At 61.3% G+C, this 56,671-nt stretch carries 58 protein-coding genes (2 of these 58 cut by a window edge); 29 read left to right on the plus strand and 29 right to left on the minus strand.

The features are described 5' to 3' along the window. On the plus strand, positions 1–1,213 hold the 3' portion of the coding sequence (locus tag RG2_RS07480) for a sensor domain-containing diguanylate cyclase (RefSeq protein ID WP_033230960.1). It extends 188 nt beyond the left edge of the window; the window shows 1,213 of its 1,401 coding nt (coding positions 189–1,401); the start codon falls outside the window, past its left edge; its stop codon occupies positions 1,211–1,213. Positions 1,214–1,231: 18 nt separating this feature from the next. Here RG2_RS07480 and RG2_RS07485 read toward each other — a convergent pair whose 3' ends face one another. The 4 genes from RG2_RS07485 to RG2_RS07500 all read right to left on the minus strand — a co-directional run bounded on the left by RG2_RS07485 (position 1,232) and on the right by RG2_RS07500 (position 6,088). Continuing rightward, complete coding sequence (locus RG2_RS07485; protein ID WP_033230959.1) at positions 1,232–2,524, minus strand: acyl-CoA dehydrogenase family protein; 1,293 nt, start codon at positions 2,522–2,524, stop codon at positions 1,232–1,234. Then, complete coding sequence (locus RG2_RS07490) at positions 2,521–3,660, minus strand: acyl-CoA dehydrogenase family protein (protein ID WP_033230958.1); 1,140 nt, start codon at positions 3,658–3,660, stop codon at positions 2,521–2,523. The genes RG2_RS07485 and RG2_RS07490 overlap by 4 nt, the downstream gene beginning before the upstream one ends. A gap of 125 nt (positions 3,661–3,785) precedes the next feature. Beyond that, positions 3,786–4,562, minus strand: coding sequence for an SDR family NAD(P)-dependent oxidoreductase (locus tag RG2_RS07495; protein ID WP_033230957.1), 777 nt, complete (start codon positions 4,560–4,562; stop codon positions 3,786–3,788). After that, the gene (locus tag RG2_RS07500; RefSeq protein ID WP_230589950.1) at positions 4,559–6,088 is read right to left on the minus strand and encodes a class I adenylate-forming enzyme family protein; all 1,530 of its coding nucleotides are present in this window, start codon (positions 6,086–6,088) and stop codon (positions 4,559–4,561) included. Before RG2_RS07500 ends, RG2_RS07495 begins: the two co-directional genes overlap by 4 nt. 77 nt (positions 6,089–6,165) lie before the next feature. On the opposite strand from RG2_RS07500, the gene RG2_RS07505 reads away from it, so the two are divergent. The 4 genes from RG2_RS07505 (at position 6,166) to RG2_RS07520 (ending at position 10,797) form a co-directional block, all read left to right on the plus strand. After that, positions 6,166–7,314, plus strand: a complete 1,149-nt coding sequence (locus RG2_RS07505; protein ID WP_033230956.1) for a CaiB/BaiF CoA transferase family protein — start codon at positions 6,166–6,168, stop codon at positions 7,312–7,314. Next, positions 7,305–8,549, plus strand: coding sequence for an acetyl-CoA hydrolase/transferase family protein (locus tag RG2_RS07510; protein WP_033230955.1), 1,245 nt, complete (start codon positions 7,305–7,307; stop codon positions 8,547–8,549). The genes RG2_RS07505 and RG2_RS07510 overlap by 10 nt, the downstream gene beginning before the upstream one ends. Then, a complete protein-coding gene (locus tag RG2_RS07515; RefSeq protein WP_033230954.1) occupies positions 8,549–9,334 on the plus strand; it encodes an enoyl-CoA hydratase/isomerase family protein in 786 nt (261 codons plus the stop codon). The genes RG2_RS07510 and RG2_RS07515 overlap by 1 nt, the downstream gene beginning before the upstream one ends. 122 nt (positions 9,335–9,456) lie before the next feature. Beyond that, the gene (locus RG2_RS07520) at positions 9,457–10,797 is read left to right on the plus strand and encodes an HNH endonuclease signature motif containing protein (RefSeq protein WP_033230953.1); all 1,341 of its coding nucleotides are present in this window, start codon (positions 9,457–9,459) and stop codon (positions 10,795–10,797) included. A gap of 85 nt (positions 10,798–10,882) precedes the next feature. Here the strand turns inward: RG2_RS07520 and RG2_RS07525 are convergent, their stop codons facing one another. From RG2_RS07525 to RG2_RS07580, 12 genes are all read right to left on the minus strand, one after another. After that, positions 10,883–11,461, minus strand: coding sequence for a carboxymuconolactone decarboxylase family protein (locus RG2_RS07525; RefSeq protein ID WP_033230952.1), 579 nt, complete (start codon positions 11,459–11,461; stop codon positions 10,883–10,885). A gap of 38 nt (positions 11,462–11,499) precedes the next feature. After that, positions 11,500–12,243, minus strand: a complete 744-nt coding sequence (locus RG2_RS07530) for an SDR family NAD(P)-dependent oxidoreductase (RefSeq protein WP_033230951.1) — start codon at positions 12,241–12,243, stop codon at positions 11,500–11,502. Next, on the minus strand, positions 12,240–13,076 hold the full coding sequence (locus RG2_RS07535) for a TauD/TfdA dioxygenase family protein (protein ID WP_033230950.1): 837 nt from the start codon (positions 13,074–13,076) through the stop codon (positions 12,240–12,242). The genes RG2_RS07530 and RG2_RS07535 overlap by 4 nt, the downstream gene beginning before the upstream one ends. Before the next feature lie 13 nt (positions 13,077–13,089). Then, positions 13,090–13,650 (minus strand): nuclear transport factor 2 family protein, encoded by a 561-nt coding sequence (locus RG2_RS07540; protein ID WP_033230949.1) that lies wholly within the window; start codon positions 13,648–13,650, stop codon positions 13,090–13,092. 12 nt (positions 13,651–13,662) lie between these two features. Further along, complete coding sequence (locus RG2_RS07545; RefSeq protein WP_033230948.1) at positions 13,663–14,556, minus strand: SDR family NAD(P)-dependent oxidoreductase; 894 nt, start codon at positions 14,554–14,556, stop codon at positions 13,663–13,665. Between the two features lie 13 nt (positions 14,557–14,569). After that, on the minus strand, positions 14,570–16,000 hold the full coding sequence (locus RG2_RS07550) for an aldehyde dehydrogenase family protein (protein ID WP_033230947.1): 1,431 nt from the start codon (positions 15,998–16,000) through the stop codon (positions 14,570–14,572). Between the two features lie 69 nt (positions 16,001–16,069). Next, a complete protein-coding gene (locus tag RG2_RS07555) occupies positions 16,070–17,776 on the minus strand; it encodes a thiamine pyrophosphate-binding protein (protein WP_033230946.1) in 1,707 nt (568 codons plus the stop codon). Continuing rightward, positions 17,766–18,692 carry an SDR family NAD(P)-dependent oxidoreductase gene (locus RG2_RS07560; protein ID WP_033230945.1) on the minus strand — a complete coding sequence of 309 codons (927 nt, stop codon included), beginning with the start codon at positions 18,690–18,692 and terminating at the stop codon, positions 17,766–17,768. Before RG2_RS07560 ends, RG2_RS07555 begins: the two co-directional genes overlap by 11 nt. Then, positions 18,685–20,538: a flavin-containing monooxygenase gene (locus tag RG2_RS07565; protein WP_230589949.1), complete on the minus strand. Its 1,854-nt coding sequence runs from the start codon at positions 20,536–20,538 to the stop codon at positions 18,685–18,687. The genes RG2_RS07560 and RG2_RS07565 overlap by 8 nt, the downstream gene beginning before the upstream one ends. Before the next feature lie 44 nt (positions 20,539–20,582). Then, complete coding sequence (locus tag RG2_RS07570; RefSeq protein ID WP_033230944.1) at positions 20,583–21,959, minus strand: aromatic ring-hydroxylating oxygenase subunit alpha; 1,377 nt, start codon at positions 21,957–21,959, stop codon at positions 20,583–20,585. Positions 21,960–21,987: 28 nt separating this feature from the next. After that, entirely contained in the window at positions 21,988–22,848 is an 861-nt protein-coding gene (locus tag RG2_RS07575) for an SDR family NAD(P)-dependent oxidoreductase (protein WP_033230943.1), read from the minus strand. 8 nt (positions 22,849–22,856) lie between these two features. Next, positions 22,857–24,455 carry an SMP-30/gluconolactonase/LRE family protein gene (locus RG2_RS07580; protein WP_230589948.1) on the minus strand — a complete coding sequence of 533 codons (1,599 nt, stop codon included), beginning with the start codon at positions 24,453–24,455 and terminating at the stop codon, positions 22,857–22,859. A 704-nt stretch (positions 24,456–25,159) separates the two neighbouring features. Here RG2_RS07580 and RG2_RS31750 point away from each other — a divergent pair. After that, positions 25,160–25,318, plus strand: coding sequence for a hypothetical protein (locus tag RG2_RS31750; protein ID WP_165826276.1), 159 nt, complete (start codon positions 25,160–25,162; stop codon positions 25,316–25,318). A gap of 20 nt (positions 25,319–25,338) precedes the next feature. Here RG2_RS31750 and RG2_RS07585 read toward each other — a convergent pair whose 3' ends face one another. From RG2_RS07585 to RG2_RS07595, 3 genes are all read right to left on the minus strand, one after another. After that, positions 25,339–25,719: a VOC family protein gene (locus RG2_RS07585; protein ID WP_033230942.1), complete on the minus strand. Its 381-nt coding sequence runs from the start codon at positions 25,717–25,719 to the stop codon at positions 25,339–25,341. Continuing rightward, positions 25,716–26,126, minus strand: a complete 411-nt coding sequence (locus tag RG2_RS07590) for a VOC family protein (RefSeq protein ID WP_033230941.1) — start codon at positions 26,124–26,126, stop codon at positions 25,716–25,718. The genes RG2_RS07585 and RG2_RS07590 overlap by 4 nt, the downstream gene beginning before the upstream one ends. A 91-nt stretch (positions 26,127–26,217) precedes the next feature. Next, positions 26,218–26,778 carry a helix-turn-helix domain-containing protein gene (locus RG2_RS07595; protein ID WP_080711558.1) on the minus strand — a complete coding sequence of 187 codons (561 nt, stop codon included), beginning with the start codon at positions 26,776–26,778 and terminating at the stop codon, positions 26,218–26,220. 64 nt (positions 26,779–26,842) lie between these two features. Here RG2_RS07595 and RG2_RS07600 point away from each other — a divergent pair, with 64 nt between their 5' ends. Both RG2_RS07600 and RG2_RS07605 read left to right on the plus strand, forming a co-directional pair. Beyond that, positions 26,843–27,520, plus strand: a complete 678-nt coding sequence (locus RG2_RS07600) for an AzlC family ABC transporter permease (protein ID WP_033231426.1) — start codon at positions 26,843–26,845, stop codon at positions 27,518–27,520. Beyond that, a complete protein-coding gene (locus RG2_RS07605) occupies positions 27,517–27,837 on the plus strand; it encodes an AzlD domain-containing protein (protein WP_033230940.1) in 321 nt (106 codons plus the stop codon). The genes RG2_RS07600 and RG2_RS07605 overlap by 4 nt, the downstream gene beginning before the upstream one ends. Here the strand turns inward: RG2_RS07605 and RG2_RS07610 are convergent. Next, a complete protein-coding gene (locus RG2_RS07610) occupies positions 27,823–28,461 on the minus strand; it encodes a TetR/AcrR family transcriptional regulator C-terminal domain-containing protein (RefSeq protein WP_033230939.1) in 639 nt (212 codons plus the stop codon). The two genes, RG2_RS07605 and RG2_RS07610, sit on opposite strands and share 15 nt — an antisense overlap. 139 nt (positions 28,462–28,600) lie before the next feature. On the opposite strand from RG2_RS07610, the gene bioB reads away from it, so the two are divergent. Further along, the gene (gene bioB / locus RG2_RS07615; RefSeq protein WP_033230938.1) at positions 28,601–29,629 is read left to right on the plus strand and encodes a biotin synthase BioB; all 1,029 of its coding nucleotides are present in this window, start codon (positions 28,601–28,603) and stop codon (positions 29,627–29,629) included. Then, entirely contained in the window at positions 29,626–29,850 is a 225-nt protein-coding gene (gene bsaP / locus RG2_RS07620; protein ID WP_033230937.1) for a biotin synthase auxiliary protein BsaP, read from the plus strand. The genes bioB and bsaP overlap by 4 nt, the downstream gene beginning before the upstream one ends. A gap of 18 nt (positions 29,851–29,868) precedes the next feature. Here bsaP and RG2_RS07625 read toward each other — a convergent pair whose 3' ends face one another. Then, complete coding sequence (locus RG2_RS07625; RefSeq protein ID WP_045070202.1) at positions 29,869–31,035, minus strand: TDT family transporter; 1,167 nt, start codon at positions 31,033–31,035, stop codon at positions 29,869–29,871. Positions 31,036–31,156: 121 nt separating this feature from the next. Here RG2_RS07625 and RG2_RS07630 point away from each other — a divergent pair, with 121 nt between their 5' ends. The 3 genes from RG2_RS07630 to RG2_RS07645 all read left to right on the plus strand — a co-directional run bounded on the left by RG2_RS07630 (position 31,157) and on the right by RG2_RS07645 (position 33,709). After that, a complete protein-coding gene (locus RG2_RS07630; RefSeq protein ID WP_033230936.1) occupies positions 31,157–31,726 on the plus strand; it encodes a DUF2567 domain-containing protein in 570 nt (189 codons plus the stop codon). 50 nt (positions 31,727–31,776) lie between these two features. Continuing rightward, entirely contained in the window at positions 31,777–33,150 is a 1,374-nt protein-coding gene (locus tag RG2_RS07635; RefSeq protein WP_033231424.1) for a DUF2252 domain-containing protein, read from the plus strand. A 226-nt stretch (positions 33,151–33,376) separates the two neighbouring features. Next, positions 33,377–33,709, plus strand: coding sequence for an SDR family NAD(P)-dependent oxidoreductase (locus RG2_RS07645; RefSeq protein WP_033230934.1), 333 nt, complete (start codon positions 33,377–33,379; stop codon positions 33,707–33,709). 15 nt (positions 33,710–33,724) lie between these two features. Here the strand turns inward: RG2_RS07645 and RG2_RS07650 are convergent, their stop codons facing one another. Further along, the gene (locus tag RG2_RS07650) at positions 33,725–34,453 is read right to left on the minus strand and encodes an NUDIX hydrolase (protein ID WP_033230933.1); all 729 of its coding nucleotides are present in this window, start codon (positions 34,451–34,453) and stop codon (positions 33,725–33,727) included. 102 nt (positions 34,454–34,555) lie between these two features. Between RG2_RS07650 and nadA the strand changes: the two genes are divergently transcribed. The 3 genes from nadA to nadC are packed head-to-tail and all read left to right on the plus strand — an operon-like array spanning position 34,556 to position 38,033. Beyond that, positions 34,556–35,593, plus strand: a complete 1,038-nt coding sequence (gene nadA, locus RG2_RS07655; protein ID WP_033230932.1) for a quinolinate synthase NadA — start codon at positions 34,556–34,558, stop codon at positions 35,591–35,593. Next, a complete protein-coding gene (locus RG2_RS07660) occupies positions 35,590–37,164 on the plus strand; it encodes an L-aspartate oxidase (protein ID WP_033230931.1) in 1,575 nt (524 codons plus the stop codon). Before nadA ends, RG2_RS07660 begins: the two co-directional genes overlap by 4 nt. Next, entirely contained in the window at positions 37,161–38,033 is an 873-nt protein-coding gene (gene nadC / locus RG2_RS07665) for a carboxylating nicotinate-nucleotide diphosphorylase (RefSeq protein ID WP_033230930.1), read from the plus strand. The genes RG2_RS07660 and nadC overlap by 4 nt, the downstream gene beginning before the upstream one ends. A gap of 57 nt (positions 38,034–38,090) precedes the next feature. Here nadC and RG2_RS07670 read toward each other — a convergent pair whose 3' ends face one another. Next, positions 38,091–38,543: a GNAT family N-acetyltransferase gene (locus tag RG2_RS07670; protein WP_033230929.1), complete on the minus strand. Its 453-nt coding sequence runs from the start codon at positions 38,541–38,543 to the stop codon at positions 38,091–38,093. A gap of 112 nt (positions 38,544–38,655) precedes the next feature. On the opposite strand from RG2_RS07670, the gene RG2_RS07675 reads away from it, so the two are divergent. The 3 genes from RG2_RS07675 (at position 38,656) to RG2_RS07685 (ending at position 42,496) form a co-directional block, all read left to right on the plus strand. After that, entirely contained in the window at positions 38,656–40,647 is a 1,992-nt protein-coding gene (locus RG2_RS07675; protein ID WP_080711584.1) for a glycosyltransferase family 39 protein, read from the plus strand. Positions 40,648–40,694: 47 nt separating this feature from the next. Continuing rightward, a complete protein-coding gene (locus RG2_RS07680; protein ID WP_033230928.1) occupies positions 40,695–41,879 on the plus strand; it encodes a hypothetical protein in 1,185 nt (394 codons plus the stop codon). A gap of 68 nt (positions 41,880–41,947) precedes the next feature. Next, positions 41,948–42,496: a GbsR/MarR family transcriptional regulator gene (locus RG2_RS07685; protein ID WP_080711555.1), complete on the plus strand. Its 549-nt coding sequence runs from the start codon at positions 41,948–41,950 to the stop codon at positions 42,494–42,496. 28 nt (positions 42,497–42,524) lie between these two features. Here the strand turns inward: RG2_RS07685 and RG2_RS07690 are convergent, their stop codons facing one another. Together RG2_RS07690 and RG2_RS07695 are read right to left on the minus strand one after the other, a co-directional pair. Next, positions 42,525–43,559, minus strand: a complete 1,035-nt coding sequence (locus RG2_RS07690; protein ID WP_033230927.1) for an iron-siderophore ABC transporter substrate-binding protein — start codon at positions 43,557–43,559, stop codon at positions 42,525–42,527. A gap of 146 nt (positions 43,560–43,705) precedes the next feature. Further along, positions 43,706–44,161, minus strand: a complete 456-nt coding sequence (locus tag RG2_RS07695; RefSeq protein WP_080711554.1) for a MarR family winged helix-turn-helix transcriptional regulator — start codon at positions 44,159–44,161, stop codon at positions 43,706–43,708. Between the two features lie 85 nt (positions 44,162–44,246). Between RG2_RS07695 and RG2_RS07700 the strand changes: the two genes are divergently transcribed. From RG2_RS07700 to RG2_RS07730, 7 genes are all read left to right on the plus strand, one after another. Beyond that, positions 44,247–45,509, plus strand: a complete 1,263-nt coding sequence (locus tag RG2_RS07700) for a multidrug effflux MFS transporter (protein WP_230589947.1) — start codon at positions 44,247–44,249, stop codon at positions 45,507–45,509. A 310-nt stretch (positions 45,510–45,819) separates the two neighbouring features. Further along, entirely contained in the window at positions 45,820–46,101 is a 282-nt protein-coding gene (locus RG2_RS07705) for a hypothetical protein (RefSeq protein WP_033230926.1), read from the plus strand. Positions 46,102–46,140: 39 nt separating this feature from the next. Next, a complete protein-coding gene (locus RG2_RS07710) occupies positions 46,141–46,554 on the plus strand; it encodes a DUF7144 family membrane protein (protein WP_033230925.1) in 414 nt (137 codons plus the stop codon). Positions 46,555–46,667: 113 nt separating this feature from the next. Beyond that, positions 46,668–48,041 carry an MFS transporter gene (locus RG2_RS07715; protein WP_080711553.1) on the plus strand — a complete coding sequence of 458 codons (1,374 nt, stop codon included), beginning with the start codon at positions 46,668–46,670 and terminating at the stop codon, positions 48,039–48,041. Then, complete coding sequence (locus RG2_RS07720; RefSeq protein WP_051730190.1) at positions 48,031–49,545, plus strand: pyridoxal phosphate-dependent decarboxylase family protein; 1,515 nt, start codon at positions 48,031–48,033, stop codon at positions 49,543–49,545. The genes RG2_RS07715 and RG2_RS07720 overlap by 11 nt, the downstream gene beginning before the upstream one ends. 109 nt (positions 49,546–49,654) lie before the next feature. Next, the gene (locus tag RG2_RS07725; protein ID WP_033230924.1) at positions 49,655–50,944 is read left to right on the plus strand and encodes a class I SAM-dependent methyltransferase; all 1,290 of its coding nucleotides are present in this window, start codon (positions 49,655–49,657) and stop codon (positions 50,942–50,944) included. A gap of 21 nt (positions 50,945–50,965) precedes the next feature. Then, positions 50,966–51,658 carry a DUF1345 domain-containing protein gene (locus tag RG2_RS07730; RefSeq protein ID WP_267951774.1) on the plus strand — a complete coding sequence of 231 codons (693 nt, stop codon included), beginning with the start codon at positions 50,966–50,968 and terminating at the stop codon, positions 51,656–51,658. Positions 51,659–51,673: 15 nt separating this feature from the next. Here the strand turns inward: RG2_RS07730 and RG2_RS07735 are convergent, their stop codons facing one another. Continuing rightward, complete coding sequence (locus RG2_RS07735) at positions 51,674–52,303, minus strand: LysE family transporter (RefSeq protein ID WP_033230922.1); 630 nt, start codon at positions 52,301–52,303, stop codon at positions 51,674–51,676. Between the two features lie 161 nt (positions 52,304–52,464). On the opposite strand from RG2_RS07735, the gene RG2_RS07740 reads away from it, so the two are divergent. The 3 genes from RG2_RS07740 (at position 52,465) to RG2_RS07750 (ending at position 54,830) form a co-directional block, all read left to right on the plus strand. Next, the gene (locus tag RG2_RS07740; RefSeq protein ID WP_051730189.1) at positions 52,465–53,559 is read left to right on the plus strand and encodes a GGDEF domain-containing protein; all 1,095 of its coding nucleotides are present in this window, start codon (positions 52,465–52,467) and stop codon (positions 53,557–53,559) included. Between the two features lie 72 nt (positions 53,560–53,631). Continuing rightward, a complete protein-coding gene (locus tag RG2_RS07745; protein ID WP_033230921.1) occupies positions 53,632–54,288 on the plus strand; it encodes a nitroreductase family protein in 657 nt (218 codons plus the stop codon). Further along, the gene (locus tag RG2_RS07750; RefSeq protein ID WP_033230920.1) at positions 54,282–54,830 is read left to right on the plus strand and encodes a dihydrofolate reductase family protein; all 549 of its coding nucleotides are present in this window, start codon (positions 54,282–54,284) and stop codon (positions 54,828–54,830) included. Before RG2_RS07745 ends, RG2_RS07750 begins: the two co-directional genes overlap by 7 nt. 8 nt (positions 54,831–54,838) lie before the next feature. On the opposite strand, the gene RG2_RS07755 is transcribed toward RG2_RS07750, so the two are convergent. The 3 genes in view from RG2_RS07755 to RG2_RS07765 are tightly spaced (at most 49 nt apart) and all read right to left on the minus strand, a layout consistent with a single transcriptional unit that may run on beyond the window. Then, positions 54,839–55,279 carry a DUF8021 domain-containing protein gene (locus tag RG2_RS07755; protein WP_033230919.1) on the minus strand — a complete coding sequence of 147 codons (441 nt, stop codon included), beginning with the start codon at positions 55,277–55,279 and terminating at the stop codon, positions 54,839–54,841. A gap of 8 nt (positions 55,280–55,287) precedes the next feature. Beyond that, positions 55,288–56,574 carry a glycoside hydrolase family 1 protein gene (locus tag RG2_RS07760; RefSeq protein WP_033230918.1) on the minus strand — a complete coding sequence of 429 codons (1,287 nt, stop codon included), beginning with the start codon at positions 56,572–56,574 and terminating at the stop codon, positions 55,288–55,290. 49 nt (positions 56,575–56,623) lie between these two features. Continuing rightward, positions 56,624–56,671, minus strand: partial view of an arabinosyltransferase domain-containing protein gene (locus RG2_RS07765; protein ID WP_033231417.1) — the end only. Its footprint extends 3,192 nt past the window's final position; the window shows 48 of its 3,240 coding nt (coding positions 3,193–3,240); its start codon lies beyond the right edge, outside the window; the stop codon is at positions 56,624–56,626.

Raw genomic sequence — 56,671 nt, forward strand, 5'->3', positions numbered from 1 at the left:
GACGTGGTTCTGTGCGGCGACGGCCTATATTTCCGCGGATCTGGTCACTGGCGGTTCCGTCGAATCAGCTTTGTGGCTCGGTGCAAGCAACATCATCGGCGTTGTCGGTGGGTTCTACGCATTTCGATGGGTCTGCGCGGAAGATCGAAGGCTTTCGAGTATCCGCTCGGTGGGTTACTTCGTATCCGCGACCATGGTCGCGGCGGCGCTGACAGGATGTGTCGGAGGAGCTGCGAATGTGGCACTTTTCGGCGGCACATGGCCGGACGGCTGGATTCTCTGGTTCTCGGGCAACCTCGTCAACTACATGACGATTGCTCCGCTGGTACTGACTTTTCCGTCGCTTCGACCTGAGGACCGAGACCCTGAGGCCGTGCCCAGGATCCTTCGGCTGTCCGTGATTCCGGCCGCATTGTTGGCGTTGTGCATTCTGCTCCAATGGGTCATCGGCGGCGCCGGTGCAATTGCGTTTGCCATGCCTGCTCTTGTCACCGCCGCACTGCTGACCAATGTCTTTGTCACGTCACTGATGACCGCCATATCGACCGTATGTACGTTGGTCTTGACAGCCGACGGGCACTTGGGAACAGCTGTCGAAGGTTTATCCGCGGTCAGCGTTTCCGTAAGGATCGGATTGGCTCTGTTGGCAACTGCGCCCCTCGCGGTTGCCTGCGTGATCTATGAACGTCGACGCGCTCTCGCTGCTCTGACTGAAGCTGTGATGCTCGACGACCTGACTGGAGCGCTGCGCCGGGACGAATTCATGCGAAAAAGCATCGGCGCCGTCGGATCTCTTCAGTCCGGCCTGCCAGTCAGCGTCCTGATGATGGACCTGGACCACTTCAAGAAGGTCAACGACACCTTGGGCCATCGGACCGGGGACACGGTCCTTGTTGCGTTTGCGGATCAAGTGCGGCGCCATCTCGACGACACAGCGCTGTTTGCGCGCCTGGGCGGTGAGGAGTTTGTCGTTCTGTTGATCGACACGGATCTGGACGAGGCAACGCAAATAGCCGAAATAATTCGGGTGGCACAGCAGGAGCAATCGAGGACAACGCTCGGAGAACTCGGCCCGACTGTCAGTATCGGTGTGGCGTGTTCGCCGTCCGGTGACGCGGACGTGAACAGCATGATCGATTGCGCCGACGAAGCGCTGTATCTGGCAAAGAAGTTCGACCGTAACTGCACCGTGTCCCTGACCGCGAGAAGCTGATGTCCTGACCGCCGGAAACTAGTGACTGCCGGAAGTTGATCGGCTTTTCGGAATGTCCCGGAAGGCGATGTTCTGCTCGTGTGTGCGTTCACGCGGCATACCGAGGACTCGCTCGCTGATGGCGTTGCGGGCCATTTCGGTGGTCCCGCCGGCGATGCACCACACCTGTTGGCCGAGATAGTCCGTGGCGCAGTCGCCGACCGTACCGTCGTCGTCGTCCCACGCTGCCCCGGCAGGCCCGGTGAATTCGTAGATGATCGTCACCAGACGGGTAGACATCAGACCTGCCATCAATCGGGCGATACTCGCGGCCTGATCGGACATTGCGCCGGTGGTGATGCCCTGGACAACCCGATGCTGTAGTGCGTTGTTGGCCAGTTCCAGCATGCGGGCCTCACCGATGAGGTCACGGCTGACGGGGTCGTTCAAGCGACCCGCATCGCGCGCGACTGCAAGCAGTTCCGGCATCTTCGTTCCTCGTTGCGTGCTTCCGGCTGCCATGGTCGCGTACGGCGAGTTCGACAGCATTCGTTCGTGGAACATCCAGCGTGTGCCGACGGTCCAACCGTCGTTGATTTCGCCGATGCGGTCGCTGTCCGGAACCCTGACGTCGGTCATGAACTCTTGACAGAATTCCCGCGACCCACTGAGCAACTCGATGCGGTTGACTTCCATGCCGGTGCGATCGAGCGGCACCATGAACACGCTCAGCCCCCGATGCTTGGGCACGTCCCAGTTGGTTCTGGCAAGACAGAGCGCCCAATCGGACCACCAGGCGCCGGTAGTCCAGATCTTCGATCCGTTCAGTACCCAGTCTTCGCCGTCTCGAACAGCGGTGGTGACCGCGCCGGCGACGTCGGAGCCGCCGCTGGGCTCGGAGAGCATTTGCATCCAGATCTCTTCGCCCTTCAAGATGGCGGGGATGTGGCGTTGCTTCTGCTCCTCGGTGCCGAATTCGAGAAGCACTGCGGCGCAGGGCACAAAGGTCGGAGACTGTAGACGTTCGGCGTACTTGTAACCGGCGAGTTCCTCGTTCAATGCCCGCTGGTGAGCATGAGTGAGGCCTTGCCCGCCGTACTCCTGAGGGAAGCAGATCCCGGCAAGGCCCGCATCGAACAGTCGTCGCTGAAGTGCGCGTTGCTCCGCGACGTCGGTGAGTTCGTCCTCGTCGGGTCCTTCGGCGCGCATGACACCGATGTTTGCCTTCGGGTCGCTGGGGCCGAGGTTGTTTCGGATCCAGGTGCGTGCCCGAGTGCGAAACTGCTCGACCGATTCCATGTCGATGACGGTCTGGGGTGCCTGGGTGCTCAACGGATGCTCTCCTGACGTACGGCGATGGCGGCGATCAATTGGCGGTGCTCTGCGGGAGTGCCGTAGCTCGAGCGATTAGCTGCAGCCCGCCGCATGAACAGGTGTAGATCGTGCTCGAATGTGACGCCGATCCCGCCGTGGATCTGCACACAATCCTGGAGTAGCTCGCCGCCGCGATCGCCGATGTATGCGTGTGCGGCGCTGGTGAGTTCAGCGGCGTCCGGGCTTTCCGCAGCAACTGCGGCTGCTGCCGCGTCGGCGAGACCGTGGCTGGCTTCGAGCCAGGTCTTCATGTCTGCGAAGCGGTGTTTGAGTTCTTGGTACGACGCAAGGGGGCGTCCGAACGAGTATCGGTCGAATGCCCACGCAACGGTGAGGTCGAATGCCGCTTGCATCGCTCCGACGGATTCGGCGCAGCCCAGCACGATGGCGAGTTGCCGACAACGCTCGACGTCACGAGCCGCATCGCGTGTGTCTCCGATCATGGCGCTCAGGGGGAGACGTACGTTGTCGAACGTCACCGCGGCGTAGCGCCGTGTCAGATCGATTGATCGCAACGGCTTTACGTGCACACCGGGAGTGTCGGTGGGCACCAGGACTTGCGCGACGGAGTCGCCGTTCTGGCCGGTGACGAGAAGGACATCGGCGGTCTGGGCAGCTTCGACGGGGCGTTTTGTGCCGGACACAATTACGTCGTTGCCATCGACGCGAATCTCCAGTGGTGGAGTGCTCACGAGACTGTTCGCTTGTGGCTGGGTGAAACACCATGCTGAGGTGGAAGTTCCGGCGAGTAGTTCTGCAAGAACTTGGTCTGTGGTCTCGCTGGAGTAGTTGTTGAGAAGTGCGGCAACGACGTTGGTCGGGGTGAGTGGGCCGGGCGCGGCGGTGCGGCCGAACTCGTACGCGACAAGTGTGAGGTCGACGAGTCCGCGATCGCTGATTGTGCCCCCACCGTGCTTTTCGTCCACCAGGAGGCTGGTCCAGCCGAGTTCTGCGCCGCGCCGCCAGTATTCGGAGTCGAAGCCCATGGGGTTGTCGCGCAGAAGACGCACAGCTGAGCTGGGCACCTGTGTGTTCAGGAACCGGGCTGTGGTGTCCCGGAAGAATTCCTGGTCCGGGGTCAGCTCCAACAACATGTTCGCCCTCTCGCCCTGCGGTTAGAAATCGCAATCAGAGTATGAAACTCTCTATTCTGAGAATAGCATTTTCAATGTCGAAATTAAAGCGAACTCGAACTGAGATCGGCACCCGTGTCGAACACTCAGCGTGCCGTCCAACCACCATCGACAACTATGGTCTGGCCTGTGACGTAACTTCCTGCGTCACTTGCGAGCCAGAGAACAGAGCCGACAACGTCGTGCGGCGTCCCTTCGTGCGGAAGTGGAGTGTTTCGTCGCAGATACTCCGCCGATCGGTCATCGGTGTACAGCTGATCAGTGATTTCACTCCGGAAGAATCCGGGAGCAACTGTGTTCACCCGGATCGAGTGCCGCGCCCACTGGATCGCGAGTTCTGCGGTGAGTCCTGATAATCCGGCCTTACTTGCGGCGTATGACGCCTGCGGGATGCCCGGTATTCCCACCCTGCCGCTGATGGACGAGATGTTGACGACAGTGCCGCGGCCGATGGACTGCATGTGGGGGAAAGTGGCCTGCGCCAACAAGAACGGAGCGATCAAATTCAGATCCAAGGTCTTGCGGACGGCATCGAGTGGCTCGGATTCGGCTCGTTCGTAGGTGAACATGCTGCCCGCTGCGTTGATCAGAATTTCTGGCGGCCCAAGGCTTTCGACCACGGCGGGTACAACAGACCCGACCTGGCCGGCCTCGGAGAGATCGCACTCGATGGCGGTGCCGTTGATCCGCTCGGCGAGTTCGGCTAGTTTGTCGCGGCGGCGCGCGACGACGGCAACTCGGGCGCCGAGTGAGGCAAGTGCCTCGGCTATGGCAGCGCCGAGGCCTGATGAAGCGCCCGTCACGATGGCCACCCGGTCGTCCAAGCCGAACATCCGTGCGGCGGTATCGCGGTGTGTTGTCACCGGAGACCTCGCTGCGGTGCCCTGACTGCGGAAGTGGTGAGTTCTGCGAGTCCGGCCCGCTGGATTTTTCCCATGGCGTTGACCGGCAGTGCGTCGACCTGTGACCAGAACTCCGGAACCTTGTATGGCGAGAGCTCGTTCCGGCAGAGGTCGGCAAGGATGCGGAACTCCACCGGAGGTCCGACACTTTCGACAATCGCGGCAACCCGCTGACCGAGTCGGTCGTCGGGTATCGGGTACACGGCGACCTTCGCGACATCGGGGTGCGTCGCGATGACTCGTTCCACTTCGAGCGGGTAGACGTTTGCACCACCGCGAATTATGACCAATTTCTTGCGGTCCAGGACTGTGAGCCAACCGTCGGCGTCGACAGTTCCGATATCCCCAGTCGCGAGTGGGCCGGGTTCAGTCGAAGTGACACCGCCGTGCTCCCAATGGCCGAGCATCGGCGTCCACGAGCCCGCCCACGGACCTGACCTCGCTGCTCTGACGCGCAGTTCGCCCAATTTTCCTGCAGGCAGCGGGCTTCCGTCCTCACTGTAGGCTGCAACCTCGTACTGTGGCAGTACCTGCCCGCTGGTCCGGGGGTGCCATTCGCGCCCGGGAGGATCGATCGATACGACGGTCGGTGCTTCGGTCAGGCCGTACGTGACGCGGGGGACGAGGCCGTGCGCGTCGGTGAACGCTTGGCGTAACCCGTCCGGTGTATCGCCGCCGCCGCACCAGATCTCCTGGAGTGAACTGAGGTTGACGTCGGGACGTCGCGCGAGGTCGTACAGTTGCGCGGGGGCGCCGTTCCACACTGTGACACGCCGCGAGGCGATCCATTCGGCAACCCCGTCGACGTCGCGCCGGTTCATCACGACTGAGCACCCGCCGGCCTGGGCCGTAAGTAGCGTCGACAAGACCATGAGATTGAGGATGGTCAGCGGGAAGCTGTCGCCCTTGCGTAGTTCTGGCCCCCATCCTCTGGTCGCGCACAGGACGGCGCCGGGGAGGAGTAGGTTTCGTTGACTGTGCACCACAGCTTTGGGCTGACCCGAAGTGCCACTGGTGAAAGCGATTCCGGCGGGAGCGTCGATATCCAACTCGACCGAAGGGGCGGTCTCGTCGCGCCCGCACAATTCTGCCCACTGAGCCTCGCTGACGCAGTCGAGAGGGTCCAGCCGACAGTTCGGTCCGGCCAGGACAACACTCGGCTTGCACAGAGTTTGTAATTCTTGCTGCTCACTGGATGACAGCGCTTCGCCGATTCCCACCCAGATCGCACCGATCCGCTGAGCGCCGTGAAATGCCGCGACGATGCCGAGATCGTTGGGCAGGCATGCCGCGACACGATCGCCTGGTCGCACGCCCAGTGACCACAGCGCTCCGGCGCAGCGCCTTGCCTGTGTGTCGAGTTCGGCATATGACCAGATCCCAGATACGGCTTCCACGGCCGGGGCCTGCGGGTTTGCCGCCAGTGCCGCATCGAGCACCGTCGCTATCGTGCCGAGGACGGCGGTCCCGTTGGATTTCTTCACCACTCACTAATACCACTATCCTTGTAAAGATTCACCTGATAGCGTCGAATCGTTCTGAAGGAAAGTGGAGGTTCATTCTGATGAAGCACTCGGGTCCGTTGGCCGGGGTTCGGATCGTCGATCTCACGGCGATGGTGATGGGTCCCTACTGCACGCAGATCATGGCCGACATGGGGGCTGATGTTCTCAAGATCGAAAGCCCCGCCGGCGACAACACCCGCTACATTTCGGTGGGTCCGGAACCGGGATTGGGCGGTGTGTTTGTCAACGTGAATCGTGGAAAGCGCAGTGCGGTACTGGATCTGCGAACCGATGAGGGTGCAGGTGTACTGCGTGACTTGATCGCCGATGCGGATGTATTCATCCATTCCATGCGAGGCTCCGCAATCACAAAACTTGGTTTTGGCTACGACGACGTGGCCGCCGTCAATCCGTCGATCGTCTACACCAACTGCTACGGATACGGGCGTCGTGGGCCGGATGCCGATTTGACGGCCTACGACGACACAATTCAGGCCGAATGCGGCTTACCGCACGTGCAGGAACAGTTGACCGGCGAGAGTGGTTATGTCGGAACCATTATCGCGGACAAGGTTGCCGGACTCACTGCCGTGTACGCCACCACGATGGCCCTCTTTCACCGCGAACGTACTGGAGAAGGCCAAGAGGTGGAGGTTGCCATGTTCGAGACGATGGCAGCTTTCATGCTGGTCGAACATGCAAATGGGGCACTGTTCACCCCGGCGCTGGGTCCGGCGGTGTATCCCCGTGCTGTGGCACCGAATCGGAAACCGTACCGGACCAAAGACGGCGAGATCTCGGCCATGGTGTACAACGACAAGCAATGGGCGGCTTTCGTCGACGCAGTCGATCCACCTTGGGCGGGTGCACATTTCGCGACTCTCGAACAACGAGCCCGTCAGATCGACACGGTGTACGCGCTGCTGGGTGAAACCTTCCTCGAACGCACGTCGCAGGAATGGCTGGATCTGCTCCGATCTCACGATATTCCGGCCGCTCCGGTGAGGACACTGGACGAGTTGTTGAACAACGAGCACCTCGATGCCGTGAACTTTTTCGAAGACGTCGATACTCCCTACGGCTCAGTGCGTTTCCCTGGTCCGCCGACATGGTTCTCGCGCACGCCCGGTCGTATTGCCCGGCCGGCCCCTCGACTCGGTGAGCACACCGAGGAAGTCCTGAATGAGGTCGGTCGAGCGTGGAGTTGAATCGGTTCCTGAATCGGGGAGACCGTATTGTCATCGGTCAGGCGTGCGGCGAACCGACAACGTTGATCGAAGCTCTGATCGATCAAGGGGCAGACATTGGCGGACTATCGGCATTTGTCGCAACGAGTTTCTCAGGAGTCTTCAATGCCGAAGCAAGTGAGAGCTTTTCGCTCTCCAGTATGGGGGCGATCGGAACGCTGCGATCATTGACCAAAGTGCACAAGCTCAGTGTGATTCCGTGCCACGTCAGTCAAGTTGCGCCGATGATCGAGGCCGGGTTGATCGGGTGCGACGTTGCCTTCGTACAAGTAAGCGCTGCGGATGAGAACGGCAATCACAGCTTCGGATTGATCAGTGACTACGTTCAGGCGGCTGTGGCGACAGCGCGCGTTGTCGTGGCGGAAGTGAACGATCAAGTCCCGTTCACCTGCGGGGAACTGTTACCGGCAGCGAAGATCGATTACGCCATCGAAGTATCCAGACCTCCGGTTACACTGGCGCCGGCAACAATTGGACCGACCGATCATGCAATTGCCGAACATGCCGCTGCGTATATCGAGGACGGTTCGGTCATCCAGGTGGGGATCGGAGCCGTGCCGGATGCGTTGCTTCGGCTGATTCGAGACCGGAAAGATCTGGGTGTTCATTCGGGAATGGTGGGCGACGGCCTCGTTGATCTGGTGGAAGCAGGCACGGTGACCAACGCACGCAAACGAATCGATAGGGGAGTGTCCGTCACAGGCGCACTCATCGGCAGCAAGGAACTGTACGCGTTCGCGCACCGTAACCAGGCAATTCGCATGTGTGCGACGTCGTACACACATGACGCGGCAGTTCTGGCTCAGCTCGACAAACTGGTGACAGTCAATTCCGCACTCGAAGTTGATCTCACAGGGCAAGTCAATGCGGAGCAAAGCGGTTCGGCGTATCTCGGTGGCACGGGTGGTCAGGTGGACTTCGTCCGGGCCGGTTCGCGTTCACCGGGTGGTCACGCGATCATGGCTCTCCCCGCCACGGCCAAGGGGGGAACCGTCAGCAGGATAACCGCGCACCTGTCCGGGCCTGTCACGACGGCGCGTAGTGACATCGATGTTGTGGTCACCGAATTCGGTGCAGCCGAGCTGCGAGGACAGAACCTCGCGGAGCGAGCGCGACGTTTGATCAATATTGCCCATCCGGATTTTCGCGAAGAGTTGATGCGCGAAGCGCATGCAATCAGGCAGAGGGGATTCTGATGAGTGATGCTGTGTTTTCGAATGACGCCGTGTTGTTCGACGCGCGCGAGGATGGCATTGCTGTCATCACGCTGAACCGACCGGAGACTCGCAACTGCCTCGACCAGGCCATGCGCGAGGGATTACGCGACGCCTGGAACCGATTCGAATACGACCCAGCGTTGCGGGTAGCGATACTCACCGGTTCCGGCGACGAAACATTTTGCGCAGGTGGCGATCTCAAAGAGATGGTCAATACCGCAATGGCGGTACCGCCGCGCGATATGTTTGCACTTCCCTACGACACGGTCGAACTGTCAAAACCCACCATTGCCGCGGTCAACGGCGTTGCCTACGCGGGTGGTTGGATGATTGCTCAGGCCTGTGACCTGTGTGTCGCCAGCACCACCGCGAAGTTTGCGGTCACGGAGGTCAAGGTCGGGAGAAGCTCGCCGTGGGCGTCGCCGCTGATTCATATGATTCCGCAGCGCATCATGATGGAAATCCTGCTCACGGGTAAGCCGATATCTTCTGCGCGCGCTTACGAGATCGGTCTCGTCAACCGACTTGCCGAGCCTGCGGATCTGATGGCGACGGCTCTGGACCTGGCAACCGAAATACTCTCCGGTGCACCTCTTTCCGTCAAAGCGGCGAGAGAAACTGTGATGCTGTCGACGGAGATGGGTCGTTCGGCCGCACTCAAGGCCGCACGCCACGTATCCGAGCACTGCTACAACAGTGACGACGCACAGGAGGGGCCAGCTGCATTTGCGGAAAAGCGTCGCCCGCAGTGGATGGGGCGCTGACTGGCTCATGTGACTCGTGCACGTCGCATTGCAAGAACGTGGGGGGAACGAACTGTGCCCGGTATGCCCCCTTGAATCGAATAGATGTTCGAGTATAATTAGGTCAGGGTGGGGAGGCCTTGATGACTACGGTTTGCGATTCAACTTTGGTGGGGGATGTTGTAGCTGGTTCCGCGACGGGTGTGCGGGGCAGGTTGTGGCGATTGCGACCGGCCGATGTTCGGGACGTTGCCGTTAGTGCGTCTGCGGAAATTCTTCGGTTGGAAGCGATTCGGGTTGCCGCCGTCGACGAATTGGCGCTCAATCCGGATGAGCAGGTGCTTTGTTACCGCGGTGTGGGGCGGTGGCTGGCGGCGAACACGATGCTGCAGAACGCGGCCGGTAACAAGATCGCTGCCCTCGGTGCCGCGCTGCGGGGGTTCCCCGACATTGCTGCGCAGTTCGAGACCGGTGACCTCTCGCTCGATCATGCGGCAATAATCGTCGCGTTCTGCGAATCGCCACCAAAAGGAATGCCCGACAGGGCGTTACCGTCCTGCATGAAAACCCTTCTCGCGGCGGCATCCGGTGTGGAGGCGACCACCATCAAACTCCGCTACGCGATTGCGGTTCTCGAGCGGATTTTTGAATCGGATGAGATCCCGCCTGGTGAGGACGACGATCTCAACGTCTTGCGGATTTCGCCGACGTTGAACGGTCGGGTCGCGATCAAGGGCGATTTCGACGCGCTCACTGGTGAAATGTTGTTGTCGGCTCTCTCGGGTCTGTCGATGCCGAAACCGGCCGCCGACGGAACCCCGGATCAGCGGGCGGCAGCCAAACGCACCGCCGACGCGTTCACGGAACTGATTCGCCGGTATCTCGACAATGCCGTCACCGGTGTTGATGGTGGTCAGCGTCCGCATGTGAATGTGCACATCACTGCGAAAGATCTTGCGGAGCATCGGGAATGTGCCACCATGCGTAGCGATGTCGCGGCGGATTTCGATGAGCCTGATGTCGAAGATCTTGACGTCGGATACATGCCCTGGATGGGACCACTGAGTGTGAGCCTGACCCGGATGCTTGCCTGTGACTGCATGCTCTCCACCGTCCTGATGGACGGCAACGGGGCACCGCTCGATGCAACGCCGCACAAACGCCTCGTCACACCGGAACAACGCACGGCGTTGATTGCCCGGGACAAAGGCTGCGCCTTCCCGAACTGCGATGCGGTACCCGCTTGGTGCGACGCCCACCATATACAACCGTGGTCGGTCGGCGGTTTGACGGTGATGGACAACCTCACCCTCCTCTGCCGAAATCATCACCGTTTGATACACAGCACCAGCGGGTTCCGCGGTATATGGGAAATCAAAATGGGTGATGATCACAAACCGTGGTTCATCCCACCGTCCGCGATCGACCCGAAACAGCGACGCCGCCGCTCCACCACCCGCCAAGGTCCAGTTCACCGAGACTGAATCCGGCTCCGCCGGAAACTGAACACCGCGTGCAAGCTTCGCATCACCAGCTAAGACGATGCGAAGCCAACACGCATGTGTCCATTTACCGAACGGCGGGGAGGTACGGAGCAAGCTCCGGTTCAGGATTCACGTCGAATGACCGCAGTGCCATGGCGAGCATCGAGTAGCAGCCAACCGTGAACACCATATCCATCAGTTGCTCGGTGTTGAATTCCTCGGCCAGTGCCGACCAGGTCAGCTCACTCACGACGCCGTCCGCCAGCAGTTCGTCTACTGCACTGAGCAGGGACCGTTCCAGCGGAGACCACTCGGGGGCATTCGGTCCGTCCGCGACGCGAAGGATTTCGCCTTTTGTCACGCCGGCAGTTTCGGCAAGGATGACGTGCTGGGCCCATTCGTAATCGGATCGCCGGACTGACGCTACGCGGAGTACAAGCAGTTCCCGTTGCCTGTCGGTAAGCGAAGTCCCAGAAAGCAAGTGCGCGTTGAAGGACAGGAATGGCATCGCCAATGCGGGATATCGGGCCAGGGTCCCGACCAGGTTAAGTCCAGCCTTACCGGCCCGTTGCGGATCGGCAGCAACGGTCGTTCGGAAGCCGTCGAAGAATTCCCTCATCTCGGGCGTCCATTGTTGTGGTGTTGCAGGCGAAATTCGAGCCATCGGCTGTAAATCCTCTCGGGTAGCGAACGTGCTTTCGATCAGGTGTTCCGGCCACCGTTGACACCGATGCTCTGCCCGGTGACGTAACCGGCTTCCTCGCTGGTGAGGAACGCACAGACAGCCGCCACATCCTCTGGTTGGCCGATCCGGCCGACGGGTGTTTTTGCTGTCTGTTGGTCGAGGTCGATGAATCCTTTCTCGACTGTGTTGCGCAGCATCGGGGTGTCGATGAATCCGGGAGGAACCGTATTGACGGTGATTCCGAATTTGGCGAATTCGAGCGCCAGCACTTTGGTGAGGCCGACAACTCCCGATTTGGCGGCCACGTAGCCGGCCAATCCGGGGGCACCGCTGTGAATGCTCGATGACGAGATGTTGACGATCCGGCCCCAGCCTTCTTCGATCATGTCGGGCAGCACAGCCTGGCAACAGTCGAACGTGCCGGTCAGGTTGATCGCGAGTGAGCGGTTCCACGTTTCGGCAGTGATCTCGAGGAAGGGGCCGTCGATGCTCAATCCGGCGCTGTTCACCAGGATGGTTGGTCGTCCTAGACGTGTACGCGCTTCGTTCAATCCTGCGTCGATCGCAGCGCGATCGGTCACGTCGACGGTCAATCCGATGGCTTTGCCGCCTGACAATTCGATCGATGACGCCAACGCCTCGGCCGCGGTGCCGTCGATATCGAGGATTGCCACCATCGCGCCGTCGGCGGCGAGGCGCCGACTGATCGCTTCGCCGATTCCCGATGCCCCACCGGTGACTACCGCGGTGCGACTGCTCACTTGATGCTCTCGTGGCCGACCAGGGTTGAGCGATGCATGCGGCGCGGCTCGCTCCGGTCGAACTCGCAGGCCCGGTGGACGAGGCCGGAGTTGTCCCAGATCACCAGGTCACCTTCGGACCACGTGTGCCGATACACCAGTTCTTGTGTTGTGGCACGCTTTTCGAGATCGTCCAGGAGCGCACGACTTTCGTCGAAGTCCATTCCGACGACGTGCGATGTTGTCGCCCCGAACACGAGCGATTGCCGACCCGATTCATGCTGCCACACCAAGGGATGTTCCACTTCACGGCGCGAGGCCCATTCCTTCAATTGAGTCGGTGTCGGATCCGGGTACGTCAGCCGCTGAATTGCCGCGAAGGTGTGGACTACGCGCAGATCGGCGAACAGTTTCTTCTCGTCGTCTGATAGCGCCTCGTATGCGGCGTAGGTACTGGCGAATTCGGTTTCACCACCGCGGTCGGCTGTGACGCGGGCACTCATCACGGACGCCTTCGGTGCGATCTTGTCGAGTAGGCCGTCGATGTGCCAGAAGTCATTACTGGCAAGGTATTCCGCATTGGGGTTGGAGGGGTCGAAGCTGATCTCCATCACTTCTTCCGCGTCGTACGGTGGGAAGCGGGAGAAGTTGATCAGTGTTCCGAGTTTCCGGCAGAACTCGACTTGCGTGCGATCGTCGACATTGATCTTGCGAAACAGCAATACGCCATGTTTTTCGAGTGCAGTCATACACGCGTCTGCGAGACCGTCATCGCGGAGTAGCCGATCGGTATCGACGCCCAGAACCTCCGCACCGAGATTGTTGCTGAGTTTCTTGATGTCAAGCGTGGTCATGGCTACTCCTGGATCAGTCGGGGACATGCGGATTCCGCATGTTCGTCAGTGGTCGTTGGTACGACGGGTCTGTTGTGCTGCGCGACGGGGCGCCGTTGACGTGAATGTCAGGAACGTCGGCGAAGGGTATGCCCATTGTCGGAACGATGCCGGACCACTCGATTACATTGGTGCGCAGCGCGATTCTCCATTGTCCGTCACGGCGTTCGACGCGGTCGATGTACCGGCCGCCTGCGATCCAATTGGTGTCGTCGTGATTACGTCCGACGAATAGGTAGTACGTCTCGGTGTGTGCCGTGTCGCCGTCGATGTCGCAGGTGTGGTTCAGCAGGTTGTGATGCGTCGACACCTGGCCCAGTTCATGGGTCGCTCTGGCCCACTGGTAGAGATCGATCGGTCCACCGACAAAGTTCCCCGCCGCAATTGTGGCGTCGTCGTGGAAGGCGGAGAGGAAGATATCGCGGTCGAAGCGATCCATGCCACGGCTGAATCTGGTCAACGCGTCGTGGATCTCCTGACGATCGACCATAACGTCGAGGGCGGCTAGCCGATCCGAGGTGGCAGATGTAGTCATGAAGTCCTCCGGTCAATTACGTGAGATGTGTTGATCACGATCACTGAAGATCGGAGACCAGATGGGCGCGCCGCGCGACGAGCGCAGCGACGGAACGACCTTGCCGTCAACGTCTTTGATTCCGTATTCGTGGGCAAGTTCGGCGGTGATGAAGGTGCCGCCCGAGCGTGTCGCGAGATTTGTGTCGACGGCGAGAGCTGCGATGACGCGACCCGGGAATTCCGGGGTGCAGCCGTCCTCCGGCCGAGTAGCAGCCCGGCCATCCAAGCCAGGGACATTCGCCAGGTTTCGCTGCGCGCGTTCGGTGAAGGTGAGGCCCTGCCAGAGCGAAAGGGACGTCACGTTATGCGGTTTCAGCTCGATGGCCATATCTCGTGCCATCCGGTCCACCGCAGACTTCGCCGTGCCGAAGATGACGTTGTAGGTGTAAGTGACGCCGGTGTATCCGGAGACGGCCACTATGAGGCCGGACTTGTGCGGTGTCATGATCTTGGCGGCATGCCAAGCTGCTACGAAGTTCGAGCGGACGCCGACATCCACCATTTCCCAATGGGAGAGCGGTTTCTCCCAGAAGGACTGTGGGTCGGTCAGGTCTTCGGGCAAGGAGAATGCGTTGTTGACAAGAATGTCCAATCGGCTTTGCTCGTCTCGTACCTGCTGGAACAGGGCGGCAACCTGTGCGTCGTCGGCGTGGTCCACTGCGACGGCAACGCCCTTGCCGCCGCGCCGCGTACACTCAGCTGCTGTCTCTGCGATCGTGCCGGGTAGAGGATTCGACCCAGCGAGAACCGTGCGTCCCGTGACGTAGACGACGGCGCCCTGGTCTGCGAGCGCCAGCGCGATTCCTTTCCCGATACCGCGACTGGCGCCCGTGACCACAGCAACTTTGCCCGACAGAGAACTCATCTCCCGTGCTATTTCAGGAAGCGTCAGCGGTGTAGCCGAGTATGCCCTTGATCTCCAGGTAGTCGTGGAAACCGAATCCGCCCCACTCACGTCCGTTGCCGCTCTTCTTGTAGCCGCCGAACGGTGCGGCGAAGTCGAATCCGTCATTGATGGCGACGGACCCGGCGCGGATCCGTCGAGCGACGGCGCGAGCTTGCTCGAGGTCCGCGCCGGCAACAAATCCGGCGAGGCCGTACTCGGTGTCGTTTGCGATGTCGATGGCGTCGTCGATGTTGTCGTAGCCGAGAATCGTGAGAACCGGTCCGAAGATTTCCTCGCGGGCGATGGTCATGTTGTTGGTGACGTCGGCAAAAACGGTGGGGCGGACGTAGTAGCCCGTCGGCAAGTCGTCCGGACGTCCGAGGCCGCCCGCAACCAGCGTCGCACCTTCGCCGATCCCCTTGTCGATCAGGGACTGGATCTTCTCGAACTGGGCCTCGGACACTACGGGGCCGATTGCAGAATCGCCGCCCGGATCACCCACGGTCACCTGTGATGCTGCCTCTTGCGCGGCGCTGATGGCTTCTGCCATCCGGGAATTGGGCACAAGCATGCGTGATGGTGCGCTGCACGTCTGCCCCGAGTTCATCATCATGGTTGCCACACCCTTTGCGACGTTCTCGGCGAAGTCGCCGTCGTCGAGGATGATGTTGGGGCTCTTGCCGCCGAGCTCCTGCGAGACTCGCTTGACGCCGGGTGCGGCGTTGGTGGCGATGTCGATGCCGGCGCGGGTGGAGCCGGTGAACGAGATCATGTCGACGCCCGGGTGTGCGGACAGTGCTGCCCCGACAGTGGGTCCGTCGCCCTGGACGAGGTTGAACACGCCGGCGGGAACTCCTGCAGCGTCGAGGATTTCGGTGAAAATCTGGCCGGTGAACGGCGACTTCTCCGAAGGTTTGAGCACCATGGTGCAACCAGTTGCCAGTGCGGGGAAGACTTTCACGGCAATGAGGCTGATCGGCCAGTTCCACGGGGTGATCAATCCGCAGACTCCGATCGGTTCTTTGACGATCAGTGAATCGCCCTGCTGCTCCTCGAAGACGAAGTTCTCGAGCGCATCGATCGCGGTGGTGAGATGACCGGCACCAAGGTTCACCTGGAAACCGTTGGCCAGCGCGTTCGGTGCGCCCATCTCCTCGGTCAGAGCTGCAGCGAGGTCGCCCATCCGGTTCTGATACTCGGTGAGAATGTTTCGCAGAATCGTGAGTCGTTCCTCGCGGCTGGTTGCAGACCAACTCGAGAACGCGTCGCGTGCTGCCGCAACGGCGCGGTCGACGTCTGCCGGTGATCCTGATGCTACTGTGCCGCAGACCTTCTCGGTCGCAGGATTGACGACCTCTAGTGTGCTGGACTCCGCTGGATCGACCCATTGTCCGCCGATGTAGAACTTCAGATATTCACGCATGACTGTTCTGGTCCCTTTCGCAGTGTTCGTGAGTACTCGTCGAGCCGGGCATGATGCGTGCTGGAATGTTCACTGAGTGCCTTCTGCGTACCATGTTCGGAACTCGTCGTAGCTCGGCATTTCCTCGGAATTCGCCTTGGGGTCGACGGCAACGTGGATGACGCCCGGCTTACCGCTGGCGTAGGCGCGCTTGATCGCCGGCGCGATATCCTCGTCGCGGTCGACGTACTCCCCGTAGCAGCCGAAGCCTTCGGCAACCTTGTCGAGCCGCGTATCTGTGCTCCAGTGAACACCGGTCTCGAGTGATCCCTGGCCGTAGGTGCGTTTGTAGACACCCACCTCGAGTCCCCACGCATAGTCGACGGCAACTACGCAGACCAGCGGCAGGTTGAGTCGCGCAGCGGTTTCCAGTTCTGCGATATGGAATTGGAACGACGAGTCGCCGGTGATCAACATGATGGGACGTTGGCCGCCGTCAGCTACACCGGCGCCGACGGCATACGGGAGCCCGGTGCCGAGGTGGCCGAAGTTCTGATTCCACATCACGTCGTGGGGTTTTGCCTGTGAGTACGTCCAGCCGAAGATAGTGGTGGCGCCGCCGTCTCGGACCATGATGCCGTCGCTCGGGAAATCCTTGGTCGCCTCGACAATCAGACGAGCGGGATGCACCGGAGACATACCGGACGGCGCGGTTTCGGCAAGTTCCGCCAGCTGCGTCGCATCCTGTGTGATCCAGCCGTCGAGCTCGGGGGTCGCCGTGCGCGGTGCATCCCACAGCGCGTCGGAGAGTTGGGGAACAATCGCGCGGAGATCGCCGACGAGGGGCACGTCGATCCTGCGGTTGACGCCGATCGCCTCCGGATCCTGTTCGACGAGGATCCATTTCCGGCTCGCTTCGTTCGCGATCCAGTGCCGGCCCCGGCCGTAGTGGACCGGCTCTCCGAGTTCGGTGCCGATTGCCAGGCACAGGTCGGATTTCACCACGGCGTCGACAGCGGCGGAGGAGAAGCCGTATGGAAAGGTGCGGTTCTCGAGTCCTTCGATGAAGGAGGTGCCCCCTGAGGTCTGAATGACAGGGCAGGCCATGGCATCTGCGAGTGCCTTGACGGATTCGCCGGCGCGGGAGGTGTGGACTCCGTGCCCGATGAGCAGAATGGGTTGCTGGGCCGCTTGGATCAATTTCACCGCTTCGGCAACGAAGTCTGGGCCCGCAGTCTGTCCGACCATGCGATACGCATTGGGGGGCAACGGGTCTGGCACGTCCAGCTCTTCCTGGATGATGTGGGAGGGGTATTCGATGTACACGGGTCCAGGGGTGCCGGACAGCGCTTTCCGCAGTCCTTCGCGGATAATTTCGTCCGTCTGATCGGCGTATTCGATACTGGCACTGTATTTTACGGATGCTTCGAAGAGGTTTGCCTGTTTGACGAATTGAATGCGCCCACGTCGAACGCGCTGTTCGGTGATGCGGGCGCGCTGGCCACCGAGGAAGATCACCGGTGAGTTCTCGACTTTGGCGCACATCATGGCGCCGGCCAGGTTTGCGACGCCGGGGCCAAGGGTACCGATACACACCGCGGCCTTGCCGGTCATGCGCGATACGGCCTCAGCCATGAATCCGGCCGACTCTTCATGGTGCGGCGCAACCACATTCCATCCGCGTTCCTCGGCGAGGTGGAACATGTGCACGAAGTTCGGGTCGGGGATTCCGAAAATCGTGTTGATGCCCTCGGCTTCGAAGAGTTGCAAAATGCGTTCGTAAACCTTAACTGACATGTGCGTTGCCCTCCATGGCTATCGCAAAACTCTTGGTGATGTGGTCGACGTGAGCTGACGGGACGACAGGCAGGATCCACGGATCGCGGACGTCGCGGATGGCGTCGATCTGCCTTCCAACCTCCTCGATCGACCATGACGGTTGGTACACCCCGGGGGTTTCGGCGATGAATGCCCGAGCAACGCGGCCGCCGATTGTCACCAGCATTTCGCCGGTGACGGAACAGGATTCGTGAGCCAGCCAGGCGGCCGTCGGGGCCGTGAGTTCCGGTCCCATGGGCGGGTACGACGACGTGTCGATCCCGTCGGCCAACCGCGTGATCGCTGCGGGAATGACGACGTTGGACAAGACGCCGTGGTCGGCACCCTCGATTGCTGCCACGTTGGACAGTCCGATGATGCCCGCCTTGGACGCCGCGTAGTTCGCGATGCGGTTGTTTCCGTACAGACCGCCGATCGACGAGGTCAGCACGATCCGGCCGTATCCGGCGTCGCACATCAGCGGGAATGCCGGCCGCAGTACGTGAAATGCGCCGCGGAGGTGAACGTCGAGAACTGCGTCGAAATCCTCGTACGTCATCTCCGTCAGCGGTGCGTAGCGATTGTTTCCGGCGTTGTGGATGAGGATGTCGATACGTCCGTAGTGCTCGATGGCCGCGTTGACGATCGCCTGGCCGCCCGGTGCGGTTGCAACGGACGCAGTGCTCGCGACTGCATCGCCGCCGGCAGCAGTGATCTCCGCGACGACCGCACTGGCGACTCCGCTATCTGTATTCTCACCGCTGATCCCGACACCGGGATCGTTGACGACCACTTTGGCCCCCTTGGATGCAAGTAGTAGTGCGTACTCACGTCCGATTCCTCTGCCGGCGCCGGTAATGACGGCAACACGACCGTCGAAGCGGGCCTCAGACATCGAGTTTCAGGCCTTCCAATGTGCCCGTGTCCCGCCAGGTTTGAAGGATTTCGCCCAGTTCGTAGAAACCGCCCCAGAACGGGTCGCCGAGGAATGAGCGCCCGTTCGGCTCGCCTTCGCTGTTGTAATAGCCGGGGGTGCATTCCGACGTGAACGTGCTGTTGTCGATCGAGTGGGCCCGGATGGTCTGGATCCAGCCTTCTTCGGCTGCCGCGGTGGGTTCGACATGCGTGGCTCCGCGCGCCTGAGCCTCTTTGATGATGTACGCGATATGGTCGGCCTGCTGCTCGAACATCAGCGTTGTCGATGCGGTGACTCCGCCTTGAACGAAGCCGGTGGCAAAGTGGTTGGGGAAGCCGTGCGCCATTACACCGTGCAGGGTGCGGAATCCCTTGCCCCAGTGGTCGTAGAGGGAGGTTCCGTCGCGACCGGCAAACGGCGCGATGTCGAACTGGCGGTCGAGCGCGGTGGTGATCTCGAACCCACTCGCGAACACGATCGCGTCGAACTCGAGCTCGACGCCGTCGACCATGACGCCCTTCTCGGTGATCCGTTCCACGCCTTTGGTTTCCGACACATCGATCAGAGTGACGTTCGGGCGATTGAAGGTCGGGAGATAGTCGTCGTTGAAGACGGGACGCTTGCACATGTTGCGGTAGTACGGCTTCAGTAGTTCCGCAGTGTCCGAGTCGTCGACGATCTCCTCGATCCGTCGGCGGAGCCGCTCCATCGATCGGTAGTCCTCGATCTCCTTGAGTTCCATGAACTTCACCGGATCGGCGAGCGCAGCCCAGCCGTTGGTTTCGGTTAGTTTCGCGGCCATGTTGCGCGACACTTCGGTCCAGCCGTCACAAATGAGATCCGGCTCGCCGGGGGAGTAGAAGGCAAAGGCGGCATTGTGGAAGTTGCGCTGACGTGCTGCCCGCCAACCTGGCTCTAGACTGTTCACCCATTGAGGATCGGTCGGGTAGTTGGCTCGCTCGAAGATGTACGACGGTGTCCGCTGGAAGACGGTCAGGTGCTTCGCGCCTTTTGCCAGGTGAGGGATCGCCTGAATACCACTCGATCCGGTGCCGATGACGGCGATTCGTTTGTCGGCGATCTTGTCCAGCCCGCCGTGCAGGTCGCCGCCGGTGTAGTCGTAATCCCACCGAGCCGTGTGGAATGTGTGTCCCTTGAAGTCCGTGATCCCGGGGATACCCGGAAGCTTCGGCCGGTTGTATGGGCCCTGTGCCATGACGACAAAACGAGCATGGATCTCGTCGCCGCGATTGGTACGGATCTGCCAGCGATTGATCTCCTCGTCCCATTCCAGCGAGCGGATCAAGGTATGGAAGATCGCATTGTCGTAGAATCCGAAGTGCTTACCGATGCGCTGAGCGTGCTCGAAGCACTCGTCGCCGTGCGAGAACCGCTCCTTCGGCATGTAGCCGGTTTCCTCGAGCAGCGGGAGGTAACAGTAGGCGTCCGAGTCGATCTGGATTCCCGGGTAGCGGTTCCAGTACCAGACGCCGCCGAAGTCCCCACCGAGTTCGACGATCTTGAAGTCTGTGACGCCCGCCTGCTGAAGGCGGTGCGCGGCAATGAGGCCGCAGAATCCACCGCCGAGGACTACGACCTCGATGTCGTCGGTGATGGGCTCGCGCGGTTCGACGGGCAGGTGCGGATCGCTCTCGTAGAAACCCGCGAATTCGTCGGCGGCCTCCACGTACTGCTGCTGACCTTCGGGACGAACACGCTTGTCGCGTTCGAGGAGGTACTTCGCCCGGAGAGCGTCGATGTCGACTTCGGGAGTGTGTGTGGGCGCGCAAGGCGTCATGGCCGTAGCTTGGGTCGGTGCGGTCATCGGATCTTCTTTCGTCAGAGCAAGTCAGTACACGATGTGAGGAGTCAGGCGAGATCCACCGGCGCACCGGTACCCATGTACGTGGCTAGGTTGTGGTGGAGGTTGACGATGCTGCGTTCGCGGTACGGGTTGGGTTTCGGCCCTGAAAAGCCTTGCGACTTCATACCTTTCTGGACCGCAGCCATGTTCACGAAGTCCTGTGGCAGGACGGTTCGCCAGGCCGGATCCTCCGGCGGGGTGAACTCCCATTCGGTTTCCGGTTCCTCGCCTGCGGGGAAGAGTTCGTAGACAGCGGCCTCGAAGATGCACTTGTTCGGATCGTCGCCGTAGGGCCGGGCGCTGTAGCAGAGCATGTTGTTCAGGGCGTGCCCGATCTGGAAGTTCGGGAAGATCTGCCACGCCGTGCCACTTGCGGCGACAACCTGTGGGTCGACGGTCGGCCAGATCACGCCACGCGCTTCGTCGTCGCGCCTGGCCGAATCCAGCCAGTGACGCAGAACCTGATCCGATGGGGTGCCCTCGGGGAGTTCGTCGATCAGTCGCTGGGCCGCATCGACGAGGGTCCGAGTTGTATTGGTGTTTGCATTTTCCCACGTGAAGTTCTGCATTTCGATGGTCGACTTACGGGGGTCCGCGCCGCTGCCGATGCGCAGTTTTGCCTGGTTTTCTTCCATGCCCTTCGGTGCGTCGTAACCGATGTTGCTGTGCTTACCTTGGGCGCGGGACCAACCGAGAAAATTCCCGAAGTTCATGAACTCCGGGTGGGTGTACGGAACATGGTAGGTCTCCATGAACGCTTCGAGCGCAACCTTCCAGTTGCAGTCGAAGACAAGCCATTTGCGCCAGCGGTACCGCATGTTCTCGAGGTGGAAATGATCGAGAAGGGAAGCCGCGGGCTCGAGATAGTCACGCAGAGGTTCGCAGCCCGGATCCATGTTGATCCAGATCCATCCACCCCAGGTGTCCACTGTGACACCACGCAGCTTCGTTGATTCCTCGGTCAACCCACACGGCCAGTCCTGACGTTCGGCGGCGAAGGTGTTCTTGCCGTCGAGGTCGTACCGCCAGCCGTGAAACCCGCAGATGAATTGCCTTGCCTGGCCGCGGGCTTCGTGGGCACCGGGCGGCGTGTCGACGAGTCGGCGACCGCGGTGGGAGCAGACGTTGTGATAGGCACTGATCGTGTCCGGGGTCGAGCGCACGATGATGACCGAGTCATCGAGAATTTCGTAGGTGAGAAAGTCGCCGACCTTGGGAATTTCCTCCACCCGACCGACCTGCTGCCACACTTTCGACCACAGCTTGTCGCCCTCGGCGCGGGAATACGTCTGCGAAATGTATGCATCCACACCGATGGTGAGTGGTGTGGAATGTGACTCGCTTACAGTCGATTCCGGAATGTTCTCGGCAGTGTCGGTCATGGTGTCTCCTCTTCACATCGGTTCTGTGTCAGTGCGTTATCGCGTCGCGGAACGATTCGTCCTTGAGAAAAAGTGACGTGTGATCTGGGCCCATGTGCGTCCACTTGAGATTCAGTCCGCCGTCCACGAGCAATGTCTGTCCGGTGATGTAGGTCGAGAGATCCGACAACAGGAAGAGAATTGCACCGGCTTGCTCCTCAGGGCGGCCGCGTCGACCCATCGTGATGGCGCGGCGATCACGCTCGGGATCGTCGTCGACGTAGGTGGAAGACGCAGGGGTGGCGGTCACGCCGGGAGCGATGGCGTTCACTCGAATACCGACTTCGGCGAGTTCCACGGCCATCGTGCGGGTTGCCGCGACCAAGGCGGCTTTTGCACTGCCGTAACCGATATGAAAAGGCGCGGTGTTCATTCCGCTGATCGACGAGATCGACACGATGGAACCGGGACGGCTCTGGGCCTTCAATTCCGACGCGACCATCTGGCTCATGAAGAACATCGTTTCGAGATTTGCCGTGAACAATTCGCGCCAGTCCGCTCGGGTGACGCGAGTGGACGGCATCCAGGTTGCAGGGGCAGCGCCGCCGGCGACGTTGACCAATCCGTGCAGTTTGCCGTCGGTGCGTCGAATCTGCTCTCGCACGATGGCAATACCGTCGTCGGTGGACGCATCGGCCGCCAGTGGGATGATCGAAAGACCCTGCGCGATAAGTGGTGCGATGTGGGTGTCGAGGTTTTCCTTGGAACGGCTCACGGCGATCACGGTTGCTCCGGCGCGGGCAAGCATGCTCGTTACCGACGTGCCGATCCCGCCGCCTGCTGCGCCCGAGACAACCACGATGCGTCCGTCCAGACCGACAAAGCTGTCGCCAACTTGGCTGTTGCTCATCGCGTGGCTCACACTGCCTTGCGTAGTGCCAGGACGCTGCCTTCTGCATCTGCGGAGACGTAGATTGTTCCGTCCGGTCCGGCCGCGATGCCGGCGAACGGGCCCTGAGGACCGGAGAACGGCGCTAGTCCCAGCAGCGGCTTGGGGGTGACACCCTCGGGTGCGCCCACCGGCAGATTGCCGGCAACTTTCTGCTGAATCTTGGTCGACAGATCGAAGCTGATCAGGGCTTTTGTTCCGACATCGACGATGTAGAGCACGCCGCCCCGAACAAGAATTCCCTGCGGGTTCTCGAGTCCGTCGACGATCGTGTCGACGCTGGAGCCGTTGATCGCGACGATTCGTCCGGCGCCGGCTTCGGAGACCAGGCAGGTACCGTCCGCGGTGAAGGCCACGCCCATCGGGTCGTGCAGTCCCGAGGCCAATTCTTCAACCTGCCCGCTCGACCCGACGGCAACAACTTTGCCTGCTCCCAGGTCGGCAACCGCGATGGTTCCGTTCGCGGAGACCGCGACACCGTAGAGTTGGTCGAGTCCTTCGGCGAGGACCTCACTTTCAGCGGTGACGGCGTTGTAGCGCGAAACGGTTCCGTTGCCCGCGACGATGAATTCGCCGTCGCCGACGGCCGTCATTCCGCGGATGTAACCGGGGTATCCTGGGCTGAAAAGCATTCCGAGAGTGCGGAGTTCGCCGCTCGGTTCGAGTGCGAGCAAGAAGGTGCCATCGGCGATGTACAACGTGCCGTCCGGGCCAACGGTCAAATCCAGGGGCCAAGTCAAACCGTCGGCCAAGGCGGTGCGGGTTCGGCCACCATCGAGGATCTCCGTGATCTGGCCGGTGAAACTCGATACGAACAGTCGATCACCTACGAAGGTGAGGTTGTCGAGTCCGGGATTGAGGCTTGCCAGTACGGTGCGATCGCCGTTGCGGGGATTGATCCGCAGCACTTCGCCCGACGCCACCTGGGTGGAGACGATGAAGCCCTCGGAGTCGAACTTGACTGCGTCCGGGACGCCGAGATCTGCTGCGACGCGTTCGGGTTCACCGTTGCCGTCGGGGTCGATGCGCCAGATTTCGTTGGTCCCGAGCACCGGGTAGTACAGCTTGCCGTCGGGACCGACCTCCATGCCGTTGGGCATCGGGAGGTTTTCGAGAAGTATCCGGGGTGCGCCGCCGTCGAGGCTCAGTTCCATCAGACGGCCACCGATGCGGCACTCGTTGACGAACAGTCGCCCCTGGTGGAACGTGATTCCGTTGACTCCGGGGAGGTCGTCGCGCAAAAGCCGCGTGCTGCCGCTTGATTCGCGCACGCTGACCCGGCCGTCGTAGTACTCGGTGATGTACAGGTCGCCGGTGGGATCGAAGGCGACGTCGTCGGGCGCAACGATGTCGCTGCCCATGGCGCTGATGGTCTCGAGGTTGCCGGTGTTGATGTCGAGCGCGCTGATCTGGCTGCCTGCCACCTGTGCCACGTAGACGCGGCCGTCCGGTCCGGTGCGGAGTCCGTTTGCGCCGAACAGCCTGCTCGGGGGAGTGAGCCGGGTGAGATTCCAGCCCTCGGCGAGGGTGAATTGCGCTGGGCTGGTGTAGCGGGCCGCCTGTGTCAAGGAGTGCCTCCTGTGGTGAGGAGAGATTTTTGGGGGTGAGTAGACGGGCCTCGACTGACCGATTGGGTCGTGACGTGCGCCACTCTTCGTTGATCGTGAGCTAATCACGGAACCCTAAGCATTTCAAGTATTGCAATCCTTAGGAGGATGGAAGTACGATTCTCGCTATATGTGTGTCTGATTTCCGGTTTTGACGCAGCACTGATCGTGGGCAGTACTGATGATCGCCATGTGCGTATGTGCAGTACGGCGGCTTTGTTCGCTGTGAGTCCGGCTGCTGGCCGGCGGGCAAGGGGTTTTGACTGTCCTTGGTGGACAGCGACTTTCGTTCGCCCTGACCTTCGAGCAATCCGGCACACTTCGGCTATATGCCGGACGGAGGCATGATCGAGACCGTAAGTCCAGGTGCTGATCTGCCCGAAGGCGGGTTAGCGCGCGACTACCTTTGGGCCGGCCTCGGCGTCACGCGATGCGGTCACTGCATTGCCTACATCCGCGAAGGCATCCACGATTCGTGCGTGGTTGGCCCGCTCTGCGATCACTTTCCACCCTCCTCTGGACGCAACCGTGGATACCGTTTATTCCGGTAACGCGATGGCGTGCAAGACTGGTGGATGAACCGCTGAGTCATCCGTTCCGGATAGGTGCCGTTTCTACGGCAATAGGGTGAAAATCGCGGCGGGTGAAAATCACAAGGGTGGCAAATGTACGAATCGAATTTGTTCTCCGACTCCAGTGCGACGGAGTCGGCCGAGATCGAAAAAACTGCAGAGGAATTGGCGTCCGAACGCACCGCATCTGTGGCGGAACGTTCCAACGCCGACACCGCTGAACAGCGCCAGTCGCAACTGTTCAGCGGGTAGTTTTTCGGCGCCGAGACGGGTCAGGATTCTTTCAGGACGGAGATCACGTTTCCGGCCGGGTCGGTAAACCAGGCGATATCGGGGCCGTTGCCTCGCATGATGCCGTTTTCCTCCTGAGGGAATCCGTCGTATTTGACGAACTCCACTCCGCGGCCGGTCAGTTCGTCGACCGCACTGTCGATATCGTCCACGAGGAAATTCAGGATCGTGTACGACGCGGGTTCGTGATTCGGCTTGGGATAGACGAGTATTTCGGTCCCACCTGCTAGGTGCAGGCGGATAATTCCCATTTCCTCGTCTGTGACCTTCAATCCAAGGGTTTCGCCATAGAATTTCTTGGCCGCGTCAATGTCGTCGACAGAGAATCCGCTGATGGCTTTTGTGCTTCCGAGTGCACTCATTTCTTGTCCTCGCTCATGGTCGACTCCATCTCGGCTCGGGCTGCCTCGCTGAACTCGATAATCTGGATGTAGTTGCCATCGGGATCGATCGCAGTGGCAAACCAACTGCCGCCGCGGTCTTCGAGCGGGGCGAACCAGGCTCCGCCGAGTGCATCGATCCGCTTCGCAATTGCGCGCGCATCGTCGGTCTCGATATTGAGGAACATTCGGCCGGGTTCTTTGTTGGTGTCGCCGATGTCGTCGCGTTTGTCGATCATCACGTAGAAACCGTTGAAGTCGAGGACGTCGTAGCCGGGTTCTCCGGGTGTTCGGTCGACTTTCGGCGCAAATGCCTGCGCATACCAGTCGCGCAGCCGATCTGGGTTGGTGCTGGAGAGCAAAATGCTCCCGATGCTGGATCCGGACATGCTTCCTCCTACTGGTAGCCGTACGGGCGAGTCGAGAAGGACTGCCTAGATTTATAGACTGCCCACTTCCGCAAAAGTCATCGCACGATACTCAGATATGTTCGGACACCAGGATTGCCGTCGTGCCGGGTTCGAGTGCTCGGAAGATATGGTCTTCGTCGCCTGGGTAGGAGAGGTAGTCACCCGGACCCAGTTCGACGGGGTCAGTGGTCGGTCCGACTTCGGCTCGACCATGACTGATGACAACGTGTTCGGTGGTTCCGCGTGCATGTGGCGTGGAGATGCGCGGTTCTCCCGGCTCGGCGACTATCCGGTAGATGTCGCGCCGGGCATTCGGCGGGCTGGGAGCCAGAAGCGTCGCAATGTACGACGCGTTTGCAGACCCAATGGCTGGGCCGTCACCGGCGCGAATCAACTGGACGGGGTGCGACGGGGAGTCGACGAGTTGCGCGAACGGAACGCCCAGCGCGTTTCCGAGAGCCCACAACGTTTCCAGGCTGGGGTTTCCCAGGCCGGATTCGAGTTGTGAGAGTGTCGATTTGGCGATGTCGGCCCGTCGTGCGACTTCGGAGATGCTCAGTCCGGCTCGGGTGCGCTCTCGTTTGAGCGCACGCGCAACCAGTTGCTGAGGCGTACTGTCCCCACTGACCATTGTTCGATGCTCCGATCATTCGTTCGCCTTGACGAACGGTGTCAGTTCGTTCAACATAGAATACATGCGTTCTCTATGGCGAACACTTGATCGTGACACTGTCCGGGTGGCCGCGTTGATTTGCGCGTCTGTGGCCGTGGTGGGGGTGTCCTACGGCGTCACTGCTGGGTCTGCCGGATTCTCGCTCTGGCAACTACTTGTGCTTGCGATCCTGGTGCTCGGGGCATCGTCGGAGTTTCTGTTCATCGGGATCATTGCCGTCGGCGGAAGTCCGGTCGCGGCGGTTCTTGCCGGGTTGCTGATCAATTCACGAAATTTTGCCTACGGATTATCTGTCGGCTCATTCCTCGGCCAAGGCTGGCGGCGAGTGGTGGGCGCGCATCTGGTCAATGACGAATCCGTGGCGATTGCCACCGCTCAGTACACTCTCGCGCGAAAGCGAGCGGCCTTCTGGCTGTGCGGAATCGGAATCGCGATCTGCTGGCCGCTCGGTGCGTTGACGGGCGGAATTCTCGGCTCGGTGGTCCGTGATCCGGCGACGCTCGGACTGGACGCCGCGTTTCCGGTCGTGATTCTCGCGCTGGTGTTGCCGGCATTGAAGGAGAGACTCACGTTGATTGCGGCGTCCGTCGGCGCGGTTGTAGCGGTGGGCACTTCGACCTTCTTGCCATCGGGAATGGCCCCACTTGTGGCCTTGTTGGGGATGGCTGCTGTCCTCCCGTTTCGGGAGAACGCCCGATGAGTGCACTGGGCGTGAGTGTTGCGATCGTCGTATTTGCCTGTGGCACTTATGCCTTGCGGGTCAGTGGAGTTCTGCTCCGGGCTCGGGTTGCACTGTCCGCTGGGGCGCTTGCGTCGCTCGATCGCAGTATTGTGTGTCTGCTGGTTGCCGTAGCGCTGACGTCGATGCTGTTCGACGGCAACGATTTTGGTGGGCCCGCACGTGTCGTCGGCGTGAGTGCCGGCGCGATTGCTGCGTGGTTCAAAGCTCCACTGGTTGCGGTGGTGTTCGTCGCGGCGGGCGTCACCGCATTGCTGCGGTTGTCAGGAATTGCGTAGCGCAGCGTGCGGGTTTGTCAATCGTGCGCGTATTCCGTCGATGAACAGGTCGAGGCCGAACTGGAAGCGGACGGTGGGATCGCCGTCGAGGAGATCGTCGTCGGATCCGCCGCCGATGATCTCCGGGGCGTCGGGGGAGATGGGAGCCCTGGTCAGGGCGCCGAATTCTTCCATTTGGGCGCGAGACTGTTCGTCGACGGTATGCCCGAGGACGTAGTACAGGACTGCGTAGGCTGCGAGTTCGGCATGTTCCCGTGACAGGCCTGACGTGAGTCCGGCCGTCACGAAGTTCTCGCGCACCTCGCTTGTCGTCATCCGTGACGCGAAGGTGGCGCTCACCAACTCGGCGCCGTCGCGGTGCGCCAGCAGAGCGGACCTAAGTCTGTGTGCCAGTTCGGAATAGGATTCTTCCCAGCTCTCGGCGTCGATCGGGGTGTCCACGCCCTCGAGGATCTTGTCGACCACCGCGCCGAGCAAAGTCTGCTTGTTCGGGAAATGCCAGTACAGGGCGCCGGGCTGAACGCCGAGAGACGTGGCCAGTCTGCGCATCGTGAGGTCGGCCAGGCCGAATTCGTCGAGGATCGCCATAGCGCCGTCCAGAACGTCTCCGCGTCGCAACTGCACGTGTTTGCCCCTCGTTTTCTGTGGATCGAACCGATGGCCTCATCGGAGCTTGCCTTTGACAGTATTCCACCTCGTCTCTAACGTGAACACCGTTCAACTTGTACGGTGTTCAATTTTCCAGTCTTGAAGGAGACTCCCGGTGACTCCGACCTCGGTAAGCACGGCGCCCGCTTCGATCGACATCCTCGACCTCGCCCGCGAGCAGGTCCTCGAACGCGGCGAAGGCCTGAGCGAAAGCCAGGTGCTCGACGTACTTCGATTGGGCGACGAACGCCTGGAGGACCTGCTGGCCCTCGCCCACGATGTGCGTATGAAATGGTGTGGGCCCGAAGTCGAGGTCGAAGGCATCATCAGCCTCAAGACCGGCGGTTGCCCCGAGGACTGCCATTTCTGCTCGCAGTCCGGGCTTTTCCAATCTCCCGTGCGTGCGGCGTGGCTCGATATTCCCAGCCTGGTGGAGGCTGCCAAGCAGACGGCCAAATCGGGTGCCACGGAATTCTGCATCGTTGCCGCCGTCCGTGGGCCGGACGCGAAGTTGCTGGCGCAGGTCGCGGCCGGAATCGAAGCGATCCGCAATGAGGTCGACATTCAGATCGCCTGCTCGCTCGGCATGCTGACGCAGGAGCAGGTTGATCAACTCGCCGCGATGGGAGTGCACCGGTACAACCACAACCTGGAAACCTCGAAATCGCATTTCCCGAACGTGGTCACCACTCACACGTGGGACGAGCGGTGGAACACGTTGCGCATGGTTCGCGAAGCGGGCATGGAAGTGTGCTGTGGCGGAATTCTGGGAATGGGCGAGACGTTGGAGCAGCGAGCGGAATTTGCCGCGAACCTCGCTGAACTGGAGCCAGACGAGGTCCCGCTCAACTTCCTCAATCCGCGTCCGGGAACGCCGTTCGGCGATCTCGAGGTCCTTCCCGCAAGCGAGGCGCTGAAGTCCGTGGCGGCATTCCGCCTCGCATTGCCGCGCACCATCCTGCGTTTTGCCGGTGGGCGTGAGATCACGCTCGGTGACCTTGGTGCCAAGCAGGGAATCCTCGGCGGCATCAATGCCGTCATCGTCGGTAACTACCTCACGACGCTCGGCCGTCCAGCCGAAAGTGACCTCGATTTGCTCATCGATCTGCAGATGCCGATCAAAGCCCTGAACGACACGCTGTGACCGAGTCGGTCACGGACGAGCGATACAACCCGTACACCGGGCGTCGACTCGTCGAGGGCGTCGAAGACCCGACGCCGGCCGCTGCGTCGCTCGGACTCGAACCACCTCGGTTCTGCGAGCACTGCGGTCGGCGCATGATCGTGCAAATCAGCCCAGACGGGTGGTGGGCAAAGTGCTCACGTCACGGAGTGGTCGACTCGATCGACGCAAAGCTCAGGTAGCGCGCGGCAGGTGGCAACTCACGTCGGAGGCGTTGTCACCGGTGGGAATTTGTGTGCCTTGATCGCCCCAGTCGTCGGAGGTGGCAGGAACAGATTTCCGCGAAGGCTGCCGCGGGCAGTTCGGACTGCCACCAGGCACCACGTGCCCAATAGCCCGACGTAGGCGATGGCAGCGGCGTATCGGAAAGCCGGCAATTCGGTATGCAACGCCAATTGTGTTGTGCCAGTGACAAATGTTCCGACCGGAAAAGTCAAACTCCACCACGTCAGGGCAAACGGCATTCCCTGGCGTGCGGTCCGGACTGTCAGCGCTGTGGCCAATCCGATCCACAACACCGCGAATCCCCACACGGGAACTCCGAACAGGATCGAAAAGATTCCCATCCCCGATGCCAACTGCGGTGAAACGGCAAGATGCGCGTTCGCTCCGAGCAGGCCGACCGCGGTGATGGACTGGCCCAGCGGACCCAGGACGATCCACAGAGTCGGCACACGAGCGGTTCCGGAGGTGCCGAAGTGGGCGAGGCGACTCCACACCATCGTGATGATGATGAACGACGCGAACAACGACAGGCCGAACATGGCGTAACAGCCGTAGAGCATCGTCGTGCGTCCGGTGCCGGGCGGCATATGGGGGATGAGCAGCGCGCCGGTCGCGGCGGAGACCATGGGCGGAACGACGGGCATCAGCCACCCGCCGAAGGCCGCGTCCGCTTCGACCTTGTGCTGAGTGAACATCAGATAAGGGATGGTCATTGCGGTAAATAGTCCGCCGATGGTTCCCATCGTCCACAGTGCCGCGTCGAGGCCGACAGCAGCGCGTTCCCCGATGAGAGACTTTCCGACCAATAGCGCTCCGGCTCCCACTGTCAGAAATGCCATCGGTGCGGCGCCGTAGAAATGCGCCATCTGTGGGTTGTGTGCATGGCTGCGAGCCACCGTCGGATGGCGTACCCAATGCGCCACCACTGCGACGACGAGAACCACGAGCAAAATCGCGGCGAGTGTCCACATCACCTGTGCAAACACTTGCTGACCCCGAACTTGCACGGGGAGTGTTGCTGCTGCCGTCGCGACAATTCCGGTGCCCATGACGGACGCGAACCAGTTCGGCCCGAGATTGCCGAGGATCTGCCCGGGCGATTGCAGTGAGGAAAGTAACCACGGCTGGTGCGGTGCAACCACGATTGCTCCTCGCTCAGGGCGCCAATTGATATGAAATGGTGCGTCAGGTCAGCGTAGCGGCGCCGGCACTGATTCCGAGAGGTTCTCGACTGATGGACGGGGGAAGGTAGCGTCACACAATGTGATTTCTCTTCGGCGGACTCGACTACGCACTGCCCTTCTCATCGGTTGCTCAACGGCAGCGGTCAGCGCGCTGATCGGAGTGCTGTGGGCGTTCCTGGTGCCGGCCGAGCATCTGTTGGTTGTCTCCGAGGGCCGCGGAATTGCGCTGACCGGGGAGAGTCTTCATCAGTTCGATGCGGTCGCGATCTTTTTCCTGCTTGCCCTGATTCTCGGTGTTCTCACCGGGGTGGCCGCGTGGCTCGCGAGATTCAGCCGAGGGCCGTACGCGCTCGGCGGGTTGATCGTCGGTTCAGTGCTCGGCACTGCACTGATGGCTGCAGTGGGCACCGGCATCGCGAAGTTGCGATTTCCGTCCGTCGACAATCCGGCGGTGGGGGAGATCATCGCGCGGGCGCCCGGCATCGGCACGTTGCTGGTGCTGATCGTTCAGCCGTTGGCGGCGTGCATCACGACATTGGTTCTTGTGGCACTGAGCCCGTACGACGACCTCGGGGTTGCCGACCATGCGGACGACGCGGACGTCGAGGCTGATGTGTTGTCGGAGCCCGCGACGCAGGAATTGTCCTGACGGTTGGTCTAGCAGACGCCTAATTGTCCGTTGTCGTTCATACTCAGCGCGTGCCTGTATTCGAAGCTGACATCGCCCGTCCGCGCGCCACAGTAACCACTCCTGAGGTGTTGCTGGGTGGTAGGGCTGCTCGCAAGGTTGTGACCCGCTCGCAACTAGCGCTGTGGAACGACGCCGAGCGAGGTCACGATTCGCTCGCAACGATACTGGCGCAGAACACGATTCGGGCGCAGGACTTGCTGCCGATCCGGCATGGCCGAATGGCGGCATCTCCGTGGACGTACTTCCGGGGCGCGGCCGCGGTCATGGCCGCCGATCTCGGATCGGCGCCGAACACAGGCATCGGGGTGCAGTTGTGTGGAGATGCCCACGTGCTGAACTTCGGGCTCTGGGCCACCCCGGAACGCAACTTGTCCTTCGATCTCCGCGACTTCGACGAAACCGTTCCAGGCCCGTTCGAGTGGGACGTCAAGAGACTCGCCGCAAGCATCGTCGTCCTCGCCCGTGAGAACGGAGTTTCCGAGGACCGTGCAGAAGCGGCGACGGTGGCAGCAATGAGGGCCTACCGAGACAAGATCGAGTCCTACGCTGCAACCCCCGAAATCGACATCTGGTACGACCGCATCGACGTTGACCGTCTGCTGGGCTACTTCACCCCGGATACTGCCCTGCGCGCCGGGCAAATGATCGAAAACAAAGCTCAGCGTCGAACCAGTCGGGGAGCGTCACGCAAGCTCACGGAGATTGTCGACGGACGGCGACGTATCCGTGAAGAGCCACCGTTCCGCACGCACGTCGGCGACAGTCAGGTCGAACTTGTCACCGAGGTCGTGGCCGGTTACAGCACTTCGGTTCCGGACCATATCTGGAGTCTGCTCTCGCGATATCGGGCATCGGACGTGGTGCGGCAAGTGGTGGGTGTCGGCAGCGTCGGGATGCGTGTTTATCTTGCACTTCTCGAAGAGCGTCGGACCGGCGATCCGTTTTTCCTCCAGATCAAGCAGGCCGGGCCCTCGGTGTACGAGGGATACGTCGAACCGAGCAGATACTCGAACTGCGGTGAGCGAGTTGTCCAGGGGCAACGCATGCTTCAGAGTGCGACTGACATGTTCGTCGGATGGACCAGTGTTGGCGGCATGGATTTCTACGTTCGACAATTCCGCGACATGAAGGTCATTCCCGACGGCGCAACCATCGGACCGTACCTCGCCGAATTCGCAAGTGCGTGTGGGGAAGTGCTGGCTCGTGCTCATGCCCGGAGCGGTGACGCGAGCGCGATCTCCGAATATCTCGGCCAGTCGGACAAAGCCGTTGTGGCTTTGGCGAAGTTCGCGCGCCGGTACGCGGATCAGAACGAGCGCGATCACGCACAGTTGGTTGCGGCGATTGCCCGTGGATCGGTGGCGCGTGCTCCCGGTTGGTGACGGTGGACCGCGCGAGCCAGGCCGAGGACGCTCAACGGGTATTTTGCGAACTCGCTGCGAAACACGACGTTGCCGTGGCCTTGGTCAGCGAAAGCCCCATGCCACCGATCATTCGTCCTTCCGAGGCCGAATCCCCAGAGTTCTCACAGAATGAGCACAACGGCAGCACAAGATTGTGGGCTTACATAGGAGTCACAGTGATTGATTCCTCGAAGGAGATGCCGCAATGAGTGCTCACACAGTTGATCTCGACCGGGGAGTGGTGTTGGTGACCGATATCGGCCGCGATCACGGAACGCGTGTTGCCGCCGAGTTCCTTGCTGCCGGCTGGAATGTGGCAGTGACGGCTCGCAGCGTCACGGAACTGGTTCGGATCATGTCTGGCAAGCCGACGCATCGGTTCTTCGCGGTTGTCGCGGATCCGACGGATCGTTGGCAGGCGGATCGCATTCTCGACCGGGTGGGTGCACGTTTCGGCACGATCAACCGCGTGGTCGATCCCACCGGAACCGTCGCCGCAGCATGGATGATGAGAAGTGATGTCGATGCTGTTGCCTGACAGTAATATTCGCAGTCAGCTTGGCGGTCGTAGAGCCGCAAACTCGTCCGTCACGCGCAGCGTGGAGTCGGTGAAGCGGTAGAGCGCCGGCGGACGGCCACCTGATTTCCCGGACGGCGCCGTGTTTCCGGTGGCCGTGAGCACACCGCGTCGGCAAAGGACTCGATGCAGATTGGTTGCATCCACCTGATATCCAAGTGCAGCGCAATAGATTTCACGCAGAGTTGACATCGCGAACTCGTCTGGAGCCAGGCCGAAGCCGATGTTCGTGTAGGAGAGCTTGGCGGCCAATCGGTTGCGGGCGTGCCGAACAACAGTGCCGTGGTCGAAAGACATCTCCGGCAGCTGCGACACCGGGTGCCAAGCAGTGTCGGACGGAAGTTGAGGGTCCGCGCTCAAGGGAACCAGTCCCAGGAAGGTCGACGCGATGCGGCGCCCACCCGGAACGCGCTGCGGATCGCTGAAAACGGACAGTTGTTCGAGATGTGCGACCTTACGCAGATCGACCTTGTCGGCGAGGAGTCTGCGAGCCGACGTGGTGAGGTCCTCGTCGTCACGCAGGGTGCCGCCGGGCAGTGACCATGTGCCCTTCTGTGGATCGAGCGCGCGCTGCCACAGCAGGACGGCAAGTTCTTCACGTTCATCGGTGCTGTGAGCGCCGTCACCTGCGGTGATGTCAGTGGGAAAGGCGCGAACCTGGAACACCGCTGTGAGCACTTCGTGGGTGGTGTTACTATTGGGCACGTTTTCGATCCTAAGTCGAAAACCTCGATAACGGAAATCCGGGCCAGCCCGTTCGGATTTGAACTGGGTGATGAGCCTGGGTTCACGGTGAAGGAGAACGCCATGACGACCACGACGTTGTGGGAGGGATCGACCTCGCAGATTCACGACGGCCCCGGCGGTTACGCAGGAGTCGAAGCGACCCCCGAGTGGGCTGCCGAGGTCAAACGTCTGGCTCGCGAACGCGGTGCCACGATTCTGGCGCACAATTACCAGCTTCCCGCTATTCAGGATGTCGCCGACCACGTCGGTGACTCTCTTGCCCTCTCGCGTATCGCGGCGGAGGCCCCCGAAGACACGATCGTGTTCTGCGGCGTCCACTTCATGGCCGAGACCGCCAAGATTCTGTCGCCGTCCAAGACGGTGCTGATTCCGGACGAGCGCGCCGGTTGCTCGTTGGCTGATTCCATCAACGCGGAGCAACTTCGCGAGTGGAAGGCGGACAACCCGAACGCCCTCGTCGTGTCCTATGTCAACACCACGGCCGAGGTCAAGGGCCTGACGGACATCTGCTGCACGTCGTCCAATGCAGTCGACGTGGTCAACTCCATTGATCCCGACCGAGAAGTTCTCTTCCTCCCGGACCAGTTCCTCGGAGCCCACGTCAAGCGCGTCACAGGCCGCACCAACATGCAGATCTGGGCCGGTGAATGCCACGTCCACGCGGGTATCAACGGTGACGAGTTGACGGCGAAGTCCAAGGCTCACCCCGATGCCGAGCTTTTTGTGCACCCTGAATGCGGTTGTGCCACTTCGGCTCTGTACTTGGCCGGCGAAGGTGCGGTTCCGGCGGACAAGGTCAAGATCCTCTCCACCGGTGGCATGCTCGACGCTGCCCGCGTCACGAAGAGCAAGCAGGTTCTGGTCGCCACGGAAATCGGCATGCTGCACCAGTTGCGTAAAGCCGCACCGGATGTCGACTTCCAGGCGGTGAATGACCGCGCGTCGTGCCCGTACATGAAGATGATCACTCCGGCCGCGTTGCTTCGTTGCCTCCTCGAAGGCAAGGACGAGGTTCACGTCGACCTCGAGATGGCCAAGCGTGCTCAGAAATCGGTGCAGCGCATGATCGAGATCGGTAATCCGGGCGGCGGCGAGTGACGAGCCCTGCCGGGCGCTACGCCTGGGAGGCGCATGCCGATCTTGTTGTGGTCGGCGGCGGCGTTGCGGGGCTCACAGCCGCGCGCGTCGCGTCGATGCGCGGGTTGAAGGTGCTCACTGTCAGCAAGGGCGGTCCGACCGATACGTCGACGCAGTATGCGCAGGGCGGGATTGCCGTCGTGGGCGACTTGAGTACCGATTCGGTGGATTCACATGTCGCCGATACCTGCGAAGCCGGTGTCGGACTGTGCGACGAAGCAGCGGTGTACTCCGTTGTGGAAGCCGGGCACGAGGCAGTCGCGGCACTGGCCGCGCTCGGTGCAGTGTTCGATCGTGGGCGTGACGGCGAAGTGTCCCGTACCCGCGAGGGTGGCCACAGCACCAGGCGAATCATCCACGCCGGTGGAGACGCCACCGGCGCGGAAGTGCAGCGGGCACTCAACGCCGCTGGTCTCCCGGTCCTGTTCGGCGCCGCTGCCGTGCAGGTAGTCACCAATCGGCGCGGTGTGTGTGGGCTTGTCGTGTCCTCCCCGGACGGCCTGGGCGTGATCCATGCGCCTGCTGTTCTGTTGGCGACGGGTGGTCTCGGCCAGTTGTACTCGTGCAGTACCAATCCGCCAGGTGCAACCGCTGACGGTATCGCGCTGGCGCTCGCAGCTGGTGCGTCGGTCGCCGACCTCGAATTCGTGCAGTTCCACCCGACGGTTCTGTTCACTCCCGGCGGCCTCGGTCGACGGCCGCTGATCAGTGAGGCCGTACGCGGTGAGGGTGCAATTCTTGTTGACACCAACGGTGATTCGGTGACTGCAGGAGTTCACCCCCTTGGTGATCTGGCGCCCCGTGACGTCGTCTCGCGGGCAATTGCCGCGCGTCTGCGTGACCTGGGCAGCGATCATGTGTACCTCGACGCTCGAAAACTCGACGGGTTCTCGACGCGATTCCCGAACATCACGGCCTCGTGCCTCGAGGCGGGCATAGATCCTCGGACGCAGCTGATTCCGGTTGCTCCCGCCGCCCACTACTCGTGTGGTGGTGTCGCGACGGACGTCCACGGACGTACCGGAGTTCCGGGACTCTATGCGGCGGGAGAAGTTGCCCGTACCGGTCTGCACGGTGCCAATCGCCTTGCATCCAATAGTCTTCTCGAAGGATTGGTCGTGGGGGAGCGAGCCGGGATCGCCGCCGCGGAGCGACGTGAGGTTCACGCCGAGGTTGTCAACGTCGCCAGCGCACCGCTGCCGATATTGCCCCGCGAGGCCGTTCAGACGATCATGACTACTCACGCATCGGTTGTTCGAGACGGCGCCGGCCTCGAAGCTGCACGCACCGGCCTTGCGCATGCGGAACTCACTCTTGCAGTGAATGCCGAGGAACTCGAGGACGCCGCGTTGACGGTGACTGCGACGGCACTGGTTGCGGTCGCCGCTGCACGCACCGAGAGCCGCGGGTGCCACACCCGCACCGATTACCCGGAAACCGATCCCGATCAGCGTCGCAGCATCCGCATCAAGCGCGGTGCCGATGGCGATATGGAAATACACGACATGTTGTTGACAGGAGCCCACCGATGACCGCGCAGAAGACCTTGCCGGCCCCCCTCGAGCTTGACGAAGTCCTGACGCTGGTTCGACTCGCTTTGGACGAAGATCTTCGCTACGGACCAGACGTCACCTCCGTTGCGACAGTTCCCGCTGACGCGACCGCGAAGGCGTCGGTTGTCTCGCGCGCCGAAGGGACGGTTGCGGGAATCGATGTCGGACTGCTTGTCCTCGACGAAGTGATCGGCGTGGGCAACTACGACGTTGTCGATCGTGTTGCCGACGGCACCCGTGTGGTTCCCGGCCAATCGGTGCTGACCGTCGAAGCGCCTACCCGCGGATTGCTCACGGCGGAACGGACGATGCTCAACTTGGTGTGCCACCTGTCCGGAATCGCCACCGCTACAGCGGCTTGGGTTGATGCCGTTGCCGGCACCGATGCAAAGATCCGCGATAGCCGCAAGACCCTTCCCGGTCTGCGCGCGCTGCAGAAGTACGCCGTCCAGGTCGGTGGGGGAGTCAATCACCGCATGGGTCTCGGTGACGCGGCTTTGATCAAGGACAATCACGTTGCTGCCGCCGGATCTGTCGTCGCAGCACTGCGGGCTGTGCGTGAACTTGCGCCGGACATCGAGTGCGAGGTCGAGGTAGACACCCTCGAGCAGCTTGATCTGGTGCTTGCCGAAAATGTCGAACTTATTCTGCTGGACAACTTCCCGTTGTGGCAGACCCAGATCGCGGTGCAGCGACGTAACACCGCGTCGCCCGCGACCAAGCTCGAATCTTCCGGCGGTCTGAGTCTCGACGTTGCCGCCGAGTACGCGGGTACCGGAGTCGATTATCTGGCGGTCGGTGCCCTCACGCACTCTGTGACGGTTCTGGATCTCGGTCTGGATATGTGACTCTCATGGCCGCCGCCTGTTCGGGGGCGGCCATGAGAGCATGTGTGGGTTCGGCCGTCAGGTCGTCAGGCGAAGCTGGATCAAAACGTGGTCGGTCTCGGCATCGGTGTAGCGTCCCGTTTCCTCGAAACCCATGATGTCGTAGAAGCGTCGTGCCGATCCGTTGAGTTCGTAAACCTCGAGCGTTACCGCTCCGTGCAGTGTCGTTGCGTGCTCGACGAGCAGCCGCCCGATTCCGAGTCGTTGAGCCTGTGGTGACACGAACAGGCCGCCGATCTCTGCTCCCAGTAGGCCGAGCAGGCCTACAACCTGCTCGTCGGTTTCGGCAACCCAGTTGTCTGCCTTCACGAGGTAGATGTCGCGCATCTTCGCCTCACGTGCACCTTCGCCCTCACCGTCGATAAAGGGGTGTGCGAGTTTTGATGCCTGCGACCACAATTCGATGACGGCATCCTCGTCGGAGGGCCGATAGGGTCGAATCTTCACGATGTTGGCGCCTGTTGAGTCCACGGCATCACCCTAGGTCATCTCGAGTTCACAGGAATCTCGCAGCCACTGTGCAGTGGTGTCGCGGGTCCGCGCGCGAAGGTAGTGAATATCACCACCTGTGAAGGGACTCATGATGACCGCAGTTCTGAATCCGGCGCCGCCGCGGCCGCCGGCGCCCCCTGTCCATCACGGCGACCCGTCACAGTCGTGGATTCGTACCCGCGGCGCCGCATCGGCCTTGACTGCGCTTCTCGTAGGCACCGCAGTTCTCTACCTGTGGAACCTGAGCGCAAGTGGTTATGCCAACACCTTCTATGCGGCAGCGGCTCAGGCAGGTTCGCAGGACTGGAAAGCTTGGTTCTTCGGATCGCTGGACACGTCCAACTTCATCACCGTCGACAAACCACCCGCGTCGCTGTGGGTAATGGGGTTGTCAGGACGAATCTTCGGATTCTCGAGCCTGAGTCTGCTTGTGCCGCAGGCGTTGATGGGAGTTGGTTCGGTTGCGCTCGTCTACGCGGCAGTGAAACGCGTCGCGACTCCGACAGCGGGGCTCATTGCGGGCGCCGTTCTCGCGGCAACACCCGCGGCTGCGCTCATGTTCAAGTTCGACAATCCCGATGCCTTGTTAGTGCTCCTGATGACACTGGCGGGTTACTGGGTGGTTCGAGCAGTCGAGACGTCGGTGGGCCGACGCGCCGCGATGTGGATTGCTCTCACCGGCATTGCTCTCGGCTTTGCATTCCTCACCAAGATGCTGCAGGGTCTGATGGTGCTGCCCGCGTTCGGCCTGGCGTATCTGGTTGCCGGACAGGCCAGGTTGCGCGCCCGAGTTCTGCACCTTGCGATCGGTGTTGGTGCGGTGATCCTGGCGGCCGGGTGGTGGGTGCTGGCCGTGTGGCTCTGGCCCGCAGATTCGAGGCCGTACATCGGGGGCTCGACCAACAACAGCGTCATGGATCTTGTCCTCGGGTACAACGGGCTCGGTCGGATCTTCGGGAATTCCGGTGGCGGTGGCGGCGGAATGAGTGGCGGCGCTGCAGGTTCGAGCTTCGGCGGGAGCACGGGCCTCGATCGGTTGTTCGGAAGTGAGATGGGAATTCAGATCTCGTGGCTGATCCCCGCTGCGCTGATTGCACTTGTTCTCGGACTGATAGCGCGTGGTCGTGCCCCGAGAACCGATCTGTTGCGGGCGTCGATGATCGTCTGGGGCGGCTGGTTCCTGGTGACGGGGCTGATCTTCAGCTACATGTCCGGCACCATCCATCCCTACTACACCGTGGCGTTGGCTCCCGCGATTGCCGGAATGATCGCAGCCGGCGGATACGCATTGTGGTTGGAACGGTCGCGGTGGATCGGGCGACTCGGCCTGGCATCAATGATGTTTGCTGCGGGAATCTGGAGTTGGGTTCTCCTGCATCGCAATTCCGACTGGCTACCGGCTCTCGAATGGATCGTACTGGCAGGGACTGTCGTCGGCGCGGCACTGATTCTCCTCGGCGCCAGGAATCGGTTCCGGAAGTTGGTGATTGCGGGGCTGGTCGTCGGATCGTTGGCCGGCATCGGAGGCTCCGCCTCGTACTCAATTGCCACCGCAGCAACAGCTCACGGTGGATCCATCCCCACGGCCGGCCCGGCCGGTGCCGTATCCGATTCGGGAATGGGCGGCGGGATGACCCGTGGCCAGGCACCTGGCGACAGCATGACTCCTGGTCAGGCACCTGGCAGCAGTACGGATGCGCCGCTGGGCGCCGACGCCACGCCGACCCCATCGGCTGGCACGGGTGCCAACAGTTCCGAGCTGACAGCCATGCTGATCGGCGCAGGCACCCGCTGGTCCGCAGCAACCAACGGGTCGCAGAGTGCCGCGACGTACGAGTTGGCGAGCAATACTGCCGTGATGGCGACCGGTGGTTGGAGTTCGGACCCAGCACCCACGTTGGACCAGTTCATCTCCTATGTCACGAACGGCGATGTCCACTATTACGTCGCTGGTGGTCAGGGCGGTGGCCGCGGCGGCGGTGACAGTACGTCGAGTGCAATCCAAGCCTGGGTGGAAGCCAATTTCGAAGGCACAACCGTCGGGAATGCAACGGTTTACGACCTCAGTGGCTACGCCGACTAGGCAGGGCAGGTGCCCGGTCGCCGGACACTGTCGGTCATGATCGAACAATGCCTGGAACCGAGGAGCGTCTGCCGAAGGATCGGCGTCAACGATGGACGTGGCGCGACACCGCGTTTATCGCGGTGGTCGTGCTGCTGGGCGCCGGTGCGGCGCGCCTGACGCAGGACGACGGCCCGGCTGCGATTCCCGGTTGTGAATCCGTCGAAGCGGCCGGGGAGGTGGAGAGTTTTCTGGTCGCCACGATCGGGGGTGACGACCCCGGGTACAACGATCCTGACTATCCGTGGTTCTCCAAGTCGAAAGCAGACGCGATGCGTAGGGCGGTGACTGAGGCACTACCGGTGGACGCCAGACTTGAAGACCCGGGATTCGCCTTCATATTTCCGCCAGTGCACAACTTCGGCGAGGCCCGGTCGCCCGAATCGGCGGAGGAATTGACCCTCGGTGGTTCGACCACTGCACTTGGTGACATAGCCCGCGGTGATGCGCGAGCAACGGTCTCGGTGGATGTTCGAGAATGGACAGGACCGATTCCGTCGTGTGTCGAAGGTTCCGTAGATCGGCGTGAAGTGCGTGCCGACGGAAGAGTTCTCGACTTCTACGAGGCGAAAGACGCTGCCAGTCCATATGCTCAGGACTTTGTCGTAGTCTACGTCCCCGGTGTCAGTCGCGTCTTCGCCTCGGTAACCGGATTTGACGGATCGGACGCGCAAGTCCTGTCGACGGACGAGTTGGTCGACGTCGCTCTCGCGCCAGGTTTTGCTGTGACAGAAGATATTCCGCCGATGACATTCTGTGGCATTCTCACTGTGATGGAGGAAGGCGGGGTGGACAACAACGTTGTGTCGAGGCTCAACACTGTGCTCGACGAGCGATGGCGGTGGCTCGGAACAACCGGCCTCAGGCTCGACCGTCCGTTGGGTTCGCTGGTGCCGGACGACTCGGGCAGCGGCCTGTGCGCGGACGTTGTCGTGAGCGCGCCGGGTGCGGCAGCGAACCTGCAAATCTCGATTACCCGGAACGGATTCCGCTTGCTCGAGAACGCCGTAATCCTGCCCGACGATACGTTGATCAGTCGCACCGAGAACCCCGGCACAAGTTCGGTGGCCGTCCAGCATCCGTCCGGCGAGACTGTTGTTGTGCGAACGGTGACGCACACTGTGTCGCCGCTGGTAATCGAGCAACTCGAGTTGATTGCGACGTCACCCGGTCTCGAAATTGCGCCGAGCTAGGGAAGGTTCGATGGAACTGGCAGAATCAGAGGGTATTTGCCGCTTCGACTAGCTGGAGGCAACAAAAAATGGGCGACGTCAGCCCGGCGCGGGGTGGGGACTTTTCCGCGTGGTTCATCGACCAGTTTGCGACGTATTGGCAGTCGGGCGGTGGTGCTCGCATCGAGGGCCGGATCGCCGGCTATCTGCTCATCAATGAATCTCCGGGCGTCAGTGCCGAGGAGTTGGCCATTGCTCTCGACACCAGTCGTGGATCTGTCTCCAACTACATTCGACGGCTCATCGATCGAGGTTTTGTGAAGCTCGTTCGTAGGCCTCGCGATCGAACTCATTACTACGTCATGGATTCCGACGTGTGGGGCGGCTTCCTCGAGAACGAGCACCAGTACCTCGAGAATCAGCGCACGCTCGCCACCGAGGCACTTCAGTATGCAAACCCCAACGGCCCCGCCTACATTCGTGTGCTGAACATGCGCGACTACATGGGCTGGATCATCGACAATCGCATGCTCGGGAGTGAATGGGCTCGATTCAAGGAAGTGCGGGACGGGGCAGTTCAGGACGAGGCAGTTCGGGACGAGGCAGGACAAGATAGAGCAGGGCCCGCACCTGAATAAGGTACGGGCCCTGCGGGTCTCGCCGGCTTTATTTGTTCAGTTTTGCGACTGCCTCGTCGATCATCGGTGCGTAGCGCTCGAGTGACCACGGGACGGTCAAGGGATTGATCATCGATGATCCCGTCACAAAAGGCTGGTCCGTCGGGGCGATGATAGTTCCTCGTGCGACGGCCGGAATCTGCTGATAGGCGGGCTGCGCTTCGATTTCGGCCCGGTTCGCGGGATCGGAGTAGAAGGTGAACAGCAGGTCCGAATTGTTCAGGAGGTGGGCATTCTCGAGGCCGATCACTGCAGAATCGGTACCTTCGGACTCGGTCAGCGTGTTCACGACGGGATCAACCTGCAAGCCCAGTCCGCGAACCATGGCAACACGCTGCTCTTCGGCGAAGAACACGCCGAGTGTTCCTGGGCCGGTGTTGTAGATGAACGAGAAGCTTACGTCTGCGTAATTGGGATGTGCTGCAGACGATTTCGCGAACTGGTCTTTGATCTTGTCGATCTCGGCGGTGGCTTTCCCGGTTTCGCCCATGGCCTTTCCGATCACGTTGATCTGCTCTTCCCATGTGATAGTCCACGGGCTTTCCTCGTACGCAACGGTGGGTGCAAAGGCGTTGAGGGAGTCGAACTGCTGCTGGGTGATACCGGACCATGGTGCGAGGATCAGATCGGGATCAAGAGCGATGATCGCTTCGATGTTCAGATCGGCTCCGCCGGTGAACTGCTCGGGGAGTTCGCCGCCTTGTTCGGTGACTGCCTCGTGAACCCAGGGGAGGTAGCCGGATTCGTCACTGCCCCATGAATATTTCTCGACGCCGACGGGAATGGTGCCCAGCGCGATGACTGTCTCGGCGGAACCCATGCCGAGCGTGACGATCCGCTCCGGCTTCTCGGTGATGACTGCCTTGCCGAGAGCATGCTCGATAGTGACGGTCTCGAAGTTGCCGGTATTGGTGTCGGTGGTGTCGCTGCTACTGGTACTGCAACCGCCGATTGCCAGGGCGGCGATGACAAGTCCACTCAGGAGCGCAGACCGGCGGAGGGATCGCACGGGGGCGTATCGCATGAAGAGCCTTTCGGTGTCGAGGCGCCGGAGTGCTCTTGTGGCTCTCGTGGATCACCGAGCAAGATGGACTGGCGCACAGGAAGCATAGGCTAGCCTTCCCTGAACTTTCAAGTCAATTGAAAGTTCAGACCGCCTGCACCGGTTGTTCAGTCCGTCGGCATGGATCCCAGGCGGGCCAGGAGTGGCGCCGCGTCGACAAGTTTGGCCGCGTCGTCGGGATCCATTCCCGCCAAGAGGCTTCGAATGCCGTCGGCCCACATCTGGTCGATCTTCTGGTTGTTGTGGGTGGCCACTGGGGTTTGGTGCAGGCGGAACGAGCGTCCGTCGCTGGGATCGGATCGCTTCTCGAGTAGGCCTTGGTCCACCAGTCGGCGAACCGTTGTGCTGACGTTGCTGCTTTGCAAGTTCAAGGCGCGCGCGATCTCCGACACCGTACTGCCGGGATGTTCCTCGATTGCGCGGAGGACTTCGATCTCGGAATGGGGGAGTCGGGATAAGCCCGCCTCCTTCTCGCCGAAGCGCCGCAATGCCCACACCACCGAACGCGCCGTATGTGCCAAGCGCTGGACATCGTCATCTGTTGCAACCGATTTGTTGGACACGAACCCAGTCTAGACGTTAAGATATATATAAATCTATATCTATTTCTAGATATAGCCGTAGTGCAAAACTGGATGAAGGATCAATGTGAAACAGCACGTGCAGGAAGCAGACACCATGGTGGAGTCCGACCCGGTGTCTGTGTCGGACGCGGGACACGCGACACATCTACCCGCCAAGATCATCGCCACATTGGCTCTGTTGGCGGCTGTGGCACCACTGGCCATCGACATGTATCTGCCGGCATTCCCTGAGATGTCGGTGGAGTTCGATACCAGTGCATCAGCCGTACAGCTGACACTCACGACCTTCCTGGTCGGCCTTGCCCTTGGGCAACTTGTGTTCGGCCCGCTCTCCGATCGGTACGGTCGACGGCCACTACTTCTCATCGGGACTGTGGCTTGCGCCGTCTTCAGTGCCGGCGCCGCACTGGCGCCGAGCATCGAACTTCTCGCCGCAGCGCGCTTTGTGCAGGGCTTTGCCGGGGCGGCGGGAATTGTCCTGGGCCGCGCGGTGATCTCCGATCGTGCCCGCGGTGCCGCTGCGGCAAAATTGTTCAGCCTGCTCGTGGTGATCAACGCAGTAGCACCGGTAATCGCGCCGCTACTCGGCGGTGTTGTTGTCACTAATTTCGGGTGGCGTGGCGTGTTCTGGGTTCTGACAGTGCTGTCCGCGTTGATGTTCGTGTGCGTCCTTGCATTGGTATCGGAAACGCTCCCGAAGGAATTGCGCACCACCGGCGGCGCTGCCGCGATGCTGGGTGAGGCTCGAAACGTTCTGCGGAACCGCCGGTACGTCGGGTTCACCCTCGCGTACGCCTTCGCTTTTGGTGTCATGTTTGCGTACATCTCTGCGTCACCGTTTGTCCTGCAGAATGTGCACGGACTCTCCACTGCTTGGTACACAGTTGTTTTCACCGTCAACGCGGTCGGTCTTGTGATCTTCAGCGTCGCCAACGGCGGGGTTGTCGCGAAACTAGGTGACCGGGTGACGTTGCGGATCGGTCTCACGTTGCTCGCGGTGTTTTCGGCAGTCATGCTGATCAATGCGCTTGCCGGGCCCGTTCTGTGGATCACTCTGATCGCGTTGTGGTGCACGATGGCCAGCCTCGGCCTTGTCATCGCCAACGCCACAACCTTGGCGCTCGGTGAGGCGCGGCAGGCCGCCGGTACCGGATCGGCAGTGCTTGGTGCGCTGCAGTTCCTGCTCGCTGCTGCGATTTCCCCGCTCGTCGGGATCGGCGGGGAGGGCACCGCCCTGCCTATGGCCATCGCAATGGTCGTCAGTGCGCTCATCGCGCTGTCGGCGCTTGCCCTGACGAGAGGGAAGGCTTCAGCAGACGCGCAGTAATCTGTGCCGAACTCGCCACAGCCGACCCGGGACACCACCAGTCCCGGGTCGGTTTTCACGTGGAAGGAGTCGAAATATCACCCTCAGCGGGTGATGTCCGACCGCCGGTGGCCGGATACATTTCAGCTACTCGTTTCCTCGAAGTAGAAGTGCGCGAAGTAGAAGTGCGCGAGAGAACAGTGCAGGTTGAAGCAAGGCGGTCAGCGGATTTTGCTCAATTCACCGACGGATAAACGGACATATGGGAAAGATTGCGCGAAAGCGTCGTGTTCGGTTCGCGGAGTACGCCTAGCTGAAAGGGCTTTGCCTCATGCTCATCATCGGAATGATCTTGTTCGGAACCGTCATCGGAGCGGGTGCCCAGTTGATCCTCGGTGGCAACACCCGACGATTGGACTGGCCCTTCGCTTTCATCGCGGGAATTGGTGGATCGCTGGTCGGCGGCTTGCTCGTGAGTCTGATTGCGGGTGACGGACTTTCATTGCGTCCCAGTGGAATCATCGGCTCGCTGGTCGGAGCTGTCCTGATCACCGCAGGTTGGCAGTGGTACCGCCGGACTTCGAGCAACGCTGCGCATTCCACCGATCGCTAACTTTCATCGTCGACATCTCCTTCTGCGAGAGGCAAGAATATGACCGACACATCGTCACCGTCACACGCTCATCCGGTGCGCAGTGGCATCGCGACCGGCACAAATTTTGCAGCAGCAGCCCTTCTCTTCATAGTCGGCATCATTTCCCTCCTTCAAGGGATTTCGGCTGTCGCGAACGACGACCTTTTTGTTGTCGGGGTCAACTACGTCTACGAATTCGATGTGACGACGTGGGGTTGGATTCACATAGCCCTGGGCGTCGTTGGCCTCGCGATTGCCATCGGAATGATGATGGCTGCCACGTGGGCGCGTATTGCGGCGATCCTGATTGCAGCGCTCTCGATCATCGCGAACTTCCTGTGGCTTCCGCATTATCCGCTCTGGTCGATCCTGATCATCGCGCTCGATGTCATTGTTATCTGGGCCGTAGCCACCTGGGATGCCGAGGACTGACCGAGCGAGGCTCGACGCGTCTCGGCAGAAGGTGCCTCGAGGTGTTTTCCGAGTTATTCGTGTCTCCCGGCTTTTGCTCTTGAGGATGCACGTCGCCATCTAGTGTGTGATTGGTGACCACAGAAAAGCCCATACAGGGCAGCGGACGCCGCGCGGGCGGACGGTTGTCGCGGGGGGTTGTTGCCGCCTACGCCGCGGGAAGTGTCGGGACGGGTGGTTTTGGCGTCCTGCCAGGATTGGTACTGGCGTACTACCTCACCGACACCTTGGGCGTCGCGGCTGGTTTGGCGTCGCTGGTAGTAATTGTTCCCAAGATTGCGGACGTACTTGTCGATCCGCTGATCGGCACGGTCAGTGATCGAAGTTCGCATCGAACGGGCACGCGCGTACCCCTGATGTTGGCGGGTTCGCTTGCCCTTCCGTTGCTCTTCGTACTCACCTTTGCTGCACCGGTGTCAGCCGGCCCGGGTGTCGGCGCGGTGTGGGTACTGGTGTTCTTCCTGCTGGCAGCGAGCGCCTACAGCCTGTTCCAAGTGCCGTACATCGCCCTGCCTACGGAACTGACGGGCGACTATCACGAGCGAACTCGATTGGTGTCCGTCCGAATAGCGGTACTGGCCTTGGCAATTCTTGTGATCGGTGGCGGGGGACCAGCGCTTCGCAACGCTGCTGGAGGTGGGGCTGCGGGCTATCTGGTGATGGCCGTGGGCGTGTCGGCGTTGATGTGCGGGGCAATGCTCTGGGCGGTATTCGGCGCGGCGCGGCGCACGGTGACACGCGCCGATGCGCCGGTGGGCTCATTGCTCTCGCAGTATCGCGACGGATTCGACGCAGTTCGCAGTACGCGATCGTTCCGTTTGCTCGTGATCGTGTTTGTCCTGCAAGCCCTCGCGACGGCCGTGATGTTGGGCGGTGCCCAGTATCTCGCGACGTATGTCATGGGGAACGAAGACGCCATCACGGGGCTGTTCGCGGCGTTGGTCGGCCCGGCGCTGGTCATCATGCCGCTGTGGTACCGCTATTCCCATCGCCACGGCAAGCTCCGCGGATATGTTGTCGCATCGACGGTTTTTGTTGTCGCCACACTGCTTTTGGCGTTCGCTGCAGTTGACGCCGGAGCGTGGATCTACGGTGTGGTCGGACTGGCGGGCGTCGGCTACGCCGGAATGCAGGTATTTCCGTTGGCCATGCTTCCCGACGTAATCGAAGACGATGCCCGCATCGGCGGACGCCAACGAGGCGGCTCGCTCAGCGGGATCTGGACGGCAGCAGAGACTGCTGGTCTTGCACTCGGACCAGCAGTGTTCCTGCTGTTTCTGGCGTCGACAGGCTTTGTGTCCTCGCAGGCAGGGGAGACGGTTGACCAGCCGGACTCCGCAATCACCGGCATCGCCCTCGGATTCTCTCTGGCCCCGGCCGCTCTGGTCGCGATCAGCCTTGTCGTCTTACGCGCATACAGCAGTGAACAGGAGCACGATGACCGCTAGTGACACCAACTCTTTTCTTGGTAATACCTCGATCGAGCAACGGTCTGCGGAAGTGCTGGAGAGACTCCGCAGCCTGCGTGAACAGGACGCCCCCACCCACGGTGGGCGAGTTCTGTCTTACGTGTACGACAGCGGACTGGCCGCGCTCGATCAGTTGGCCACGGACGCAGCGCAATTAGTACAACCCGTCAACGGGCTTGATCCCACGGTGTTTCCGTCCACCGCGGTGATGGAACGAGAACTCGTCGGGTTCGTCCGCGGATTCCTCCACGGAGATGGCGATGTTATCGGCAACGTCACCAGCGGTGGCACCGAAAGTTGTGTGCTGGCCGTCAAAGCCGCCCGCGACCTGCGCGGACTTCCGCCGGGAGAGGGATCGATAGTCCTGCCTACCACCGCTCATGCTGCTTTCCACAAGGCGGCGCACCTACTCGGTCTCGAACTGATTCTCGTCGCCGTCGATCCCAATTCCGGTCGTGTGCGCGCCGCCGACATTGGATCGGCTCTGCGGAGCGACACGGTGCTGATCGTGGCGTCGGCCCCGAGCTATCCGTTTGCTGCTCTCGACCCGATCGTCGAGATCGCGGAAATTGCTCGTACACAGTCGGTTCCGTTTCACGTCGATGCCTGCATCGGAGGGTTTGCCCTGCCCTGGTGGGGTGAACTGCCGCCCTGGGACTTCCAGGTTCCCGGTGTCACCAGCATCTCGGCCGACGTACACAAGTACGGCTACTCGCCAAAAGGTGCGTCGGTTCTTCTGTACCGGGGGCGCGATCTGCACCGTAAGCAGTACTTCGGTCTTACAGCGTGGCCCGGATATCCCGTGGTCAATCCGACCTTGATGGGGTCGAAATCCGTTGCCGCCCTGGCCGGAGCCTGGTCCATCACTCAGGTGCTGGGCGAATCGGGTTACGCCGACCTCGTTATTCGCGCTCACCGAGCGACTGCGTCGCTCGTGGACACGATTGGCGGCATCGACGGTTTGCGCGTCGTCGGAACGCCGGTCGGCCCACTCTTCGCAGTAGCGGCGGATGGGGGAGTGCCGCCGGACCGGCAGGTCGATCCACATCGCTGGGCCACCGCCGTCGGCGTTCGAGGGTTTGTGCTCCAGGGGCAACCTGCGTCGACGCAACACGACGGAACTGCATTGCCGCGAACCACCCATCTCACGATCACGCCCGTGACGGACAGTGTGCTGAGTGAGCTGACCAGTGCGTTGGTGTTGGGGGCCGACGATGTTCGGGGCCTTCCCGCGGCCGGGCCGCCCCCCGCGCTGGCCGAGCTGGCCGGCGCGTTCGAGCGCGGTGACGTGAGTGTCGACGACGTTCGCGCATTGCCGAGTGAGGCTGTTGCAGCCGCACTCGTGTCGGCCGGTCTGGATCCGAAGGGCACTGGCGACTCGCCACTCGACATGGCTGCGGTCCTCGCCGCCGTCGAGTCCTTGCCCCGCGAGGTTACGACGCGACTGCTGGTGGAATTCCTGGCCGGACTCGTGGAACCCTGATTCGAACGGCTTGCGTCGCATCAAAACCTCACATATGCCGCGAAATTTCGCTGTCCCGGGCGTAGATTTCGAGTATCGGAGGCTGTCGTTTCGGGGAAGGGACGAATGGGTGACTGGTGCCGCAACCAAGGTTCTGACACTGTTCGAGGAATTGGTGGGGATCGAACTCCCAATCCAGGTGCGCTGTTGGGACGGTTCCCAAGCCGGCCCTCCCGACGCAGCGGCCCGGGTCTTTTTCCGGAACCGACGCGCGCTGCGGAGGGTTCTCTATTCGCCGAACGAATTGGGTTTGGCGCGGGCGTACGTCTCCGGAGACTTGGACGTCGACGGAGACATCTTTGCGCTGCTGGATGTTCCGGATCTTGTTTCGCGGATTGGTGAGCATCGCCTGGCCGGGATGTCGGCACGCACGATTGCCCGGTCGGTGGTGACTTTTGTCGGCTTGGGCGCGGTCGGGCTTCCGCCGTCGCCGCCCGAGATCGAGATGCGCTCCAAACGGGGAAAGCGCCACAGCAAGTCTCGTGATTCGGCGACTGTCTCTCACCACTATGACGTCGGAAATCGTTTCTACGAGCTGTTTCTCGGACCGAGCATGGTCTATTCGTGCGGGTACTGGCCGGACGGCACTGTGTCACTCGAGGACGCGCAGCGAGAGAAACTTGATCTGATCTGCCGGAAGCTGGATTTGAAGCCGGGAATGCGCCTGCTCGACGTCGGGTGTGGGTGGGGATCGATGGCACTGCATGCGGCGCAGAATTACGGCGTCGACGTTGTCGGTGTTTCGCTCAGCCGCGAACAGGTGGAGTACGCCAAGGCTCGGGTAGCGGACGCGGGATTGACCGAACATATCGAGGTTCGGGTGCAGGATTACCGCGACGTGGATGACGGCCCGTACGACGCTATTTCGAGCATCGGTATGTCGGAACACGTGGGTTTGGCGAACCTGCCGGTCTATGCGGCACACCTGCACGGGTTGCTGAAGCCGGAGGGACGCTTTCTCAATCACGCCATTGCTTCGGTGAAGTCGTTGCCGGACAAGGTTGTCGGCGCTCCTGGTTTCATCGACAGATACATCTTCCCGGACGGTGAGATCCTTCCGTTGAGTAAAACGGTTGACGCTCTGGAGCGTTCAGGATTCGAGACTCGGGACAGTGATGCGCTGCGCGAACACTATGCGCTGACACTGCGTGCGTGGGTGGCGAATCTGCGGGAGAACTGGGACGCTGCTGTTGCCGAGGTCGGCGACGCGCGGGTCCGTACGTGGTTGTTGTACCTTGCGGCCAGCGCTCTCGGCTTCGAGGAGGCGCATCGACTGACCATTCATCAAGTGCTGGCGGTGAAACCCGGTGAACGAGGATCAAGTGGCATGCCGCGATCGCGGCGCAACTGGTATCGCTGAGCCGGATCGCGGGCGCGTTCGATGCGTCGATGGTTGACTGAGCGGGTGAACGAGCCATTGCAGGATTTGCCGATTCCGGGAAACCAGAGCGGCTTGGGTGCCGGGCCCGCACTGCGAGTCACCGCGGGACTGGTGCTCGGCATTGTCGCGGGAATTGTCATGTGGATAGTGGGCTTTCCGCGGTTCTCCTTTCTGATCGGCTGGAATGTGGCGGCGCTGGTGTTCACGGTCTGGACGTGGATCCTGGTGTGGCCGTTCGACGCTGTGACGACGGCCAGTCACGCGACTCGTGAGGAACCGGCACGCAATGTCGCACACCTTCTCGTTCTCGCTGCAGCGGTGGCCAGCCTGGTCGGTATCGCGCTCCTGCTTGTTGCCTCACCTGACGGCCGTCGATACCAAGTTGTCGCCGCGTCGGTTGCGGTTGTCAGCGTTGTCATTTCGTGGATAGCTGTGCACACGCTGTTCGCTCTGGGATACGCCCGGTTGTACTACACAGGTCCGGACGGTGGGATCGACTTCAATCAGGAAGAACCGCCGCGGTACAGCGATTTTGCCTATGTCGCCTATACCGTGGGTATGAGCTTCGCGATCTCGGACACCAATTTGCAGTCGTCGGACATGCGGGCAATGGCGCTCGGCCACGCGTTGCTGTCTTATCTGTTCGGCTCGGTCATCGTCGCGTCGGTAGTCAATTTGATCGCCGGATTATGAGCTGCCACCGGTAAGTCAGGCCGCGGCGCGGCCGATGCTCGACAGGAAGCCTGCCGCCCCGAAGAACAGTCCGGCAAAAACACGGTTGGTGATTCTCTGCTGTTTCGGTGACCGCATGAGCCGCAGGACCCGAGCCGCAAGTCCGGTGTATCCGGTCATCACGACGACATCGACCGCGCACATGGTCGCCGCGATGATCAGGTACTGCGGTACCAGTGGCGCGTTCGGATCGAGGAACTGCGGAAGAACTGCGAGCATGAACACCACGGCTTTGGGATTGCTGGCATTTACCAGGAACCCACGCACCATCATCATCGGACCGGAGCGCCGCGCGGCTTCGGAGTCGGTGGTTATCTCGCTGGGAGCGGACCGCCACTGCCGCACTCCGAGATACACCAGGTAGGCGACGCCCAGCCATTTGATGATCGAGAACGCCGCCGTCGAGTTGGCGAGGATCGCGCCGACGCCGGCCGCGACGATTCCGATCTGCAGGAGAAGTCCGAGTTGCAATCCGAGAATGTTCCAGTAGCCGCGACGGAGTCCGACGGCCAGACCGGAGGACATCGAGGCGATTGCCCCGGCGCCGGGGGACAGACTGATCACCCAGCTTGCGCCGAAGAATGCCAACCAGACGTGCCAACTCATACTTTTGCCTTTCGGCTGGGAAGGTATGCGGCCCGTGACGGTGACGGGACTCCGAAGAAGTGTAGTTGTACGTGTTGGTGCGTTCGGAGTGGTACCGACCGTTCCGGCACGGTACATTCGTTCTTGTTGTCTGAATATTTGCCAGGCGGGGGATCGGCGTGATGAATTTTGGCGGTGACGCAGGGCCGCGTTCGTTGATTCGTAATCAGATCGAGGTTTCCGAAACCCGTATGCGTTACGGGATCGCCGTGCTGGTTCCCGTTTTTGCTCTTGTCGGGGTGTGTGCTGCGTTTTCCGATGAAGGTCAGAACAATGCGTTCCGGAGAATTGTTGCGGTGCTGGTCCTCGTCAGTACTCTTCCGGCAGCGTATCTGGTCAGTCGAATTCGATTCGGCATCATCTGGTGGAACCGGGATATGGGGCATCATTCCGTTCCACGGGCGAGCACGTACTTCGTTCTCTATGCAGATTTGGGTGTGACCGTAGTACTGGCGACGTTCGCCAATCACGAATTGGCGCTGTACGGGACAGCTCTGTTTGCGGTGATCAGTGTGTACGTGGCGCATTTTGTCCGGTGGGCAGAGACCGTGGTGCACATGGTCTTCACGAGTTGTGTGATCGCCGTTTTTGCCGTTCTCACGTGGCGTCAGGGATACCACGATATTGCGGGAATTCTTGCGAGGGCGGCAACGTCGGTGATCGCTGTCAATGCGACGCTTGTCCTACTCAGGTCGTTCTCGGCGGGCATGCTGACGTCGTACCGCACTCAATTTGCGAATGCCAATCGTGATCCGTTGACCGGACTCCTCAACCGGCGAGGCTTCGAATTGTGGATGCAGATTGCGGAAGAGCGTGGGCCTGGTCGATCCGGCGTGCTACTGCTCGACATCGACAACTTCAAGGCGGTCAACGACGGGTCCGGTCACGACGGCGGTGACACGGTGTTGCGGTTGCTTTCGCGCAGACTCGAACGAGTCGTCGGCGTGGACGCGGCAGTAGCTCGAACAGGTGGCGATGAGTTTGCTATCGCGGTGCGCGGCGATATAGCAGGGCTCACGCGACTTGCAGAAGCGATTCGGGGGGAGGTCGCCGTGCGTTCCGACGACGTTCCGATCGGTCAGTATCGGTGTTGCACAACTCGCGTCGGGCGCGCACGGGAAACTGACGGGGCAGGAACAGATCAAGGAGGCTTTGTCTCGTGCAGACAAAGCGATGTACGAGGCGAAGTCGGACGGTCGCAACCGCGTCGTGGCTGATGTGTCAGCGCAGTAGTCCACACTGAGCCACATTTCCAGCGCCGCTCGTCCCGTCGATGCGATGATCGATTGATGAGTGAATTTCCGGTTCTGGACCTGACGCCCGACGAATTGTTGACGACAACGCGCACGGTACGAAAGCGCTTGGACCTGACAAGGCCCGTTCCTCTGGATCTGATCAAGGAATGCCTGGAGATCGCGTTGCAAGCTCCGTCGGGATCGAACCGCCAGGGATGGCAATGGGTGGTGGTGACCGACCCCGAACTGCGTCGACAGATCGGCGACATTTACAAAGACGTCACGGAGAGCTATTTGGCGTCGCAGGGGGCTCCGGCGCAGTTGTTCAGTGACGATCCGGATCGGGCTGCAGTCCAAGCGCGTGTCGGAAGTAGTGCCGAGTGGCTCGGCCAACACATGGGTGAAGTTCCGGTGCTGATGATTCCGTGCATCAAGGCGGAGCGGACCTTGCCTGCCGGTAATCAGGCGGGACTCTGGGGATCGTTACTTCCCGCGGCGTGGAGTTACGCATTGGCGGCGCGCGCCCGCGGATTGGGAACGGCGTGGACAACACTGCACCTTGCGCGCGAAGCCGAAGTCGCAGAAATCCTGGGAATCCCGGCGGGCTTCCACCAGGGCGCGCTGGTACCCACCGCGTACTTCACGGGAGAGACCTTCAAACCGGCGGCACGCGAGCCGATCGACAACATTCTGCACCTTGACCGATGGTGAACCTCGAGTACTCGGCGATCTGCTCGCTCGACGGCTATGTCGCCGACGAGGAGGGGAACTTCGACTGGGCAATGCCGGACGCCGAGGTACACGGCTTTGCCAACAACCTCGAACGCGACGTGGGCACGCAGCTGTACGGGCGCCGGATGTACGAGATCATGGCGGCGTGGGAAACGATGGCGGATCCCGACCCGATTGCCGAAGACTTCGCTCGGATCTGGCGCCGAGCGGACAAAGTTGTGTACTCGACGACGCTGGCGGAGCCGTCGACTCAGCGAACCCGTATCGAGCGGACCTTTGACTCCGAAGCCGTGCGGGCGATGAAAGCAAGGGCGACGCAGGATATTTCGATCGGTGGTCCCACACTGGCAGCTCATGCGCTGGCCGCCGGTCTGGTCGACGAGATTCACCTGTTCCTTTGCCCCGTGATCGTCGGTAGCGGACTGCGCGCATTGTCTGCCGACGTTCATGTCGACCTCGAACTGATGGAGCAGAAGGCGTTTCGGAGTGGAGTTGTCTATCTGCGATACAGAGTGAGGTAGGGACTGAGTCAGGACAGCGATACGGGCATGATATCTGCCACGATGACGTGAATGAGGCCGTCGCGAATCTCGAATGTCTCCCGGATCTCGACCGTCATCAAGCGTGTGTCGGCAACGCCGGCATCGAGGAGATAGACGGCGGTCACGACGTCCCCCTCTTCGGTCATTCGAAGATCACGCACGGACTGAATCACGGTGTACTGCACACCGTGATCGAGGTCGGCGCTCAACTGAGGGCCCGAGAACCCGGTTTGGATGCCTGCTTCGACGCGCGTGGCGTCCGGCGCGAAGTGCACGTCGGTGACGTCGTGAGAGACCAACGCGTCGATGTAGGCCCGGGCTTCTGCCTCACGGGGTGAGTCCGGTGCGGCTTGGGCAAGTGAAGCACCGGTAAAAATCATTGCTGCAGAGATGGCTGCAGTGGCGACGGTCTTTCCGAACGTGGACATGAGAGTTCCTATCGCGTGGTGTTGGTGCAACTGAGTGGGGGATCGACAAGCGAGCAGAATGCGGGAGCTTTCACGGGTACGTAATCCGGCCCGACGCCGTTGTCTTCGATGATGTTCCGGTACGTCTCCACGCCGTCGGTGGGGGTACGGGTGAGGGTGGGATCGGTCAGGACGTCGACGGTGTACAGACCGAAACGTGGCCGGTACGAACCCCATTCGTAGTTGTCGGTGATGGACCAGTAGTTGTATCCGATAACGTCGGCGCCGTCCTCGCGGGCGCGTTCCATCCAATAGACGTGGTCGCTCAGATGATTCGAGCGCGTGTACCCGTCGGGGCGAGGATTTCCGTTGTCTGTGGGCATTCCGTTCTCGACGACGTAGAGGGGGAGTTCCGGGAACTTGCGTGAATAGCGCATCAGTGCGTCGTACAAACCCTCGGGCTGTGGTGTGACGTTGTAGAACTCGTCGATCGCGGCGTAGGCCGCGGTCGGGTTGTCCAGTGCCACACCGTAGTAGTAGTCGATACCGAGGAAGTCGAGTTTGTCGCTGACCCGATCGGTGAACACGGAGTCGATTGCCTCCGAGACACCCGGAATGAACGCGAAGTTGCTGCTGACGCGAGCGCCCGGGTCGAGGACGTGGATGCGGTCGTAGATCGATCGGTGCACTCGAACAAGTGCGTCGAACATCGAGGGTGCCTGGGGGAGCGTGATTCCGCCGTACGTCAACTCACGCTGCACGTACACCGTCGGTTCGTTGATCGTGATCCACAATGCGCCGACCCCGGAGTATCGCGCGACCACCTTCTCGGCGTTGGTCAGCCAGTCGGCTTCGGTTTTCGGGTTTGTCCACCCACCTTGATCGACGACCCAACCCGGATATACCCAGTGATCGAGAGTGATCATCGGCGTCATTCCGCGGGCCAGGATATGCGCGACAACATCGTCGTAGTATCCGAATTCGGTCTCGTTCCACGTTCCGGGTGAGGGTTGCACCCGCGCCCATTCGACGCCGAAGCGGAACACCTGCGCGCCCAGATCTGCCGCGCGGTCGATGTCCTCGGTGAAGCGGTGCCGAAAGTCGACCGAGTCGCCGATGATGTCGTGGGTGCGACCCGATGCGGAGTACCTCGACCAGTTGCTGTCTGGGGAGGAACCCTCCGACTGAAAACCGGAAGTGGCAACGCCCCATAGGAACTCCTCCGACGGGGTTCCCGATGCCTGCGCCGGCGATGCCGCCACCCCGATCACGAGGGCGAGTAGGGCGGCGGCAATCGACCGTGACGTGACTCCCATGATGGGAGGTTAGGTCATACAGGTGTCCAGAAAGGTGGCTTTTGCAGGATCAGAATTCAATCGTCATCGGACCGGGAGTCCACATACCCGAACGTTG

It is taken from the genome of Rhodococcus globerulus NBRC 14531, assembly GCF_001894805.1.
In the GTDB taxonomy this organism is placed as follows: Bacteria; Actinomycetota; Actinomycetes; order Mycobacteriales; family Mycobacteriaceae; genus Rhodococcus_F; species Rhodococcus_F globerula.

Excerpts from the sequence above, each read along its gene's own strand:
- RG2_RS07690 (WP_033230927.1), bottom strand. The coding sequence starts at position 43,559 with ATGCGATACGCCCCCGTGCGATCCCTCCGCCGGTCTGCGCTCCTGAGT.
- RG2_RS07755 (WP_033230919.1), bottom strand. The coding sequence starts at position 55,279 with ATGTCCACGTTCGGAAAGACCGTCGCCACTGCAGCCATCTCTGCAGCA.
- RG2_RS07490 (WP_033230958.1), bottom strand. The coding sequence starts at position 3,660 with ATGTTGTTGGAGCTGACCCCGGACCAGGAATTCTTCCGGGACACCACA.
- RG2_RS07505 (WP_033230956.1), top strand. The coding sequence starts at position 6,166 with ATGAAGCACTCGGGTCCGTTGGCCGGGGTTCGGATCGTCGATCTCACG.
- RG2_RS07745 (WP_033230921.1), top strand. The coding sequence starts at position 53,632 with ATGAGTGAATTTCCGGTTCTGGACCTGACGCCCGACGAATTGTTGACG.
- RG2_RS07685 (WP_080711555.1), top strand. The coding sequence starts at position 41,948 with ATGGGCGACGTCAGCCCGGCGCGGGGTGGGGACTTTTCCGCGTGGTTC.
- RG2_RS07645 (WP_033230934.1), top strand. The coding sequence starts at position 33,377 with ATGAGTGCTCACACAGTTGATCTCGACCGGGGAGTGGTGTTGGTGACC.
- RG2_RS07535 (WP_033230950.1), bottom strand. The coding sequence starts at position 13,076 with ATGACCACGCTTGACATCAAGAAACTCAGCAACAATCTCGGTGCGGAG.
- RG2_RS07545 (WP_033230948.1), bottom strand. The coding sequence starts at position 14,556 with ATGAGTTCTCTGTCGGGCAAAGTTGCTGTGGTCACGGGCGCCAGTCGC.
- RG2_RS07585 (WP_033230942.1), bottom strand. The coding sequence starts at position 25,719 with ATGAGTGCACTCGGAAGCACAAAAGCCATCAGCGGATTCTCTGTCGAC.
- RG2_RS07560 (WP_033230945.1), bottom strand. The coding sequence starts at position 18,692 with ATGTCTGAGGCCCGCTTCGACGGTCGTGTTGCCGTCATTACCGGCGCC.
- RG2_RS07710 (WP_033230925.1), top strand. The coding sequence starts at position 46,141 with ATGACCGACACATCGTCACCGTCACACGCTCATCCGGTGCGCAGTGGC.
- RG2_RS07575 (WP_033230943.1), bottom strand. The coding sequence starts at position 22,848 with ATGAGCAACAGCCAAGTTGGCGACAGCTTTGTCGGTCTGGACGGACGC.
- nadC (WP_033230930.1), top strand. The coding sequence starts at position 37,161 with ATGACCGCGCAGAAGACCTTGCCGGCCCCCCTCGAGCTTGACGAAGTC.
- RG2_RS07740 (WP_051730189.1), top strand. The coding sequence starts at position 52,465 with ATGAATTTTGGCGGTGACGCAGGGCCGCGTTCGTTGATTCGTAATCAG.
- RG2_RS07595 (WP_080711558.1), bottom strand. The coding sequence starts at position 26,778 with ATGGTCAGTGGGGACAGTACGCCTCAGCAACTGGTTGCGCGTGCGCTC.
- RG2_RS07550 (WP_033230947.1), bottom strand. The coding sequence starts at position 16,000 with ATGCGTGAATATCTGAAGTTCTACATCGGCGGACAATGGGTCGATCCA.
- RG2_RS07705 (WP_033230926.1), top strand. The coding sequence starts at position 45,820 with ATGCTCATCATCGGAATGATCTTGTTCGGAACCGTCATCGGAGCGGGT.
- RG2_RS07525 (WP_033230952.1), bottom strand. The coding sequence starts at position 11,461 with ATGGCTCGAATTTCGCCTGCAACACCACAACAATGGACGCCCGAGATG.
- RG2_RS07555 (WP_033230946.1), bottom strand. The coding sequence starts at position 17,776 with ATGTCAGTTAAGGTTTACGAACGCATTTTGCAACTCTTCGAAGCCGAG.
- RG2_RS07590 (WP_033230941.1), bottom strand. The coding sequence starts at position 26,126 with ATGTCCGGATCCAGCATCGGGAGCATTTTGCTCTCCAGCACCAACCCA.
- RG2_RS07680 (WP_033230928.1), top strand. The coding sequence starts at position 40,695 with ATGCCTGGAACCGAGGAGCGTCTGCCGAAGGATCGGCGTCAACGATGG.
- RG2_RS07735 (WP_033230922.1), bottom strand. The coding sequence starts at position 52,303 with ATGAGTTGGCACGTCTGGTTGGCATTCTTCGGCGCAAGCTGGGTGATC.
- RG2_RS07605 (WP_033230940.1), top strand. The coding sequence starts at position 27,517 with ATGAGTGCACTGGGCGTGAGTGTTGCGATCGTCGTATTTGCCTGTGGC.
- RG2_RS07760 (WP_033230918.1), bottom strand. The coding sequence starts at position 56,574 with ATGGGAGTCACGTCACGGTCGATTGCCGCCGCCCTACTCGCCCTCGTG.
- RG2_RS31750 (WP_165826276.1), top strand. The coding sequence starts at position 25,160 with ATGTACGAATCGAATTTGTTCTCCGACTCCAGTGCGACGGAGTCGGCC.
- RG2_RS07675 (WP_080711584.1), top strand. The coding sequence starts at position 38,656 with ATGACCGCAGTTCTGAATCCGGCGCCGCCGCGGCCGCCGGCGCCCCCT.
- RG2_RS07515 (WP_033230954.1), top strand. The coding sequence starts at position 8,549 with ATGAGTGATGCTGTGTTTTCGAATGACGCCGTGTTGTTCGACGCGCGC.
- RG2_RS07750 (WP_033230920.1), top strand. The coding sequence starts at position 54,282 with ATGGTGAACCTCGAGTACTCGGCGATCTGCTCGCTCGACGGCTATGTC.
- RG2_RS07720 (WP_051730190.1), top strand. The coding sequence starts at position 48,031 with ATGACCGCTAGTGACACCAACTCTTTTCTTGGTAATACCTCGATCGAG.
- RG2_RS07600 (WP_033231426.1), top strand. The coding sequence starts at position 26,843 with ATGCGTTCTCTATGGCGAACACTTGATCGTGACACTGTCCGGGTGGCC.
- RG2_RS07730 (WP_267951774.1), top strand. The coding sequence starts at position 50,966 with ATGCGTCGATGGTTGACTGAGCGGGTGAACGAGCCATTGCAGGATTTG.
- nadA (WP_033230932.1), top strand. The coding sequence starts at position 34,556 with ATGACGACCACGACGTTGTGGGAGGGATCGACCTCGCAGATTCACGAC.
- RG2_RS07565 (WP_230589949.1), bottom strand. The coding sequence starts at position 20,538 with ATGACCGCACCGACCCAAGCTACGGCCATGACGCCTTGCGCGCCCACA.
- RG2_RS07570 (WP_033230944.1), bottom strand. The coding sequence starts at position 21,959 with ATGACCGACACTGCCGAGAACATTCCGGAATCGACTGTAAGCGAGTCA.
- RG2_RS07540 (WP_033230949.1), bottom strand. The coding sequence starts at position 13,650 with ATGACTACATCTGCCACCTCGGATCGGCTAGCCGCCCTCGACGTTATG.
- RG2_RS07520 (WP_033230953.1), top strand. The coding sequence starts at position 9,457 with ATGACTACGGTTTGCGATTCAACTTTGGTGGGGGATGTTGTAGCTGGT.